Origin of the sequence: Bradyrhizobium sp. (genome assembly GCF_052389815.1) — a bacterium.
Lineage (GTDB): Bacteria > Pseudomonadota > Alphaproteobacteria > Rhizobiales > Xanthobacteraceae > Bradyrhizobium.
The window spans coordinates 1-55,063 of the sequence record NZ_JBQTHN010000093.1 but is presented as its reverse complement, the minus strand read 5'-3'; the positions used below and the strand labels follow the sequence as shown (position 1 = coordinate 55,063).

Sequence of the window (55,063 nt, the reverse complement as noted above, 5' to 3'; positions counted from 1 at the left end):
TCAGCTCACGATGCTTCGATGGGTTACGATCCAACGGTCAGCGGCCCGGTCCGGGTGGCCACCCAGGCCGGGCCATTCCTTGCGGAACCCTCACACCTTAGCAGGTCGTGCTGATACAAGGATGGGTTGAGCTCCTCGCGAAACCCATCACCTCCATCTCACCGCCGTGATGGGTTTCGCTACCGCTCAACCCATCCTACGCAGTCAACACCATCCCTACGCGCGCTGTCCTCATCCCTTCTTCACAAACGCCGCAAACGCATCGGCATAGTCGGGATGCCAGCGCGACAGCGCGGGGCGGTTGTCGACGATGTCACCGATCGCCCACAGCATGCGCCGCTCGTCGAGACTTCGCGGCACGTCGTTGTCGGGACAGAGAATGTAGAAATCGCCAGCCTCCAGGCTCCTGATCATGAAGTCCACCGTCTGCTCCGGCGTCCATGCGCCGGGCGGCTTTTCGGTGCGGCCGCGCGCGGTCAGGCCGGTGAAGACGTGGCCGGGGATCAGCAGGTGCGCAGTGACCAGGCAGCCCTCGGTGTTGCGCAGCTCGTGCTGCAGCGCTTCGGTGAACGCCTTCACGCCGGCCTTGCTGACGTTGTAAGCGGGCTCGCCCGGCGGCGTGGTGATGCCCTGTTTCGAACCGGTGTTGACGATGAGGCCCGGCCGGCCGCGCTCGATCATGTGCGGCGCGAACACCTGCGTGCCGTGGATGACGCCCCAGAGATTGACGGCAAGCAGGCGCTGCCAGTTCTCCGGCGGGCCGAACATCTTCGCACCGGGTGAGATGCCGGCATTGTTCATCAGGATATCGGTGCCGCCGAACCGCGTTTGCACCGCGGCTTCCAGCGCGGTCAATTCGTCGCGGCTGCTGACATCGACCCTAGAGATCATGACGTTCGCGCCGCCTGCAGGGGACGCCGATGCCAATTTTGCTTCTGCCGCCTTGAGGCTATCTGCACCGATATCGGCGATGCACACCTTCATGCCCAGCGTCGCAAAGCGCATCGCCGCCGCGAGCCCGATGCCGGAGGCACCCCCGGTGATCACGGCCACATTGCCTTCCGCCAGCGCAGGATGAGCCATCGCTTAGTCTCCTCGTCAAATTCACGACTGCAGCGTCGGCGCGACCTCGCGCGCGATCTGCACCAGCGCCGCGAGCAGCGGCGTCATCGGATCGCGCTGCGGAATCACGAGGCCGATCGAATAATTGACCTCGGGATCGACGATGGGGATGCTGCGCACGGCGTCCGACAGGCCGAGCGTCTCGGCAAGTTTCGCCGGCATCACGCTCGCCCAGCGGCCGGTCTTGACGTGGGTGTAGAGCACGAGGAGCGAGTTCGACGTCAGCGTCGGCGTAGCCTCCGCGCCGACCGAGCTCAAGGCGCGATCGATGATGCGGCGGTTCTGCATGTCGGGGGTCAGAAGGCACAGCGGCACCTGCCCAACCTCCTTCCAGGTCACCTGCTCGCGGTCGCCGAACATCGCATCGCGCGCGGTGAGCAAGCGATAGCTCTCGTTGTAGAGCGGGATCGTGCGCACGTTGCCGATCGGCTCGTTCTCGATATAGCTGAGCCCCGCGTCGACCTCGAGATTTTCCAATAGCCCCAGCACGTCCGAAGAGGTGCAGGACTGGATGCGGAAGCGCACGTCCGGATAGCGGGCGCGGAACGGGGTCGTCAGCTGCGCCACCATGCCGAGCACGGTCGGGATCGCCGCGATCTTCAATTCGCCGGACAATTTTTGCTTGAGGCTCTTGATCTCCTGCCGCATGGCGCGCGCGTCGCCGACGATGCGCCGCGCCCAGTCCAGCGTGCGCTCGCCCTCCGGGGTAAAACCCTGGAAGCGCGAGCCGCGCTGCACCAGCATCACGCCGAGGATTTCCTCGAGCTGCTTCAGACTGGTGGACATGGTCGGCTGCGTCACGCCGCAGGCCTCCGCCGCGCGGCCGAAATGACGCTCCTTGGCGAGCGCAAGCAGAAGTTCGAGCTTGTCGATCAAGTGAAGAGCCTCGTTCGGATTGCGCAAGGAATACCATGACTGCGCCGGAAAATAAGCCAAAAGCAACGCCTTGGGCGGTCATTGGCTGCGGCAATTTCATTTCGATATCGGCCGATTGCGCCGGCCAATCGGCCTAGCCCACCACCGCGTTGAACACCCGCCGCACCTCGACCTGGGTCTCGCGCAGCCGCGCTTCCAGGGCCGAGAAGTCGGGCGTGTCCCCCGCCCGGGCCATCACCTGCAGCAGGTCTTCGCCCGACGCCGCCGGATTGAACTTGCCGGTGACGCAAAGCCGGATGATCTGCGTCAGGTCGTGGTAGAGGCGCGCAGCCCCACGCAAGACCTCGGCGTCGGACGGCGCGAGCACGCCAAGGCGTGCGGCATTGTCGATCACGGCAAGCGTGGACACGTTGAGGATGTCCGGCTTGTCGGCGGCATGGACGAGCTGCAGGTACTGCGCGATGAAGTCGATATCGACGGTGCCGCCGGCGGCATATTTGAGATTCCAGACGTCGTCCTCGCCCTTTTCCTGCGCGATGGCGCGGCGCATGTCGGCGACGTCGGCCGCAGTGGCGGCGGCGTCGCGCGGCCGCGTCAGCACGGAGCGGATCACCTCCTCGATCTTGATGCGGAAGCCGGGCGACGACGAGATCACCCGCGCCCGCGTCAGGGCCATGTGCTCCCAGGTCCAGGCCTCGCGCTCCTGGTAGTCGGCAAAGGAATCGAGCCGCGAGGCCAGCGGGCCGGCGCGGCCGGACGGGCGCAACCGCATGTCGATCTCGTACAGCACGCCGTAATTGGTGCGCGTGGTGAAGGCGCTGATCAGCCGCTGCGTCAGGCGCGCAAAATATTGCGCGCCGTGCAGCGCGCGCTCGCCGTCCGAATCCGGCTGCTCGTGGTCGTGGTCGTAGAGCAGGATCAGGTCGAGGTCGGATGACGCCGTCATCTCGCGGCTGCCGAGCCGGCCCATGGCGATGATCGCGGTCTCCTGATCCCTGATCTTGCCGTACTGGCGGGCAAACTGGTCGGTGACGAGGCCGTGCACGGTGTGGACGATGCCCTCGGCGACGTCGGCGAAGGCGCTGCCGGCCTGCTGGGCCGAGACGGTGCCCGAGAGGATTCGGGTGCCGATCAGGAACAGGCTCTCCTGCCCGAACAGGCGCAGGCGGTCGAGGAAGTCTTCGTAGGAATCGGCATCCTTCAGCGTCGCGGCCAACCGCCCCGAGAGCTCCTTCCGGTCCGGCATCGCGCCGAAGAAGCGCGGGTCGATCAGGCCGTCCACGATCTGCGGCTGCCGGGCCAGCATGTCGCCGAGCCGCGGTGCCGCACCGAGAATCAGCGCCACCAGCGCAACCAGATCGGGGTTCTGGCTGAGCAGCGAGATGAGCCGGCCGCCGCGCTGCAACGCCTGCAGGAAACGGTCGAACGCGATCACTGCATTGTCCGGCTCCTCGGCATGGGCAAGGCCGTCGATCAGGCCGGGCATGAACTCGACGAAGGCGTTGCGCGTCGCCTCGACCCGCAGCGCGCGGTAGTCGCCGGTCAGCCACTGCTGCACGGTGGTCGCCACCATCGCGGGCTTCTCGAAGCCGAGCGACAGCAGGTGATCGAGCAGGCGCTGATCCTCGGGTCCGGCGGCGTAGTTGACGTCGGGCAGCTTCTCCGTGCCGGTCGGGTCGCCCTCGAACAGGCGGCCGTAGTGCCCCTGCACGATGTTGAGCTGGCCGATGAGATCCCTGGCGAAGGCATCGCGGCTCTCATAGCCGAAAAAATTCGCAAAGCGCTCGACCGCCTCGGCGTCTTCGGGCAGCGCGTGGGTCTGCTCGTCCGCGACCATCTGCAGGCGGTGCTCGACGCGGCGCAGGAATTCGTAGGCCGCCGTCAGCTCGTCGCGCGCCTCGTAGGTGATCCAGTTGCTGTTGGCGAGCACATTGAGCGCGAGCAGCGTCGGCCGCGCCCGCAATTCCGGATGGCGGCCGCCCGCGATCAGCTGCTGGGTCTGGGCGAAGAACTCGATCTCGCGGATGCCGCCGCGGCCGACTTTCACATTGTGTCCTTCGACCGATATCTCGCTCTGGCCGCGATAGGTCTGCATCTGCCGCTTCATGTCGTGGACGTCGGCAAGCGCGGCGAAATCGAGATGCTTGCGCCAGACGAACGGCGCGATCTCGGCGACCAGCGCCTCGCCGGCAGCAAGGTCGCCGGCGCAGGGCCGCGCCTTGATCATCGCCGCGCGCTCCCAGGTGCGCCCTTCCCGCTCGTAGTAATGCAGCGCGGCTTCCGTCGAGATCGCGACCTGCGTCGAGGCCGGATCGGGCCGCAGCCGCAAGTCGACGCGGAACACGTAGCCCTCGCCGGTGCGCTGCTGCAACAGCCGCGCCATCGCCTGGGTGACGCGCACGAAGAACGGCTGCGGCTCGATGTCCGGATCGAGCGACGTCGCGTTGCGGTCGAAGAACACGATGAGGTCGATGTCGCTGGAATAGTTCAGCTCGCCCGCGCCCATCTTGCCCATAGCGAGCACGATGAGGCCGCTTCCCAGCTCCGGGCGCTCCGGATCGGGAGGCTTGATGCGACCCCGCGCCATTTCATGGCGCAGCACGAAGCGCAGCGCCATCTGCACCGCGGCCACCGCAAGATCGGTCAGCGCCGCGGTCACCCGCATCACCGGCCACACCGCGCCGATGTCGCACAACGCGATGAGGAGCGCAGCTTCCGCTTTCAAGCGGCGGAGAGAATGCGCTACCTCGGTCTCGCCGGCCGCGGACCACACCGCGGTGGAAGTGCCCTCGATCAGGGAAGCGAGATGCGGCTCGGGGTCGCACTGGAGGATACGGATCAGCCGCGCCGCATCGGCGCGGACGAGATCGAACAGGTATGGCGAGAACTCGGCAATGCCGAGCAGTATCTTCCTGGCAGCATCGTGGTCGAGCAGCGCATCGAGCGCAGCCGACTGCACAGGCTCGAGCCCGGAGAGCCAGTCGCCAAGGCGTTGTTCGGCTTTATCGGGAGCGGAGACATAGGGCCCCGCAACGAAGCGGGCGGCCAGCGGGCGATGTCGTTCCGCGTTTCCCGGCGCGGATGCATTCATGCCACCTTCTGTGGCACATCCAGCGTTTGCGCCGCAAGCCTCTCGCCGCTGCGCGACGGCAGCACCAGCGTCGCCACCAGGCCCGGATGTGCATCGCCAAGGCGCAGCTCGCCGCCATGCAGGGTGGCGACCGCATTGGCGAGGCTGAGGCCGAGGCCCGAGCCGGGCAGCGTGCGGCTCGCCTCCAGCCGCACGAAGCGCTCGATGGCGTGCCTGCGGTCGGCTTCGGGAATACCGGGGCCGCGGTCGGTGACGCTGAGCAGCGCCGAAGCACCCTCGCGGCGCGCCTCGATCAAGATCTCCCGCCCGGCCTTGATGCCGAGGGGCTGCGCAGCGGCGGCCGGCTTGCCGTATTTGATGGCGTTTTCCACCAGGTTGGCGAGCGCCTGGCTGATCAATTCGCGGTTGCCGCGGAGCGGTGCCGCCGCAGCCTTCACCGTCAGCGTCATGCCGTCGTCCTCGGCGAGCGGCTCGTAGAGCTCGTGGATGCCCTTGGCGACCTCGGCGGCGTCGAAATCATCCATGTTGTCGCGCGCCTGGCCGGACTCGGCGCGCGCGATCATCAGCAGCGCATTGAAGGTGCGGATCAGCCCGTCGGACTCCTCGATGGTGCGCTCCAGCGCCGCGCGGTAGTCGGCCTCGTTGCCGGCGCGCGCCAGCGCCTCCTCGGCGCGGTTGCGCAGCCGCGTCAGCGGCGTCTTCAGGTCGTGGGCGATGTTGTCGGAGACCTCCTTGAGGCCGTTCATCAGCGCCTCGATGCGCTCCAGCATGGCGTTGAGATTGCCGGCGAGGCGATCGAGCTCGTCGCCGCTCCTGCCCACCGGCAAGCGGCCCGAGAGGTCGCCGGCCATGATGCGCTGGGTGGTGCCGGTCATGGCATCGATCCGCCGCAGCACGCGCCGCGACACGAAGATGCCGCCGCCGATGCCGAGCACAACCATGACCAGCAGCGACCATTGCGCGCCCTTGGCGACGATGCCGAACAGGCGCCGCCGCTCCTCCAGGTCGCGTCCGATCAGGAGGCGGAAGCCGTTGCTGAGCTCAGAGACCTTCACCAGCGCGCGGTGTTCTGCCCTGTCGTTTTCATCCAGCCGCCGGTACCACGTTTCCGACCAGCCGGTGGTCGCCATCACGCCGGGCGAGAGCGAGCCGACATTGCCGCCGATCGACACCCCGTTGGGCGCGGTGATGAGATAGAGATTGGCGCCCGGCCGCAGCGCGCGGCGGTCGATGGTCCAGGCGAGCCCGTTCAAGCCGCGCCGCAGATAGATTTCGTTGATCTCGGAGGCCTCGGCGTTGACCGTCGTGGTGATCTGCTCGGTGATCAGCCGGCGGGTGTTCCAGGCGAAGAACGCCAGCAGCGAGGCCGCAAACAGGGCGAACAGCAGGAGATAGACCAGCGTCAGGCGAAACGCCGTGGTGCGGATCAGTTTGCCGAACGCCGCCACGGCCTACCGGATGCCGTCGCGGATCATGTAACCGGCGCCGCGGATGGTGTGCAGCAGCGGGCGGTCGAATCCCTTGTCGATCTTGGAGCGCAGGCGCGAGATATGCACGTCGATGACGTTGGTCTGCGGATCGAAATGATAGTCCCAGACGTTCTCAAGCAGCATGGTGCGCGTCACCACCTGGCCGGCATGCTTCATCAGATATTCGAGCAGGCGGAACTCGCGCGGCTGCAAGGTCAGTTCCTCCTTGCCGCGCGCGACACGGTGGGAGAGCCGGTCGAGCTCGAGATCGCCGACCTTGTAGACGGTTTCCTCCGCGGGGCCGCCATGGCGGCGCGACAGCACCTCGACGCGGGCGAGCAGCTCGGCGAAGGAATACGGCTTCGGCAGATAGTCGTCGCCGCCGGCGCGCAAACCCTTGATGCGGTCGTCGACCTGGCCGAGCGCGGAGAGAATCAGCACCGGCGTGCGGTTGCCCTTGTCGCGCAGCGCACCGATCAGCGACAGGCCGTCGCGCTTCGGCAGCATGCGGTCGACCACCAGCACGTCGTAGTCGCCGCCGTCGGCGAGCGCCAGGCCCTCCTCGCCGTCGGCGGCGAGATCGGCGACGTGTCCGACCTCGCGGAACGCCTTGACGAGGTAATCGGCGGATTCGCGGTCGTCTTCGACAATCAGAAGGCGCATGCTGGGATTGGGACTGGGATTGACGACTGAAGTCGCCGGATTGAGCTCTGTCACCATGGCGTGACTGACCCTCTCATGCAAGGCGGGGAAGCGCCCTCTCGACTTGTTGAAAAAAAGCGGGCGGCGAGGCTGGGGGACCTCACCGCCCTTAGGCCCTTCCGACGGAGGGGGGCGTATTCCACCGGAAGGTAGCCAGAGGGAGCGAGCTTTGGACCCGCTCCCCGGAAAGCGCCGCGGCGGGGGCGACTGATGCCGGCGACACCCTCCATCTCGTATTTAACCCTTGGCCAGCGGCACTGCCACGAAGCGCGACGAACCGCCGCTCTTCACGCGCATCAGCACGCTGTTCTTGTTGTCGGTGCGGGCAGCCGAGATGGCATCGCGGACGTCGTCCGCGCTGGCCACGCTCTTGCCGCCGACTTCGAGGATCACGTCGCCTTCCTTGAAGCCGCGTTCCGCTGCGGCGCTCTTCGGATCGACTTCGGTCACCACGACGCCGTCCTTGCCGGCACCGGCGACGCTGTTGGCGGGCGCAACCGTCATGCCGAGCTTCGGCACGTCGGTTCCGCGACCGGGCTTGGCCTTGTCCTTGTCGACGTCGGCCTTGGCCTCGACCTGGTTCGGCAGCTGGCCGAGCGTCAGGTTGATGACCTTGTCCTGGCCCTTGTGCAGGACGTTGAGCTTCACCGCACTGCCCGGCGCGAGGCCGCCGATGGTGCGGGCGAGTTCCCGCGCGTCCTTGACCGGCGCACCATTGACGGCGGTGATCACGTCACCGGACTCGATGCCGGCCTTGGCCGCCGGGCCGTTGTTCTGCGGTTCGGCAACCAGGGCGCCTTCCGCCTTCTTCATGCCGAGGCTGTCGGCGATGTCGGATGTGACCGGCTGGATCTGGACGCCGATCCAGCCGCGGCTGACCGTGCCCTTGTCCTTGAGCTGGGCGATCACACTCTTCACCGTGGAAGCGGGGATCGAGAACGCGATGCCGACGCTGCCGCCGGACGGCGAGTAGATGGCGGTGTTGACGCCCATCACCTCGCCCGACACGTCGAACGCCGGACCGCCGGAGTTACCCTTGTTCACGGGCGCGTCGATCTGGATGAAGTCGTCATACGGACCGTTGCCGATGTCGCGGCCGGAAGCCGAGACGATGCCGGCGGTCACGGTGCCGCCGAGACCGAAGGGATTGCCGACCGCAAGCACCCAGTCGCCGATCCGCGGCTTGCCGTCGGACAGTTTCGCGAAGGGGAAGTCGGTGCGGCCGGACACCTTGATCAGCGCGAGGTCGGTGCGCGGATCGGTGCCGATCACCTTGGCGGTGTAGGTCTTGCCGTCGTCGGCGGTGACCTCGACCTTGTCGGCGCCGTCGACCACGTGGTTGTTGGTCACGGCAAAGCCGTCAGCCGAGATGAAGAAGCCGGAGCCCTGGCCGGTCATCGGACCGCGGCCGCCGCGCGGACCGCCGCGGAAGCCCGGGGGCAGGCCATCGGGACCGCCGAAGCGGCGGAAGAAGCGCTCCATCGGCGAGCCCGGCTGGAACGGCGAATCGTCCTTGTCGGCGCTGTCGTCCTTGGCGGTCTTGTCGCCCATCGCGACCTTCACCGAAATCACCGACGGTTTCACCCGCTCGACGATGTCGGCAAAGCCGGTGGGCTGCGCGACCTTGCGGACTTCCTGGTTGACCTGCGCGTGAGCAGCGCTGGAGAAGACATCGATCGGGCCGTGCGAAGGGGCGAAACCGTAGGCGGCGGCACCGAGACCGGCGACGACCGAGGCCATCAGGGCGAGCTTGCGGAGCGAAAACACCGGGCGCTTGGGCGCCTGGTAGGACGGGAAATTCGAGAGATCGACGGGGCGTTCAGTCATCCTGGTAAGTCTCCAACTGAAGAGAATTTCGACGGTGCGGGGGCGTGCACCTGACAGAGCCGAACATGGGGGCTGCCGCCTTACGGCGCGCTGGCGACGGGGTTAAATTTTTGTAATGCAGACAAAGCCGGCCTGCGGCAGTTTAACGCAGCCATTCCAATAGCTTATCGGCCGATCCTGACCTTGCCGGGATGGCCGCAAGGGCCATTCGCGCGCCAGGGCTCAAATGGCCCGGACGCTCGCGACGAAGCCGCCCACCTCGTCCTTGAGGATTTCGGCCTGACGCGACAGATCGATCGCTGAATCACGCGCGTCGTTCGCCATCCGGCCGGTTTCCGCCGAGGTGATCGTGATCTGCACGATGTTGTCGCTGACGTCCCGGGTGCCCTTGGCGGCAACCTGGACGCTGTTGGAGATGTCCTGCGTGGCGTTGCGCTGTTGCGCCGTGTCGACGTCGATTCCCGACATGATCGCATTGATGTCCGCGATCGTGTTCGATATGCCGTCGATGGCCCCGCGGGTCTCCGCAGTGACGGCCTGGATGCTGGCGACTTGGGTCGAGATTTCCTCGGTTGCCTTGCTGGTCTGGCCGGCGAGGTTCTTGACCTCAGAGGCGACTACCGCAAAGCCCTTGCCCGCCTCACCTGCCCGCGCGGCCTCGATTGTGGCGTTGAGCGCCAGGAGATTGGTCTGCGCGGCGACCGCCTGGATCAGCTGCACGACGGTGCCAATCCGCTCTGCGGCTTCGGAAAGCGCGTGAATCGTGTGGCAACTCTTGCGAGCCTGGGCGGCGGCGCCTTCGGCGCGCTGTGTTGCATCTGTGACGCGGCGGCTGATGGTGCCGATCGACGCCGTCATGTTCTGTGCAGAAGCGGCCACCGTCTGCACGCTGTTGCTGGCTTGGCTGGCGGCGCTGGCGACTGCGCTCGCCTTGTCGCTGGTGTCGTTGGCGGCGTGCGACAACGTCTCCGCGTTGCTTTTCAGCCGGACCGCGGATGCGGCGACGCTATCGACGACGCCGGCGGCCATCTCGTTGAATTGCTTAATCCGCTCGTCGAGCTGGCGGGTGCGCTCGCGCTGACGCTGTGCCTCGTGCAATTCCTGTTCCGTCAGACGGCGGCGCTCAATGCCGTTCTTCTTGAAGACCTCGAGCGCGCCTGCCAACAGGCCGATCTCGTTGCTGCGGCCGAGGCCGGGAATTGGAACCTCGTACTTCTGTTCGGCAACCTCGCTCATCGCACGAACCATTGCCGCCAGCGGCCGCATCACGCCGTCGCGAACCGCGAAATAGGCGGTCAGGCACACCGCGCTGGCAACCACCGCAATGGCGGCACAAGCGATCAGGAAATAGGAGAATGCCGCCTGGGCCTGCTGATAAATCAGCATGGCATGATCGCGGCCGGGACCGCTGAGCGCCTTGAATTCGGCAGCCAGACTCGTGATCTCGTTGTTGAGATAGAGCACTGCGACGAAGCCGGTGCCGCCGCCGATACCCAGTAGCAGCAACAGCGCAAACACGACCGCGCCAACGAGGAAGCGGATAGTCAGATTGCTATTGGAGAACATCGGATCGCTCGGAACACAGGCGGGACCGCCCGGCAATTTCCGTGCAAAACGTCAAGAATGCATGAATGCTGCACGGGCCGCCACGGGCCTCCGTAACACTACGTAGGCTCGCGCCGATGTTGCCGCGCGGACAGCTAGCCGGACTTGTCGCCTTGAGATTCCTCAGCCAGCAGGCGCTCCAGCCGTTTCTCTTCTTCGGGCGTCAACTTCATCAGGGCATCCTCGCTCAGTTGCCCCGCCCGGTGCCGCCGGTTGCTGTAGACCCACAGCGCAATACCACCGCCCATCAAAGCCAGTGGCGGCAGCAGCCACAGCAGCACGGTGTTCTGGTTGAGGCGCGGCTTCAGCAGCACGAACTCGCCATAACGGGCGACCAGGAAATCGATCACCTGCGAATCGGAATCACCTGCCGAAATACGCTCGCGTACAAGGAGGCGGAGATCGCGCGCCAGCGGCGCATCGGAATCGTCGATCGACTGGTTCTGACAGACCATGCAGCGCAGCTCTTTCGACAGCTCGCGCGCACGGGCTTCCTTGGCCGGATCGGCCATGATCTCGTCGGGCTGCACGGCCTGAGCGGGCGAGCCGGCCAAGAGCGCCGCAGCAAACGCAGCGATGATGGCGGCGCGCTTCATTCCGCGGCCTGCAGGCTGCGGGCGGCGCGCGCCGGTTTGGGCGCGCCGACGCGCAGGCGGCGATCGGACAGCGACAGCACGCCGCCCAAGGCCATCAGTACCGGGCCCCACCAGATCAGCAGCACCAGCGGCTTGTAGTAGATGCGCACGGCAATGCCGCCGTCCGACGAGGCATCGCCGAGCGAAACGTAGAGCTGGCTGGCGCCGCGCGTCAGCAGCGCGGCCTCGGTCGTCGACATGCCGCGCGTGGTGAAGCTGCGCTTGGACGGCGTCATCGCCGCCATGGGCCGGCCGTCCAGGCTGACCGAAAACTGCGCCAGCGTCTCGCGAAAGTTCGGGCCCTGCCGCTGCGTCAGGCCTTCGAGCTTCAGCTCGTAGCCGGCGACCCTGGCGACCTGGTCCGGCTTCAGGGTCGCGATGTATTCGCTGTTCCACGTCGTCTCGCAGACGACGCCGATCAGCGCGACGCCGAGGCCGGCATGGGCCAGCGCCGCGCCCCAGGCCGAGCGCGGCAGGCCGCGCGCGCGCCGCAGCGATACGGACGGAGGAACGCGGAACAGCGCGGTGCGCTCGGCGATATCGCTGAGCGCGCCCATCGTCACGAACGCGGCAAGCCCGATCGCCAGCGGCGCCAGCACCGGCCCGCCGCGCATCCAGGCCCACACCATGGCGACGGCAAGCAGCGCGGCGATGCCCGCGGCGACCAGCCGCTGCGCAGCCGCCAGCAGGTCACCGCGTTTCCAGGCCAGCAGCGGCCCGAAGGGAACGGCGATCAGCAGGGGAACGAACAAAGGACCGAACGTCAGGTTGAAGAACGGCGCGCCGACCGAAATCTTCTCAGCCGTGAGCACCTCCAGCGCCAGCGGATACAGCGTACCGACGAACACCGTGGCGCAGGCCGTGGTGAGGAAGAGATTGTTGAGCACCAGCGCGCCCTCGCGCGAGATCGGCGCGAACAGGCCGCCCTGCTTGAGCTGCGGCGCGCGCACGGCAAACAGCGACAAGCTGCCGCCGATGAAGACGCAGAGGATCAAAAGGATGAACACGCCGCGCGCGGGGTCGGTGGCGAAGGCGTGCACGGAGGTCAGCACGCCCGAGCGCACCAGGAAGGTGCCCAGCAGCGACAGCGAGAAGGTCAGGATCGACAACAGGATGGTCCAGACCTTCAGCGCGTTGCGCTTTTCCATCACCAGCGCCGAATGCAACAGCGCGGTGCCGGCGAGCCAGGGCATCAGCGAGGCGTTCTCCACCGGATCCCAGAACCACCAGCCACCCCAGCCGAGCTCGTAATAGGCCCAGTACGACCCCATCGCGATGCCGAGTGTGAGGAATACCCAGGCGACCAGCGTCCACGGCCGCACCCAGCGCGCCCAGGCGGCGTCGATCCGCCCCTCGATCAGGGCTGCTACCGCAAAGGAGAACGAGATCGAGAAGCCGACATAGCCGAGATAGAGCATCGGCGGATGCACGGCCAAGCCAATGTCCTGCAGGATCGGATTGAGGTCACGGCCCTCGATCGGCGGCTGGGCGATGCGCGCGAACGGATTCGAGGTGAGCAGGATGAACAGATAGAACGCGCCCGCAACCCAGGCCTGCGCCGCCAGCACGTTGGCCCGCAGCGACAGCGGCAGGTTGCTGCCGAACACGGCGACCAGCGCGCCGAACAGCGCCAGGATCGCCACCCACAGCAGCATCGATCCTTCGTGGTTTCCCCACACGCCGGTGATCTTGTAGATCAGCGGCTTTGCCGAGTGCGAATTCTCGAACACGTTGGTGACGGAAAAATCCGAGTTGACGTGCAGCGCCGTCAGCAGCACGAACGACGCGCCGACGAACAGAAGCTGCGCGACCGCCGTCGAGCGCGCCATCTCCATCAGCGCGACGTCGCCGCGGCGCGCGCCGACGATCGGCACGATCGACTGGATCAGCGCCAGGGCCAGCGCCAGCACCAGCGCGTAATGGCCGGCTTCGGCGATCACTTCGCAGCTCCCTGCGTCGGCTTGTTTCCCTGCTGGGGCTTGTTTCCCTGCTGGGGCTTGGCGCCGTAATCGTCCTTCCAGTGGCCCTGCTTCTTCAGGGCGTCGGCGACTTCCTTCGGCATGTAGGTCTCGTCGTGCTTGGCGAGCACGGTATCGGCGCGGAAGGTGCCGGAGGCATCGAGCGCGCCTTCGGCGACGACGCCCTGCCCTTCGCGGAACAGGTCGGGCAGGATGCCCTTGTACATCACCGGCAGATTGGTGCTGCCGTCGGCGATGGCGAAATTGACGATGAGATCGTCGCCGCGCTTAAGCGAGCCCGGCTGCACCAGCCCGCCGAGGCGGAAGCGCTTGCCGGCCGGGATCTGCTTCTCGGCGGCCATCGAGGGCGTCGAGAAGAACACGATGGAATCGCGCATGGCGTTCAGCACCAGCCCCGCCGCCACCGCCAGAATGGCCAGCGCGCCGCCGATCATCGTCAGCCGCCGTTGCTTGCGTGTCATGCTTCGCCCTTGTTTCCGTATGTGGTCATCCATCCAGCCCCAGATTCTTGAGGCCCTCATTGAGTTGCCGCAAGCGGTCCGCGTCATTGGCGACCGCGTGCCGCGCATCGACGCCGGCAAGCGATGCCTTCTCGCGCTCGCCCATCACCAGATAGGCGCGCACCAGCCGCAGCCAACCCTCGACGTCGTCGCCGTTCTGCTTGAGCCGCGCCGCAAGGCGGTCGACCATGCCGCGCACCATCTCGTTGCGGTCGGTCTCCTTCATGTCCCTGGCGGCTGCCATGGCGTCGTCGGTGAGCGCCGGGGCCACGCCACCGACGCGCGCGAGCGCCGTCTGCACGACGGCGCGCCAAGGCGCATCCGCCGGCGCCCTGGCCAGCATCGCCTTCCAGATCGCAGCGGCGTCCGCGTTGCGGCCGTCCTGCTCGGCCGCCACCCCCAGGAAGTAGCTTGCCTTGGCCTCGCCGGCGTTCAGCGCCAGCGCCCGCTCGAATTCGGCTTTCGCCTCGCCGGTGACGATGCCGCCGGCGGCCGCCGTCAGGGCCTCGCCGAGATCGGCGCGGCGCTCGGAACCGTCGCCGCCGTAAGCGATCGCATTGCGCCAGGCACGCACGGCATCGTCATGGCGGCCGAGCCGCGAAAGCACCGGCGCCAGCACCGTCCAGCCGCGGCCGTCGTTCGGATTCTTTTCGAGATGCGCTTCCACCTGCGCCACGAGATTGACCAGCGGCTGTTGACCGTCGGGCGCCTTCGAACGCGCGGCAAGCGGAAAGTCGCCGAGCTGCGGCGAGCCCAGCGGCAGATAGAGTGCGAGCGCGGCAAGCGGAAGTCCGACCAGCGCGACGACGGCAACGGCACGGCGCAACAGCTTGCTCGGGCGAGCGACGGGCTCGGCCTCGGCATGACTGGCTGCGAGCAGACGGCGGCTGATCTCGATCCGCGCCGACTCGGCCTCCGCCGCGCCGATCAATCCGCCGGCAAGGTCGCGATCGATCTCCGCGAGCTGGTCGCGGTAGACCGATGTCTCGGTGCCGCCCGTTTGCGGGCGGTAACGCCGGCCCAGCGGCCACAGCACGGCGAACACCGCCGCGACCGTCATCAGCGCGAACACGAACCAGAGATTCATCAAGCAGGTTCCGGTGGAACGACGCCCTGTCGAACGGCGCCGATGCGCGATTTATACTATCGGCGAGGCCCCGGACAATTGACATTTCTCATGATTTTCCGCCTCGAAGACCCGGGAAAATCCGGACAAATCGCCTCAGGCGATCTCGAATTGCGCGCTTTGCGCGACATGCAGGCCATGGCCGTTCAGCGCCCGCAGGAAATAGGTTCCCGCCCTGAACGAGGCGGGAAGCCTGATCCGGATCGAACCGACCGGCAAACGCGACGTGATCCTGGTGACGGGATCGGAGAGCTGATCGCCGCTCCCCTCGTCCACCAGCACGACGGTGGCTCCGAACATCAGATTGCGGTAGGTCGCCGAAATTACCTGATTTTCAAATTCTACGAAGTTGATGATGGAAATCATGCCGTCAGAAGTATGTTAGGCGACAAATCCCGTCAACTAAAAATTGAAACCTGAATCTTTTCGCTATCACGCACCGTCGGCGACGCGGCCGGACATAGCATTTGCAGCAAGACGTAGGCGATGCTACAAAATGGGGTGAATACCTCATCAGGTCCCCGAGAGATCAACAAATGCGACCCTGGAAAGCTTTACGACGTGACGCCCTCCCTCCGAGCCACGTCAGGATTGCGAACGCCCCTCTTCGCTGCATCACCCTTCTTGCGCTTTCGCTGTCGTTCCTGCCGTTTGCGGCCCATGCCCAGGACGAAACGGAGAGAACAGCGATCGGGGCGGCGCTGCTCCCGCGCGATCTCAGCCCTTGGGGCATGTTCGTGCAAGCGGACACCATCGTCAAAGCGGTGATGATCGGCCTCGTCTTTGCGACCGCGGTTACCTGGACGGTATGGCTTTCAAAGACCATCGAGCTGATCAGAGCGCAGCGCAATGCCCGGGCCGCCCTGCGCGATCTCGCCAGCGCCCGAAGCATGGAGGATGCGGTGCGATTGGTGCGCCAGGGAACGGTTGCGCGGTTGCTCGACGGCGCCGTCGCGGAACTGGAGTTGAGCAACGATCGAATGAACAGGGAAGGAATCAAGGCCAGAATCGCTTCCCGGCTGCAGCAGATCGAGGCAGCGGCAAGCCGGCGCGTTGCATTCGGAACCGGCGTGCTTGCAACCATCGGATCGACCGCCCCCTTCGTCGGACTGTTTGGGACGGTCTGGGGGATCATGAACAGCTTCATCGGGATATCGAAGTCGCAAACCACCAACCTCGCCGTGGTCGCGCCCGGAATCGCGGAGGCGCTGCTGGCTACCGCCCTCGGACTCGTCGCCGCGATTCCGGCAGTCATGATCTACAACCTGTTCGCGCGTCAGATCGGCTCGTACCGTGCCCTGCTCGGCGATGGATCGGCGGAGATTGCGCGGCTCGCGGGTCGAGACCTCGACGGTGGCGCCCTGGTCGTCAGGCGGCACCTCGCAGCTGCGGAGTAGCGCGATGGCGGCCAGCTTGAACCAGGGCAATGGCGATCTTTCCGAGGTCCATGAGATCAATGTGACGCCGTTCATCGACGTCATGCTCGTCCTGCTCATCATCTTCATGGTCGCAGCGCCGCTTGCGACCGTGGACATCGCGGTCGACCTGCCGGCCTCGAACGCGCAGCCGCAGCCGCGGCCCGACAAGCCGGTCTACCTGACCCTCAAGCCGGACCTGTCGCTCTCCGTCGGGAATGAGGCCGTGGCGCGAGGCGCGTTGCAAGGCGCGCTCGATGCGAACACCAACGGCCAGAAGGACACCCGCATATTCCTGCGTGCCGACAAGCTCGTGGCCTATGGCGAGGTGATGCAAGTGATGAACATGCTGCGCGCCGCCGGCTATCTCAAGGTCGCGCTGGTCGGAATGGAGCAAGCCGCGACGCCATGATGATGCAGCTTGCGGCCGAAGATCGCTCCGACCTGCGAAGATGGGTACTGAGCGGCCTCGCGGTGCTCGGCGTTTACGCCGGGTTGACCGCCACGCTCGCTACCTGGCGCCAGGCGGACGACATCATGGCCGCCGAACCTTCGGGTGCGATCGTGGTCGATCTGGCGCCAATCACCGCCGCACCGTCGACCACACCAACCGACATCGCGCCTGGTCCGGAACAGGTGATGTCGGAAGCACAGCCTGTGACGAAGCCTGAGGAAGAGACGCCGCCGGACGAGACACCGGATCTGCCGCCCGCTCCGAATCCGGATGCGGCCGTGGCGCTGCAGGCGAAGCCGCAGCCCGACGTGACGCCGCAGCAGCAGGCCGCCGCTGCCGCGACCTCGGCTCCCCCGGCGATCAACGAACGGATCGCGCCGGTAGCCGTGGCACCGACCCAAGGCGTGCCGAACGAAAAGAATTCCGAAGCCGTTGCGACCTGGCGGACCCAGGTCCTCGCTCTGGTTGAGAGGAACAAGCGATATCCGGAGGCCGCGCGGGCTCGGCGCGAACAAGGAACGGCGCAGGTATCCTTCACGCTTGATCGCAAGGGGATGCTCGTCAACGCGCGCATCACTCAAAGTTCGGGCTCCGGCGTCCTTGACGAAGAAGCCATTGCGCTGCTCAAGCGCGCACAGCCCTTTCCAGCGCCGCCCGCAGCGTTTCCCGGCGAACTGATCCTCGTCAGGCAGCCGATCCGCTTCACCGTAAGATAGAGGCCGGGCGACGAGCCTGCCGTGCTAATTGGCAGTGACCGCGCTGCTCCCGAGCCTGTAGCTCACCCCAAGCCGGATCGCATCGCTGGTCACCCGCGTGTTGGCATCGAATGCAACCGCCGTGTTGGCGGCCATCGGCGGCGTCGAACGGATGGAGCCGAGATCCATGTGCAGATATTCGAGCCTGGCCGTCCAGTCGGCCGTCAGCCGCGCCTCCACTCCGGCTCCCACGGCCCATCCGAAACGATACAAGTGCCGGTCCAGAGTGGACGTCGCCGCGGCGCCGGCATTATCGAAACCTGCGACAGACGTTGAGGTCGTTAGCTTGCCGAACGGAACGCCAGCGGTGACGTAGGCAAGCAGGTCCGGCGTCACAAGCCTGCCGACGCGACCGCGCACCGAGGCAACCCAGCCCAAACGATAATCCAGGCTTGCCCTCACGGTTGCGTCAAGCGGAGCGAGCGCCGCGTTGCAGACATCGCCGGGACAAACGGCGGAGCCGCTTCCGTGCTGATTGCGATACTCAAAATCGCCTTCGATGCCTGCCAGCATCGGGCCGGATGTCCAGTTATGACCGGCATGGGCGCCGAAGCTTGCGGTCCCGCGCGCAGGTGACAGGTGGTCGCCAGCCAGCGATGCACCCGTTGCAACCTCGTTGAACGCGGCGTCGGTGACGCCTTCGCCTCTCAATAATCCGACGACACCCCCGATATAGGGGCCCGCCCAGTTCGAGGCCGCCACCTCGAGCGCGGGGCCCTTGAAGTAGCCACCGGGAGCCGGAGGCCTGCCCGCGCCGATCCAGTTGCCCGGCGGTCCACTCGGCCGGTCGACGCCGTATTTGACGTTCAGGAACGCCTTGAAGCCGCGCCCCGGCTGCAGGATTTCGTCCTTGTGGAATTGAACGGAGCTGCGGATGTCGGCGTTGAGCAGATTGTCGCCAACCAACCCAGTCGCGACTTCAACCGCGCCCCACGGCGAATCCTTCCAGAAACTCCGATGCTCGACCTGCATCTTCAGCAGATTGTAGCCGGCGGTCGGCGTGTCGAACTGCGGAATGTCGTTCTGCGCAAAAGCATGCAGCAGACCGACGCGCGCGAACCAGTTGTCGTTGCGCCAGTAGACGCCGCTGCCGAGACGCATCGGAGGCATCCGCGGCACGTTGCTGCCGTCGGAGAAAGTCGCTCGCACGACATCAAACTGGCCGTCGAAGCCGAGGGTGCCGTTGGCGAGCTGCGTGGCGTCCCACTGCCAGGCCAGTTCGCCGCCGCGGAAAGTCGCGTCGCGCTGATCGTAGCTGACCTGAATGTAGTCGGTGCCGGTTCCGCAGGAAGCAAATGTTTCCTGACAGACGATGCCGGTGGCACGCGAGAAAATGAACTCGTCGTACGACGTGTAGTAGGCGTTCGCGGCAAACCTGAAATCGCCATCGGTGCGCTTCAGGCCGATTTCTGCCGTGTGCGCGGTTTCGATCCCGAGCCCTGCGTTGCCGATCTTGAACGTTTTCTCCGAGCCATCGGGCCCCTGCGCGAACAATTCGAGGGGGCGCGGCGCGCGCTCGATGCGCTGCAGCGTCAGAGTTCCGACCAGGGCGGATGGAAGATCCTTGATGACGCCGAAACTGATGCTCTTCGGCACGTAGTCGAGCTTGGCTGCGGCCCTGCCCGGCTCATCCGGCGGCGGAAGGAATGTCGGCGGGAACGTGAACGCCGTTCCCGCGACGTCCACCGCCTCGATGCGTCCTGCCAATTGCGTGCGAAGCGTATCGGTGTGCCTGACCTCGTTGAGGAAGTACGCTGCCGCCGTTCTGGTCTGGGCGGGAAGCAATATCGCCTGTCCTGCCGTATCGAGCTTCTGGTAAGCGCCTTGCACGCCGAGAATGCTTGTGAGAGCGCCGATCGGCGTGGCAAACGGCGCGAGCTCGAGCTCGGCCTTGCCCTCGGACTGCCGGTTCTTGAAGGTGGCAGCGATCTCCTGGAAGCCGGTTGCGGCCAACACGGTTTCGTCGTGCCGGTACTCCGAGAATCCGGTCCAGTACCTGACGGCCGCCAGCACCCCCGCGTCCGGGCGATATTCGCCTTTGGAGGTGATCCTGGTTTGCTCGAGGTCGTTGTGCTGGCGGGCGTCCGCAGTCGCAATGCCGGGGACATAATAGTCGCTGGTGAAGCGCGAAACGGCGATGCCGGCGTAACCGCCGTCGAACAGGTAGGAGCCGCCGACTGCGGCGCCCGCGCTCCGCGAGGCCGAATTCGGCTGCCGCCCGTTGAAGGCAGGCGCCGGGACCGGCGGAACGAGATACGGGTAATTCGGAATGCCGTAATCGCTCGACGATCGCCCGTAAACGTCGGCGTGAACGGCGGCGTTGCGGGTGCCGGCGTCCAGCAGGAGCCCGCTCTCCCAACCCCTGTTGACCGACGTCACGCCGGACCTGAGTTCCGCCGCCAGCCCCCCGGGCGGAGCTGAAGTCGGGATCCGGTTATTGCTGACGTCAACGACGCCGCCAACGGCCTGCGAACCAAACCGAAGGGCGCCGGGTCCGCGGACGACGTCGACTTTCTCTATGGCGAGCGGATCGATCGGTACTGCGTGGTCTTGCGCGATGTCCGACACATCGACGGCGCCGACGCCGTTCTCCTGAATGCGGACCTTCGCGTCCGTCAGGCCACGCAATACGGGGCGCGACGATTCGGTGGCGAGTCCTGCGGACGTCGCGCCGGGCATATTGGTGAACAGGCTGCCGAATCCGCCGCTGCTGCTGCGTGCCTGGACCTGGTCGCTCGCGATCGCCGACAGCGGCGCAAATGGCGGGCTGGCAGTCGGCGCCGGCGCGCCGGGCGCTGGGGCAGCAACGGTCGTTGCAGGTCGAGCCGGCTCGCCACGCGCGGTCCGCCGCGCAGGCTTGGGCCGGCGTCCCTCCACCGTCACTTGCGGCATGTCGACTTCGGTCGGGGCGGTCGACGTCGCCTGCGGTTCGGCCGCGCCCGGTGCAGGCGCAGTCTGTGCGGGCGCTGACGTCGCGGGGGCTTGCCCGTGAGCCGGGCCCGGCGCGGGAGCCGACGGGGTGGCAGGCGTCGCCTGGGAGGCCGGTGGTGCGGGTGCGGCCGTTTGCGAGCGCGCGACGGTGTTGCTCAGACAAGCCGCGGCCAAAGCCGTTGTGCCCAGAAGGACCATTCTGGTAGCGCGCATACCATCCCCGACCATCGCGCCACCGAACCCGCCCCACTCATAAGCCGCGACATCAAATAGTAGGTAAGGCTACATGTTAATGTTTACCCATCACCTGTCAAGCGGTCCCTGCCCGCTTCTCACCGCAGCGGTACCTGCATGTTGCAGATCGACGACAACAGCAACTTGCAATGTGACCGGCCTCGCGCCATGGTCTGGCCTCGTCTCGATGGATTCGCCGGGAAGGTACCGAGTTTGCGCAAGCCCTCGACAGATCGGGCCAGGCAGATGCAGCCGCTGCCTGCAGAACAGACGCAGGCGCGCCGCTTCGGCAAGGCGCGATCGGCCCGGTCGACCGCCGTCCTGGAAGACTATGTCGAGCTGATCTCCGACCTGCTTGGAACGACCGGCGAGGCGCGACCGACCGACATCGCGCGCCGGCTGGGCGTGTCGCACCCGACGGCGATCGACACCATCGCACGGTTGAAGCGCGAAGATCTGGTAACGGCCCGCCCCTATCGCGGCGTATTCCTGACCGAAAAAGGCGAGGCTCTCGCCAAGCGCGTTCGCGCGCGTCACCGCCTGGTGGTCGATGTCCTGTTGGCACTTGGCGTTCCCCAGGAAGCTGCGGAGGCTGACGCCGAGGGCATCGAGCACCATGTTTCCGAAGCGACCATCAAGGCCTTCGCCGAATTTCTGAAAGTCGATCGACGAAAAGCCTGACGGCGATGTTCGCGCGGGATGCCGTGGTCACCCCTGCGTCCGGCCGCACCATCGGCGGTGCGGGGCTTCGCCCCGAAGTATCGGCTTGCGACTCTACTGGCCCGTTCGCGCCGGCTTGCGCTCGCCGGTCACGGCGTTCTCCGCCGCCCGGCTCATCAGCGCCGCATAGTCGGTGCCGAACAGAACCTCGCAGAACCGGATCGCCGCCTTCACCTGCTGTTGCCGATAGGTTCGGCCCTTCTCGTTGCGCAGCGACTGCACCAGCGCCTCGGTGGACTGCTCGACATAATGCTGCAGGTCGGAATAGGTGCGCAGCGTGACCTCGTTGATGGCGAGCTCGCTGGCGTAGGTGCGGCACACGGCGACGAAGTCGATCAGGCCGGCGGTCTCCTCCACCTCCGACGGATCGACCTTCGGAGCGGCGACAATGTCCTTGTCGGCGCGCTGGCGCAGGATGCGGCGGACGCGGCCGGGAACGCTTTCGATTTCCGATTGCAGCGAATTGGAGATATCAGCGCGGATCGAGGCGAGTTGCTTGCCCCATGCGGAATCGTTGCGCAGGTCGAGCTCGGTGCGCAGGCCGCGTACGCCGTCATGCAGCGTCTTCAGCTGCTCGGCGATGCCGTCGAAATGGCCGCGCCTGATATCGGTGCGCAGGCATGCCGCGACGAAATAGAGATCGTGGAGCGCGATGGTGACGGCAACGCCATAGGGCGTGGCGGAGACGCGGATCTCGTCGTCGGATGCCGCCATCTTCACCGCGAGGCGGATGATCTGCCAGGGCGCGCTCAGCCGCTGCATCACGAGCGACAAGGCAAAGGGCAGGAGCTGCGGCGTCTGCAGCCACGGCACGTTGAGGGAGGCGACGGTCGAGACGATCTGCGAATCCCCGAACACGCGCATATGGCCCGGCATCTTGCTGTTGAGGGTTTCCAGCGCTTCCCTCGCCTGCAGCACCGATCCGATCGCCAGCAAGTCTTCGACGACGTTGGGCGCGCCGATGCGCGAAAGTGCGCGGTGCCGTTCGTCCGGCGAGCCCGATGTCGCGATCTTGACGACGGCCTGCGCGGCGGCGAGCTGTAGTTTGCGCACCGCCGGCTCGATGCCGGCCTTCGCACCGGCCTCGCGCGCCGCCGACAGCGCCGCCTCGAATTCGCGCACCGCCTCGGGCGCGCCGTCGCGCCCGAGCCATTGCCAGACCGTAGCCAGCGAGGCACGGCGGATCTGGCCGGGGCGGATCGGAAAATTGCCGTCCACAAGGAACGGCTCCAGCGGACGGAACAGCAGCCTTGCCGGGTCGTCGGTGCGCGGGCGCACCTCCTCGTCCTCGTCCGCGCCGCGCACGACGGCACGCAGTTGCTCGAGCACGAAGGTCGCAACCGTCGTTTCCTCGCCCCGCTCCAGCGCGCGCTCGAACTCACGCATCAGCAGCGCCTGCGATTGCGGCGGCAGTTGTGCGAGATACTCCCTCAGACGGTCGGTCGATGCCTGATTCATGGGGCAGGTTGCGGATTCGTGTAGCAGACGGCAAAAGCGTCCGCCGGGCATCATATTAGCTTGCGCGTTAAGAAGGTGTTTAGGAATGCCGCGCGCGCAGGCACGCCGCTCCGCAAAAATACCTGCCGATGCGGCCGCTTATGCGCCCGGCAGCAGCAATTCGGCGCGCAGGCCGCCGCTCGGTGCGCTGCCGAGCGTCAGGCTGCCGCCATAGAGGGCGGCAAGATCGACCACGATCGACAGGCCGAGGCCCGAGCCCGGCTTCGATTCGTCGAGCCGCTGGCCGCGGCGCGAGACCTGGGCGCGTTCGGCCTCCGACAACCCTCGCCCGTCGTCGTCGACGATAATGCGAAGCCGGGCGCCTGCACCGGGCTCGGCCTCCCGCTCGACCAGCACCTCGACCAGCACCTGCGAGGCCGCCCATTTGCAGGCGTTGTCGACGAGATTGCCGGCCATCTCCTCGAGGTCCTGCCGCTCGCCGCGGAACCTGGCGCGAGAGTCCGCCTTGACCTCGATCGCGATGCTGCGGTCGCGATGAATCTTCTCCATGGTCCGCCGCAGCGCCTCGATGGCCGGAGCCACCTCCGTGACCGTGCCGACGATGGTGACGCGCGCGGCAATGCGGGCACGCTCGAGGTGATGGGCGAGCTGGCCGCGCATCGCGTCGGCCTGTTCCAGCACCTTGTCGGCAAAGGGATCGGCGCGGTGGGCGGCCGCCTCGTTGACGATTACGGACAGCGGCGTCTTGATCGCATGCGCGAGATTGCCGACATGGGTGCGCGCGCGCTCGACGATCTCGCGGTTGGCATCGATCAGCGCGTTGGTCTCGCGTGCCAGCGGGGCGATCTCGACCGGAAAGTTGCCCTCCAGCCGCTCGGCGCGGCCGGAGCGGATGTCGGCGATCGCTTCGGAAATGCGCTTCAGCGGCGCAAGGCCGAAGCGGACCTGGAAGATGGTGGTCAGCAGCAGCACGATGCCGAGCGAGGCGAAGGTGCCGCCGAGGTAGTAGTCGAAGCTGCGCGTCTCGTCGAAGATTTCGCTGGCATCGCCCGCGACCGTGACCAGGAACTTGCCGTCGGCGCCGAGATCGACCGGCCGCTCGACCATGCGCAGCGCCTGGCCCTCGGGCCCGTCGACATAGCCGAGCCGGACGCCGGCGAGCGTGAGCTCGGCGCCGCTGTCTTCCAGCCTGGGCAGCTTCTTGTCCCAGAGCGAGCGCGAGGCGCGCGTGTCGGCCTTCTCCGAATCGGTGCGGGTGATCTGCCAGTACCAGCCGGACAGCGGCAGCTCGAACAGGGGCTCGCCGAGCGACTGGAACTGGCGCTCCGGCGGCTCGTCCGGCGTCGCCACCTCGGCGATCAGCGTGCGCAGATAAAGGTTTAGGCGGCGGTCGAAGGCGCGCTCGGTCGCGTTGCGATAGACCGACGACAGCACCACGCCGGTGAGCAGCAGGATCACCACCACCCACGCGGTCGCCGACAGGAACAGGCGGGTGGCAAGCGAGCTGCCGCGCATCAGGGCACGATCCGAAAAGGTGGCACCGGTTTTCCGGATAAGACCATGCTTGGGGCAAAAAGGAAGCCCCGCGACGGCACCCTCACGCGCCGGTCGGCGGCGTCAGCAGATAGCCGAGCCCTCGCACCGTCTGGATGATGTCGACCTCGAGTTTCTTGCGGATGCGGCCGACGAACACCTCGATGGTGTTGGAATCGCGGTCGAAGTCCTGGTCGTAGAGATGCTCGACCAGCTCGGTGCGCGACACCACACGGCCGACATGGTGCATGAGGTATTCGAGCAGGTTGTATTCGTGCGAGGTCAGCTTGATCGGATTGCCGTTGACGCTGACGCGCTTGGTGCGCGTGTTCAGCGTCACCGGTCCGCAAGTGAGCTCGACCTGGGCATGGCCGGTGGAGCGGCGCAGCAGCGCGCGGATGCGCGCGAGGATTTCCTCGAGATGAAAGGGCTTTGCGACATAGTCGTCGGCACCGGCGTCGAAGCCTTGCACCTTGTCGCTCCAGCGGTCGCGCGCGGTGAGGATGAGGACCGGCATCACGCGCTTGTTGCGCCGCCAGGCCTCCAGCACGGAGATGCCGTCCATCTTCGGCAGGCCGATGTCGAGCACGACGGCGTCATAGGGCTCGCTGTCGCCGAGATAGTGCCCCTCCTCGCCGTCGAAGGCGCGATCAACGACATAGCCGGCGTCGGTCAGCGCCGTGGTGAGCTGGCGATTGAGATCCGGGTCGTCCTCAACGACGAGCAAGCGCAAGCTGGCCTCCGATGGTGAGCCTTACAATGCCGTCATGATGAGGCTCACGGGCGTGAACCGGCCATGAACGGGAACCCGCCGCAAGATTACTTTTTGTTCATCCGGCCGCGGCCAGCCGATGCCTAGCACGCCGGCGTGGCAGACCCAAGTTCAGCACTGAGAGTTCGGCCCTGCGGCCGTCAGGTCCGGAAGAAGACGAACCAGACGATGCCCAGGATCAGGATCGCAAGCCCGGTCGACACCGTCAGTAGCGCAAGCACCGACGGGCCCGGCTCGCCCTGGCGCGCTTCCGTCGGGGTTTCGACGATCCGGCCATGTTGTCGTGTTGCCATCGCAGCCTCTTTGCAGGAAGCGCCGTCTCGACGGCCGAAACCTCGGCACGGCTATCCCGGGGCAACGCCGGCTCGGGAATCTTGTTCCGGCGGGGCCGCGGCGGGCCGCCGCGCGCAAGGCGCCTCCCGGGATGAACCCGATGGTGCCGGATCGGTTAACGCCGTTGGGAGATTCCGCCCCTGCGCGCGTTCAAAAACCGGGGCCGGCGTGGTATCCTTAACGGTCGTCTGTTGCGTTTTCGGAGTGAATTTCATGGCCCCCCGCGCCAACTGGAAGGGCTTCTTGCGCCTTTCACTGGTGACCTGCCCGGTCGCGCTCTATCCGGCGACGTCGGATACCGAGAAGGTCTCCTTCAACCAGATCAATCGCAAGACCGGCCACCGCATCAAATACGCCAAGGTCGACGCCGATACCGGCGAGGAAGTGTCCAACGAGGACATCATCAAGGGCTACAAGGTCGACACCGATACTTATATCGAGGTCAGCAAGGACGAACTCGACGAGATCGCGCTGGAGTCGACCCGCACCATCGAGATCGACGAGTTCGTGCCGCGCAGCGACATCGACAGCCGCTATGTGATCCGCCCCTATTATCTCGTGCCCGACGGCAAGGTCGGCCACGACGCCTTCGCCGTGATCCGCGAGACCATCCGCAACATGGACAAGGTCGCGATCGGCCGCGTCGTGCTGACCAACCGCGAGCACATCATCGCGCTGGAGCCGCTCGACAGCGGACTGATGGGCACGCTGCTGCGCTATCCTTACGAGGTGCGCGACGAAAAGGAATATTTCGACGACATCCAGAACGTGAAGATCACCAAGGATATGCTTGATCTTGCACAGCATATCGTCGAGCAGAAGTCGGCCCCGTTCGAGCCGGAGAAGTTCGAGGACCGCTACGAGTCCGCCCTCGTCGACCTGATCGACCGCAAGCGCAACGGCCAGCTCACCGGCGCCAAGCCCGCGCCGAAGACCGGCGGCAACGTCATCAACCTGATGGACGCGCTGAAGAAGAGCCTCACCGGTGCCGGCGAGCGCAAGGCCGCTCCCGCCGCCAAGGCACCGCCAGCCGTAAAGGCACCGCCAGCCGCAAAGGCGCCGCCGGCGGCAAAGGCCAAGGGCAAGCAGAAGCGCGTCGAAGGCCAGCGCGAAATGCTGCTGCCGATATCGGGAAGCGGCAGCGGCAAGCGCGCCGCCAAGGAAGCGCCGAAGAAGGCCGAGAAGCCGGCGCGCGCCCAGGGCAAGGCGAGAAAGGCCGGCTAATCACGCGCGGCAGCGAGGCGGTTCAGTCGCCGCCCCCATCGCCGCCGCCGTCACCGTCGCCGCAAGACAGGCCGAAATCGAACTCACCGCCGGTGCCGCGGTACTTGCCGAACGGCAGGCTCGCGATAATGGCGAGGACCAGCACCGCGAAGGATGTCTCCTGCGGATGGCGCGCGACGAACCCCGCGAGGCGAGCACCGAGACTTCCGAGCTCTTGCATCGGTCCTATTTGATCGAAGTGTTCACCGACGCGAACTTGTCGTTGAGCCCGGTGCCGATGCCATTGACGGCGACGACGATGACAATGCTGATGCCCGCGGCGATCAGGCAGTATTCGATCGCGGTCGCGCCGCGCTCATCCCGCAAAAACCTGGAAAGCAAGCGTCGCATCTGAAAAACTCCTGTTGACGCCCCACGAGGTTCTCCCCGCGCCAATGCGGCTGCAAATGTAAATTTGACTGGTTGTCGGCCGGTTGAGGAAGACGGTCAACGAACGGTTAAGGCGAAGACCCGGAAAATGCCCGCAGTATTCTTACGGGCGGGAAAATTTACCCCTCTCCGCCGCGCGCGATGCATAGTCGGCCATCGGCTCCGGGACCGGATCATGGTTGCGCAGAAGCGTTTGTCGAACAGAAACTACATCGACCTCGTCGTGGACGGGGAGGACGAACGGCGCGCCGCAGAGCGGCAGCCGGCATCGGTTCATCCACTCAGGGATTATCTGCGCAGCCTCGTTGCCGCCATGCGATCGCCGCGCAGCGAGGCCGACTGACCGCCGCGCCCTGTCGCGCCGGCCTCTTCGGAATCGACGGGGCATGATCTGAATCAAGAGGACCTGGCAGGCGGCCAATAGACTCTTCGTCAAATGGCACCCGAGGCGGCATCCCCCGCGCAACTCAAGGTCCGTCGCGTCCAGCTCGATACCGGCCGCGAAAACGTCATCGTCATTTCGCGGCGGTCCGAAGCCCTGCGCGCCGAAATCTACCGGGGCTTCAGCCGGGTCGAAATCCGCCGTGGCGCCAAAGTGCTGCTTGCGACGCTGCTCATCACCGACGACGGGCTGGTCGGACCCGACGAGATCGCTCTCGCCGAGCCGGCTTTCCGCCGCTTTGCCGAGCCCGAAGGCAGTCTGGTGACGGTCACGCCCGCCCCCCCGCCCGAAAGCCTCGGCGCGGTGCGCGCCAAGATCCACGGCCAGGCCCTGCGCGACGACGAGATCGACGCCATCATCGCCGACATCACCAGCTACCGCTACTCGGACATGGAGATCGCCGCCTTCCTGGTGGGGTCGGCAAGCTTCATGACCAGCGGCGAACTGATCGCGCTGACACGCGCGATGGCGCAGGCCGGCACCCAGCTGAAATGGCCTGGTTTGATGGTGGTCGACAAGCACTGCATCGGCGGCATCCCGGGAAACCGGACCTCGATGATCGTGGTGCCGATCGTGGCGGCGCACGGGCTGACCATTCCCAAGACCTCCTCGCGCGCGATCACCTCGCCCGCCGGCACGGCCGACACGATGGAAGTGCTGGCGCGCGTCAACGTCGGCGTCGACGAGATGAAGTCGATCGTGGCGGCCTGCAACGGCTGCCTGATCTGGGGCGGCCACGTGAACCTGTCGCCCGCGGACGACATCCTGATCTCGGTGGAGCGGCCGCTTTGCCTCGATACGCGCGAGCAGATGGTCGCCTCGATCATCTCCAAGAAGCTCGCGGCCGGCTCCACCCATTTGCTGATCGACCTGCCGGTCGGCCCGACCGCCAAGCTCGCCAACGACAATGAGGCGATGCGGCTTCGCAAGCTGTTCGAGTTCGTCGGCGACCGCTTTGGCCTTTCCGTCGAGGTGATCACGACCGATGGCCGCCAGCCGATCGGCAATGGCATCGGCCCGGTGCTGGAGGCCGAGGACGTGATGGCCGTGCTGTCCAACGATCCGCTCGCGCCGGTCGATCTGCGCGAAAAGTCGCTGCGGCTGGCCGCCCATCTCCTTGAATACGATCCCGCACTCCGCGGCGGCGCCGGCTACGCGCGGGCGCGCGACCTGCTCGAGAGCGGCGCGGCGCTCAGGCAGATGCACCGGATCATGGACGCGCAGGGACCGTCGGACTGCAACAGCGACCTCGGCGATCTTACCTTCGACGTGAAAGCGGCAAGCGACGGCATCGTCTCCGCCATCGACTGCCTGCGGCTCAACCGGCTGGCGCGCACCGCGGGCGCGCCGCTCGACAAGGGCGCCGGGATCAGGCTGTTCAAGAAGATCGGCGACCATGTCGAGCAAGGCGAGCCGCTGTACCGTGTGCACACCTTCGACCGCTCGGAGTACTCGCTTGCCGAAGCCGGCGCGAACGCCGAAAGCGGCTATGCCATCGTCCCGGCGCGGCGCGCCAAGGCCGCGCCGTGAACGCCGCGGCCTTGCACTGCCTGCCGTCCGGCATCGCCGGGGCAAAGCCGCTGGCCGCCGGGCTCGGCTTGCCGCTGCACGAGATCGGGCTTCACCGATTTCCCGACGGCGAAATTCGCGTCACGGCCGGCTCCGCAGCGCCGACCTGCATCATCTACGCCTCCCTCGACCAGCCGAACGACAAGCTGATTGCGATCCTGTTTGCCGCAGAGGCGCTGCGGCGCGAGGGAGCGCGACGGCTGGTGCTGGTCGCGCCGTATCTCTGCTACATGCGCCAGGACGCGGCCTTCCATCCCGGCGAAGCAATCAGCCAGCGCGCGGTCGGCCGGATGCTTGCGGCAAACGTCGACCGCGTGATCACGGTGGACGCGCATCTGCATCGCACCGCCGACATCGCGGCCGTATTCCCCGGCATCGAAGCGGACAATTTGTCGGCCATGCCGGCCATCGCCGACGCCCTGGCCGGTATCGATCGCACGACGGTGCTGGCCGGTCCCGACGCGGAATCGCGGCAATGGGTTGGCGATCTGGCCGCACGGCTCGGGCTCGACCATGCGGTCGGGCGCAAGACACGCCGCAGCGACCGGTCGGTCGAAATCGACTTCGCCGGACAGAGCGCGGTCGCGGGACGGCCGGTGTTGCTGATCGACGACATCGTCTCCTCCGGCGGCACGCTGGCGGCTGGCGCAAGGGCCTTGCGCGCGGCGGGCGCAACCGCCATCGATGCCGTCATCACCCACGCGCTGTTTCCGCCAGACATGGCCGAAGAATTCGCCCGCGCCGGAATCCGTTCGATCCGCTCCACGTCGAGCGTTCCGCATCCAACCAACGCCATCCCGCTCGATGCGGTGCTCGCAGGCGCGCTGCGCGGCGAGTTAGGCGAAAGGAGATCCGCATGAGCGTCACCCTTCGATTTTGCGGCGCCGCGCGCACCGTGACCGGCTCATGCTATCTCGTCGAGACCGCATCGGGCCGCTTCCTGATCGATTGCGGATTATTCCAGGGCCAGAAGACGCTGAAGGAGCTGAATTATGGCGCCTTCCCGTTTCGTCCCGCCGACATCGATGCGGTGTTGCTGACCCATGCCCATATCGACCACAGCGGCATGTTGCCAAGACTGGTCCGCGACGGCTTCGACGGATGCATCTTCGCGACGCGGGGAACCATCGATCTCTGTTCCGTGATGTTGCCTGACGCCGGCAACATCCAGGAATCCGAAGTCTTCGCCCTCAACCGCCGCAATGCCGCGCGCGGGCGCAGCGATGTGACGCCGATCTACACCCAGGCCGACGCCGTCGCCTCGCTGCAATCGTTCAGGCCGGTCGACTACGAAAGCTGGGTCGACGTGATGCCTGATGTTCGCGCCCGCTACTGGAACGCGGGCCATCTGCTCGGCTCGGCCTCCATCGAGATCGAGATAGCCGGCGGCTCCCGCGGCGGCGCCCCGCTCCGCCTGCTGGCATCGGGCGATATCGGCCCGGAAGCAAAGCTGCTGCAACCCGATCCCAAGGCACCTGCCGCCTTCGACTATGTGATTTCGGAGTCGACCTACGGCGACCGCATCCGCCCCGCCACCACACCCGAGCAACGCCGCGCGCGCCTGGCGGCGGAAGTCCGCGATGCCGCGAGCGCCAGGGGCGCGTTGCTCATTCCGGCCTTCGCGGTCGAGCGCACCCAGGAATTGCTCGTCGATCTCGTCGGCCTCATGGAACGCGGCGAAGTGCCGGCGGCGCCCGTCTTCCTGGATTCGCCGCTGGCGATCCAGGCCACCGAGGTGTTCCGCAAGCATGCGTCCAGCCTCGACAGCGAGGTCGATATCAACAGGATTTTCGCCTCGCCGCATCTGCGCTTCACCGAGACCGTCAACGAGAGCAAGGCGATCGCCAAGCTGACAGGCTTTCATATCGTGGTCGCCGCCAGCGGCATGTGCGACGCCGGCCGCATCCGGCATCACCTCAAGCGCTGGCTGTGGAACAACCGTACGACCGTCCTCCTGGTGGGTTATCAGGCGCACGGCACGCTGGGCCGCTTCCTGCAGGACGGCGCGAAAGCCGTACGTATCCAGGGCGAGGAGATCAGGGTCGGCGCCCGCATCCGCATGCTGGACGAATATTCCGGCCATGCCGACGGCGCGGAAGTCGCCCGCTGGATCGCGGCGCGCCGTCCGATCGCGCGCGGCCTGTTCCTCGTGCATGGCGAGGAAGCGGCCATTGCGGCTCTTGCCGAACGGGTCGCCGAGCGCGTCATCCCTGCCGCCAGGATCTACCAGCCGCTGCTGGACGATGCCTATGAACTCGCAGCGCCGGAGCCGCGGCTGCTGGACGGCGAGTGCCGCCGCCGTCTTGCGCCGGAAGCGGTCACGCATCTCGACTGGCACAACGACATGTCGCGCCTCATTCTCGACATCAACGACGAGGTCCGGGCCGCCGCCGACGATCGCGCCCGCGGCGTCATCATCCGCCGCCTCCGCCGCGCGCTGGAGAATGCCGGGTAGACTGCCCTTCCGCGAAGGCTGACCACGCGCGCAATGCGTGCACATGCATATCAGAGTTTCGCGGCCGGGCGCGCCGGCGCGCTTTACCGGGCGGCCGATTCCTGTTCCTACTGTCCCCCGACAGGCCGGGATCACATCGGCCGCTTGGGGAGAATTGCCATGAAGCTGGGTGCAGCCATAGCCGAGATCATGAGGCGCGAGGGCATCGAAATCCTCTGCGGCTATCCGGTCAATCACCTCATCGAATTTGCCGCCAACGTGAACATCCGGCCGATCATGGTGCGCCAGGAGCGCATCGGCGTGCACATGGCCGATGCGATCTCCCGCGTCACCTCCGGCGGCAGCATCGGCGCATTCTGCATGCAGCACGGACCCGGCTCGGAGAACGCCATGGGCGGCGTGGCGCAATGCTACGGCGAGTCGGTGCCCGTGCTGGTGCTGCCGATGGGCTATGCGCGCCGGCTCTCCCACATCGACCCCAACTTCAACTCCAGCCAGGCGATGAAGGCGTTCTCGAAATCCTCCGAGCCGATCATCCTCGCCGGCGAGGTCTGCAACATCTTCCGCCGCGCCTTCACGAAATTGAAGAACGGCCGCGGCGGGCCCGTCATCGTCGAAATCCCCGCCGACATGTGGAACGAGGAGGTGCCGGAGCCGCTCGACTACACACCGGTGCTGCGCACCCGCTACGGCGCCGATCCCCTGCATGTGAAGGAAGCGGCCGCGACGCTGATCGCGGCAAAGCGGCCGGTGATCTATGCCGGCCAGGGCGTGCACTACGCAAAGGCCTGGCCGCAGCTGAAGCGGCTCGCCGAGCGGCTGGCACTCCCCGTCACCACCAGCCTCGGCGGCAAGTCCTCCTTCCCGGAGACGCACCCGCTCTCGCTCGGCTCGGGCGGCCTCGCCGTGCCGCGCGCGGTGCCGAAGTTCCTTGCCGATGCCGACGTTATCTTCGGCGTCGGCTGCTCCTTCACGGAAACATCCTTCGGCATCGCCATGCCCAGGGGCAAGACCATCATCCACGCCACGCTCGATCCCAATCACCTCAACAAGGACGTCGAGGCGAAGATCGGCCTGGTCGGCGATGCCGGCCTCGTGCTCGACGCGCTGCTGGAAGAGGTCGGCAAGACCGTCAAGACGGACCGCGACCATGGCGCCGTCGCCGCCGAGATCGCGGCATCCCACAAGGAATGGCTCGCCAAGTGGATGCCGAAGCTGACCTCGAACGACGCGCCGCTCAATCCCTACCGCGTGCTCTGGGACCTGCAGCACACCGTCGACATCAACAATACGATCATCACCCACGATGCCGGCAGCCCGCGCGACCAGCTGTCGCCGTTCTGGAAGGCGGTCGAGCCGCTTTCCTATATCGGCTGGGGCAAGACCACGCAGCTCGGCTACGGCCTCGGGCTCGCCATGGGCGCCAAGCTCGCCAGGCCCGACAAGCTCTGCATCAATGTCTGGGGCGATGCCGCGATTGGCTTCACCGGCATGGATTTCGAGACCGCGGTGCGCGAGCGGATTCCGATCATGTCGATCCTCTTGAACAATTTCTCCATGGCGATCGAATTGAAGGTGATGCCGATCTCGACCGAAAAATACCGCTCGACCGACATATCCGGCGACTACGCCGCGATGGCGCGCGCCTTCGGCGGCTATGGCGAGCGTGTCACCAAGCCCGAAGACATCATCCCCGCCATCAAGCGCGGCATCCAGAAGACAAAAGAAGGCGTGCCCGTGCTCTTGGAGTTCATCACCAGCAGGGAGACTGAGGTCTCGCGGCCGGGGACCTAGGCCGAAAGCCGGACAGCCTGCCGATGCCACACGTCACCATCATCGAAACGGGCCTCGTCGGCGCGAAGAATCGCGAACGTCACGGAACCTATCCGCAGATGTTCGAGAGGATGATCGGCGCGGCAGACCCGACGGTCACTTTCGACACCGTCAGCATCCCTGCTGGCGATCCGTTGCCCGATCTCGGCAAGCTCGAGGCGATCCTGATCACCGGCTCCTCGGCCGGCGTCTATGATGACTTCGACTGGATCGCGCCGCTGGAAAACTTCGCGCGCGCGGCCCACGGCCGAAACGTGCCGATGGTCGGCGTCTGCTTCGGCCACCAGTTGATCGCGCAGGCGCTGGGCGGCACCGTGCGCAAGTCGGTGAATGGCTGGGGTATCGGGCGGCATGTCTACGACGTGATGCCCGGAAACGGGATCGTCGAAGGCGAGCGCATCGCGCTTGCCGCCTCGCATCAGGACCAGGTGATCGCGCCGCCATCGGGCGCCAGAACCATCCTGTCCTCGGATTTCACCGAACATGCCGGGCTGCTCTATCCCGGCGACACCACGCTTTCGGTGCAGCCGCATCCGGAGTTCTCCGTGGGCTATGCGCTGGCCTGCTGCGAGATAGCGGGTAGCAAGGGCCGCGCGCCTGAACATCTCGTCGAAGCCGCGAAGGCTTCGCTCGCCGCGCCGCTGGAAAGCGCCAGGCTCGGCGGCGCGATCGCGCGCTTCCTGACGCGGTCAAGGTGATGTGAGGCGGGCAAGCATAAAGGCCCGCCTCAGGCTCTCCATCGGGACTCGCCCTAACGCGTCCGGGATGAAATAATCCGGTTGGAACCGCGGGAACGAGGCCCAATCGGCCCTGCCCGCGCGCCACGCACGGATTGATTTGAATGGCGATGCTTCCCGAAGACATGTCGGTTGCTATCGACGAGCTGGAAACAGCCATCACCGAGATGGAGTCGCGCCTCGAATCAGCCCGTGCCGAGCGCGACGACGCGAAGGCGCGCCAGGTCGAACTCGAGATCGAGAACGCGAATCTGCGGCGGGATCTAAGCCAGTCCCGGGAGCGACAGAGCGCGACGACCGAGGTCCTCAAGGGGATCGCCGCCTCGCCATCGGACGTGCAACCGGTGTTCGAGGCGATCGCGTCGAGCGCCAAGCGTCTGCTTGGCGGTTTTACCGCAACGGTGCTGCACATCCGCGGCGATCAGCTTCATCTGGTCGCGTTCACACCGACCAGTCCGCAATCCGACGAGGGCCTTCAGGCATCGTTCCCGCAACCCGTCGCCGAATTTCCGATCTTCGCGATGGTGCGCGAGGGTGCGACCATCCAGTTCTCCGACACCGAGGCGGAAGATGTACCGGCGGTGAACCGCGACCTCGGGCGGCTGCGCGGCTTTCGCAGCGTGCTGTTCGTACCCCTGATGAACCAGGGCAATGCGGTCGGCATTCTCAGTGTCACCCGGACCGAGCCCGGCGCATTCGAAGACCACCACGTTCAGCTCCTGCGGACCTTCGCCGACCAGGCCGTGATCGCGATCGAGAACGCGCGGCTGTTCAGGGAAACGAAGGAGGCGCTGGAGCAACAGACCGCGACCGCCGAGATTTTGAAGGTCATCGCTTCGTCGCCCTCCGACGTACAGCCGGTATTCGATGCGATCGTGCACAGCACAAGCCGCCTGATCGGCGGCTTTTCAACTGCTGTGTTCCGCTATGGCGACGGCAAGATTCACCTGGCAGCGTTCACTCCGACGGACGCAGAAGGCGACGCGGTCCTGCAGTCCTCCTTCCCGGTTCCGCTCGCCGAGTTTCCGCCCTACCAGCTGACGCGCGAAGGCGCTCCGGCGGAACTGCCCGACACCGAGCTCGAACCGGCGGCGCGCGACATCGCACGCGCGCGCGGCTACCGCAGCATGCTGTTCGCGCCTCTGATGAATGACGGCGAAGCCGTCGGCATCATCACGGTCACCCGCGTCGCGCCAGGACCGTTCGGCGAGCAGCATATGCGCCTATTGCAGATGTTCGCCGACCAGGCCGTGATCGCGATCAGGAATGTCGGGCTGTTCAACGAGGTGCAGGCGCGCACCGAGGATCTGAGCGAGGCTCTGCAGCAGCAGATAGCGACCGCCGACGTGCTCAAGCTTATCAGCCGCTCGGCGTTCGACCTGCAAACCGTGCTCGACACTCTGACCGAATCGGCCGCTCGTCTGTGCAATGCCGACATGGGGGCGATCGCGCTCCGCGACGAGCGCGGCTTCTACCACGCCACGAACTACAACTTCTCCGTCGACTGGGTCAAAGTCACTGACAATCTCCGACTTCAGCCAGGCCGGGAGAGCCTGATCGGGCGAACGTTGCTGGCCCGCACCGTTGTCCAGATCGAGGACGTCCTAACGGACACGGATTACCAGTTTCCGGACATGCAGAAGGCGGCGGGATACCGTTCCCTGCTCGGCGTTCCCCTGATGCGCGGCGGAGAACCGATTGGTGTGCTGTTCCTCGGACGCAAGTCCGTCGAGTCCTACTCGCACAAGCAGGTTGAACTGGTCTCCACCTTTGCCGACCAGGCCGTCATCGCCATCGAGAATGTGCGGCTGTTCGACGAGGTGCAGGCCAAGACTCGCGACCTCGAGGAGGCCCTCACCTACCAGACCGGCAGCGCCAACATTCTGCGCGTGATCGCCTCATCGCCAACCGACGTCGGGCCAGTCCTGAAGGCCATCGTGGAAAGCGCCTGTGAATTGTGCGGGGCGTACGACAGCATCGCTCTCCTCAGGGAAGGCGATCACCTTCGCTTCAGCGCCCATCATGGGCCGATCCCGCTGAATGTCGAGAAATGGCCGATCAACCGCCAATGGGTATCGGGCCGCGCCTTCATCGACCGGAAGCCGGTCCACGTAACGGACTTGATGGCCGAAGGCGACGAATTTCCGGATGGGCGCGAATTGTCGGTGCGCATGGGCCATCGCACCATGGTGGCTGTCCCGCTGCTGCGCGAGGGCGAAAGCATCGGCGCCCTCATCCTCCGCCGCAACGAGGTGAACCCGTTCAGCGAGAAGCAGATCGCGCTTCTGCAGACCTTCGCCGACCAGGCGGTGATCGCGATCGGCAACGTCCACCTGTTCGAGCAGGTGCAACAGCGCACACGCGAACTGTCAAAGTCGCTCGACGACCTCCGCACCGCGCAGGACCGCCTGGTGCAGACCGAAAAGCTCGCTTCGCTCGGCCAGCTCACCGCCGGCATCGCGCACGAGATCAAGAACCCGCTCAACTTCGTCAACAATTTCGCTGCGCTGTCAGCCGAGTTAACCGAGGAATTGAACGACGCACTCAAGCAAGTCGAGGTCGGCGAGACAATCCGCGCGGAAGTGGACGAATTGACGGGGCTTCTGAAGGGCAACCTTGAAAAGGTCGTGCAGCACGGCAGGCGCGCCGATTCCATCGTCAAGAACATGCTGCTGCATTCGCGCGAGGGCGGCGGCGAGCACCGGCTGTCCGACATCAATGCGCTGATCGACGAAAGCCTCAACCTCGCCTATCACGGCGCCCGCGCCGAGAAGCCCGGCTTCAACGTCACGTTGGAGCGCGATTTCGACCCCGAAGCGGGCCAGCTCGACCTGTTCCCGCAGGAAATCACCCGCGTGATCCTCAATCTGGTCTCGAACGGTTTCCATGCCGTCACCAAGCGCGGCAGGGAAAGCGGCGAAGCCGGCTTCGAGCCGACGCTGCGGGCAAGCACCAGAAACCTCGGAGATGCCGTCGAAATCCGTATCCGCGACAACGGCACCGGCATCCCGACTGAGGTGAAGGAGAAGATGTTTAACCCCTTCTTCACCACCAAGCCGGCGGGCGAAGGGACCGGGCTGGGACTATCCATGAGCCACGACATCATCGTGAAACAACATGGCGGCACAATCGACGTGAATACTCAGGAAGATCGTTTCACCGAATTCCGCATCGTGTTGCCGCGCAAAAGCAATTTCGAAGAAGAATCCAGAGGTTAGCCGTGAGCATTCTGGTTCTGGTGGTGGATGACGAACCCGACGTGGAAACCTTGTTCCGCCAGCAATTCCGGCGCGACCTGCGCACGCACCGTTTCGTGATGGACTTCGCCAGCTCCGCACCCGATGCCCTGGCCCGCGTCGGCGATACGCGGGAGGATCTGATCCTGATCCTTTCCGACATCAACATGCCCGGAATGAACGGGCTGGAGATGCTGCCCAAGGTCAGGGCGATGCGGCCCGAAGTGCCGGTCATCATGATCACCGCCTATGGCGATGCCGATACCAGGCGCAGGGCCCTGGAAGGCGGCGCCAGCGGGCTTCTGACCAAGCCGATCGACTTTTCGCTGCTGCGCGAGGAGATCGACACGCGGGTGACGGCGGCGAACTGAGCTGTTACTGGAGCATGATCTTTTTCCGAAAACCGGTTCCCACTTTTCGGGATCATGCTCACTCAGCCAACTCCGCCGGCGGCGTGGCCGGCCCCGCGAGCGGCCGCTCTTCCATCACGATCAAACAGGCCGCCGCACAGGTCATCATCAGCGCCGCGGCGCCGAACACCCAGCGGAACGCCGTGATCATGTCGGACGCCGCGATCGAACCGACGGAACCGCGGTGCTCGCCCGCGAGCTGGATGTCGGAGCCGAGTGCCATCAACAGGATGGCGGTGAAGGCTGCGACCGTGAACGAAGCCATCAGCGCGCGGAAGAAGTTCATTGCGCCGGTCAGCGTGCCGATCTGGGCGCGCGTCACCGAGTTCTGCAGCGACACCACGCTGACCGGGAAGGTCGTGCCGAGGCCGAGCGCGAATACCGACATCACCGCGAGCAATCCCCACAGCGGCAGCGTGGTGAAGGCAAGCGCAAAGCCGCTGACCACGGCGAGCGACGTGCCGACGATGGCGACGCGCTTGTAGCGCCTGGCGCGCGCCATGGTGCGGCCGGCGATCGCAGCGCCACAGGTCGAGATTGCCGCGAGCGGGATCAGCGCGAGGCCGGCCTCGCTGGGGTTGAGGCGATAGACCACCTCGTAATACAGCGGCAGGTGCACGGTGAGCCCCATGATGGCGCCGAGCGCGCAGCCGCCGGCGGCAATGGCATAGGGCGCGACCGTGCCGCCGAGCAGCGGCAGCGGCAGGAACGGCTCCTCCGCCCTGCCCGCATACCAGACGAACGACAGCGCCAGCGCAATCGCCGAGCCCACCATCGACAGGATGGTCGGCGACAGCCACGCATGGCGGTTACCGCCCCAGGTCAGCACCAGCATGACAACGACGGCGGAGGCCATCAGCAAGACGCCGCCGAGCCAGTCGACCTTGCGGTGGCGGTGATAGACCGGGATCTTGGCCATCTTCGGCAGCAGCATCGCCAGCGCCGCGACGCCGAGCGGCAAATTGATCCAGAAGATCATCGACCAGTGCAGGTGCTCGGCGAACAGGCCGCCCAGCACCGGCCCCAATATGCCGCCGGCCACCCAGACGCCGCTGAAATAGGCCTGGTACTGGCCGCGCTCGCGCGGGGAGACCACGTCGGAGATCACGGTCTGCACGACCGGCATGATGCCGCCGCCGCCCAGCCCCTGCAGGCCGCGGGCGAGGATCAGCACCGGCAGGTTCGGCGCCAGCGCGCACAGCACGGAGCCGGCCATGAACAGGCTGAGCGAGATGATCACCATGACGCGGCGGCCGTAGATGTCGCTCAGCGTGCCGAACACCGGCGCGACCGCGGTCGCGGCCAAGAGGTACGCCGTGATCACCCAGGAGAGATTGGAGACGTCGCCGAACTGGCGGCCCAGCGTCGGCAGCGCGGTTGCGACGATGGTCTGTTCCAGCGCGGCCAGGAACATCGTCAGCAAGAGGCTCATCAGGATGGTGCGGACCTCGCCCTTGTCGAGCGGCGCCGGCGGGGCAAGCGGCGGCGCATCCGCGATGTCGAGGACCTCGGTCGGGATATGCGAGATCTCTTCGGCGACCTCGTCGGACAAAATTTCCTGGTCGGCAGCTCGACGGCTCTGCCGTTCGAAATCGCTCATCTCGCCGCAATTCGTTCGCTGCGCGGAACGCCGCGCGGTTGAATCATTGTCGCGCAATCTAGGAGCAAGGCCCGCACCGCGGCACCCGGCTGGGCGCATGGGAGCATCCCGCGAGCGGGCACCGTGATTTGCCGGGGAGGGCTTACGCCCGCGGCGGCCGCTTCAGCTTCGCCGTCTTCGGCAGCATCTTCGGCCACTGCACGATGTGATCCTGCAGATCGTCGATGGACACCTCGTCTTCCTTGCCGTTTACCCGCCCGCGCACGGAGACGCCGGCCTCATGCACGGTATCGGGATCGCCCGAGATCAGCGGGTGCCACCAATAGAGGTCGCGTCCCTCGGCCACCAGCCGATAGCCGCAGCTCGGCGGCAGCCAGTTGAGGGTGCGCACGTTGGCGGCCGTCAGCCGGACGCAATCCGGAACCTGGTCGGACCTGTTCGCATAGTCCTTGCAGGCACAGGCGCTCGTCTCGAGCAGGCGGCAGGAGACGTCGGTGAAGTAGATCTTGCCGGTATCCTCGTCCTCGAGTTTTTCCAGGCAGCAGCGCGCGCAGCCGTCGCACACGCTCTCCCATTCGGCGTCAGACATTTCCTCCAACGTCTTGGTTTTCCAGAAGAATCCCTCCTGACCCGAGATTCGTTTGGGCGGTGCGGTCATAAGTCTCTGATTTCCCTGGCATGGGGCCGGTTTGCCGCCCTTCTACGGGCTGGAGGCGCGGCGGTGCAAGCGGCCTTGGCGCTGGCGGAACGAATAACGCGCACATTAGGCCTGTCGTTCAAAATCGCTGCAACACCATTGGTTTATGGCCCCCTCTCGGATACAAATGCAGGTGAGTCCCCGGGCACGCAATTGAGCGCCTTGGGTTTGCCGCAACATTCCCGCAAGACGTCTTGTGGCAGCCGCCGGCTGGCCGCGGCGCTTTCGAACCGATGAAGTAAACCGGTGCGCAGGATCTTACCTCCCAAGTTGAAGCAGAAGATCAAGGACATGATGCTGGACATCGATGCGCGCATCGATTCCACGCTGTTCTCTTCCGCCAAGGGCCTGCGCGAGCTCTATGAGCGCTACTCGACGTTCATGGACCGCTTCTATGTCGGCCGGTGGAAGCGCTGGGTGATCGTCGAGCCGGCCTCGGAAGGCGCCACCATCGGCCTTGGCGGCCTCGTGCTGATGCTGGCGCTCGCCATCCCCGCCTTCCGCGAAACCGCCGACGACGACTGGCTGAAGAAGTCCGACCTCGCGGTGAGCTTCCTCGACCGCTACGGCAACCCGATCGGCAGCCGCGGCATCAAGCACAACGACTCGATCCCGCTGGAGGATTTTCCGGACGTCCTGATCAAGGCGACGCTCGCCACCGAGGACCGCCGCTTCTACGACCATTTCGGTATCGACATTCCCGGCACCGCCCGCGCCCTCATCACCAACGCGCAGGCCGGCGGCGTGCGCCAGGGCGGCTCGTCGATCACCCAGCAGCTGGCGAAGAACCTCTTCCTCAACAACGAGCGCACCATCGAACGCAAGGTCAAGGAAGCCTTCCTCGCGATCTGGCTCGAGACGCGGCTGACCAAGAACGAGATACTGAAGCTTTATCTCGACCGCGCCTATATGGGCGGCGGCACCTTCGGCGTCGACGGCGCGGCGCACTTCTACTTCAACAAGTCGGCGCGCGACGTGAACCTCCAGGAATCCGCCATGCTGGCCGGCCTGTTCAAGGCGCCGACCAAATACGCCCCCCACATCAACCTGCCCGCCGCCCGTGCCCGCGCCAACGTCGTGCTCGACAACCTCGTCGACGCCGGCTTCATGACCGAGGGCCAGGTGTTCGGCGCCCGCCGCAATCCGGCGTTTGCCGTCGACCGCCGCGACGAGAACTCGCCGAACTACTACCTCGACTACGCCTTCGAAGAGATGCGCAAGCTCGTCGACACTTTCCCGAAGTCCTACAGCGAGCGCGTCTTCGTGGTGCGCACCGCGATCGACATGAACGTGCAGCGCTCCGCCGAAGCCACCGTGGAGAACCAGCTGCGCCAGTTCGGCCGCGACTACCACGCGACCCAGGCGGCGGTCGCCGTCGCCGATCTCGACGGCGGCGTGCGCGCCATGGTCGGCGGACGGGACTACGGCGCCAGCCAGTTCAACCGCGCCACCGACGCCTATCGCCAGCCCGGCTCCTCGTTCAAGCCCTACGTCTACGCCACCGCGCTGATGAACGGCTACAGGCCGGACACGAAGGTGGTCGACGGCCCGGTCTGCATCTTCAACTGGTGCCCGCAGAACTACAGCCACTCCTATTCGGGATCGGTGACGCTGACGACGGCGATCACGCGGTCGATCAACGTGATCCCGGTGAAGCTATCGATCGCGCTCGGCGGCAAGGCGTCCAATCCGGCCAAGGCCGGCCGCCAGAAGATCACCGAAGTGGCGCGCCGCATGGGCATCAAGGCGCCGCTGCCCGACACGCCGTCGATGCCGATCGGCTCCGACGAGGTCACCGTGCTCGAGCACGCGGTGGCCTATGCGACCTTCCCGAACAAGGGCAAGGCGCCGATACCGCATGCGGTGCTGGAAGTGCGCAGCAGCACCGGCGACCTGGTGTGGCGCTTCGACCGCGACGGCAAGAAACAGATACAGGCCATTCCCGTTTCGGTCGCCGCCGACATGTCGGAGATGATGAGCCATGTCGTCAGCGAAGGCACCGCGCGGCGCGCCATCATCGACGGCATTCCGACCGCCGGCAAGACCGGCACCACCAACGCCTATCGCGACGCCTGGTTCGTCGGCTTCACCGGCAACTTCACCTGCGCGGTCTGGTACGGCAACGACGACTATTCGCCGACCAACCGCATGACCGGCGGCTCGCTGCCGGCGCAGACCTGGCGCGAGGTCATGGTGGTCGCCCACCAGGGCGTCGAGGTCAAGGAAGTGCCGGGCATCGGCATGGGCCAGAAGCTGCCGCCGCAGACCGCCGCCGCCATGGCCGCGGCTGCGCCGAAGGTCATCGACACCAAGCCCGGCCCGCCGCCGGTGCTGACCAAGCGCGGCGCCGACATCCTGGTGCGGATCGAGAAGCAACTCGACGACGCCAGCAAGACCGCGGCGAAGACGTCCGCCACCGAACCGCCGAAGGGAGCGAAGTCGAGCGCGGTCACGCTCCCCGAAAGCTTTGCGGCGGCGACGCCGGACGACAAGGCCGCGCCCGCCGCGCGCAAGAACTGATCCAACCGTGCGTCTCGTCTTCGTCACCCTGCTTGCGCTCCTCATCGCCTCGGCGATCGGCCTCGGCTCGACCTACATGACCGCGACCAAGGGCACCGAAATCGGCACCCTGAAGATCGGCGCGTGGACGGCCCGGCCGAAGACCGGCAACGCCGACGTCGATCCCTACTCGCGCGCCACCATCGTGCGCAGCGGCGAGCTGCCGGTCGGCACCGGAGACGGCGTCGCCTTCACCGCCACCACCGACGACGGCAACAAGCCGCTCGACGGCCGCTGCGACGTCGTGGTCAGCGGCGTGACGCCGGCGGCGCGGTTCTGGACTCTGACGCTGTACAACACCAAGGGCCAGCTCGTCGCCAATACGCTGCAGCGCTACGGCTTCACCAGCCAGGAGGTGATCCGCGGCGCCGACGGCTCTTTCGAGGTGCGCGTGGCCTCGCGTGCTCGCTCCGGCAACTGGCTGCCGACCGGCGGCATCGAGCGCTATGCGCTGATGATGCGCCTCTACGACACGCCGGTGGGGGTTGCCACGCGCACCCAGCGCGACGCGCCGATGCCGCAGATATCGACGGTGGGGTGCCCATGATCCGGCTCGCCTTCACCATCATCGCCGGCGTGCTGCTCGGGCTCATCGTGCATCTCGTCGCCGTGCTGGCGCTGCCGCGGATCGCAACCCAGGATGCCTATTCGCGCCTGACGCCGATGACGAAGCTCAACGCGGTGACGCAGCTTGCCGCCGCCGAGCCCACCAACGCGCCGATGCCGTTCATGGACCCGGCCTTTGCGGTCGCGATCTGCCGCTACGATCTGTCGGGCGGCCCGATCAAGCTCGCGGTGCCCGTCAGCCAGGCCTACACTTCGGTGTCGTTCTACACACGCAGCGAAGTCGCCTACTACGCGATCAACGACCGCTCCGCGGGCCGCAAGGTGATCGAGCTCGACCTGATGACGCAAGCGCAGCATGCCGACCTGCCAGAGGAAGAAGACGTCACCTCCGCCGACCGGCTGATCATCGACTCCCCGACCGAGACCGGCCTGATCGTGATGAAGGCGCTGGCCGCCGAGCCCGGCCTGATGCCGCAGGCGCAGGCGTCGCTGGCGGCGTCGAAGTGCGAGGTTCACAGCGAGCCGCCGCCGGCCAAGCAGGTCGAAGCGCCGCCGCCGCCTCCCCCGCCGCCCGCACGGCCGCACGGCAAGCGATAGCAGATCGACGATTTGGTCCGCTGCAGGCTGCAGGACAGCGAGGTGAAGCTGTCGCCGAAGGAGTACGACCTGCTGCACCTGCTGGTGTAGCACGCCGGCAAAGTCGCCCTCCCGGGCCGCTTTGCGTCATTTCAGTGTTCTGCCAGATCGGCTGACAGGCGCAATCACGCATTCCATTCCACATCGCCGGATCAGATGATCGGGCGCGGCTTCAGTGACATTGCGGTTAGGTCGCGCTTCCAGGGCGAGGGTCCGACCTTGCGCAATACACCGCGGCCAAGCTTGTAGCGATAGTTTCCGGTTATCGGATCTGGAACCGCGTGGCACAGTGAATTGGCCATCGCCTTCCCCATGTTGAACTGGGCTTTGGCGACACCGGCCTTGATTTCGTCGGACACAATCGCAACGAAACTCATGCGCCCGCGGCCGACACGAATATGACCGCTCTCCTTGAGCTTCGTAAACGTCAGATCCGCAGCTTCGACCCCGATGGGCGCTCCGGTTTGGATATAGACAGTGTCATTCGTAACCTCGACAAAGTCGCCGGATTCGATGCTGTGCAGCCCGGCATCGGTAGGATGAATGACAATGTGCGGATAGGGCCACCTCTTGGCCAAATAGGGCTTGCGAATGTCGTCGAACCCGGACTGCCACGTCTCGTTAACGCGGCCATTCGTAACCCAGATTTCGCCCTTCTCTTTGCGAGGTTTGACCGCTTCGTAAAAGTCGTTCCACCCCGGAAACTTCCAGGCGGTCCTGAGCAGCAGCGCCTTGCCCGAATGCGTGTCGAATTCGTACAGCCAGCGCGCGTCGTTGGTGACTCCCTCGACCTCTCCCCAGTCGTTGGAGGGATCGTGCAACCGCTTTGTGCCGACGATCTTTCCACCCTTGACACGAACTGGAGTCTGGATGCCCTCGGTACCAAGCGTCGCAAGAAAATCATGCGCGCGCATACCGCGCTCCTTCGCCGCGGATACGACTGCATGATAGGAGAGCACGTTGCCGCGCGAGAATCGGGAGGACTCCTCGAATATGTCATTCGAATCCTTCCAGTCGTATCCCTCAAAGCCCATCTTCCTGGCAAATTGCGCGATCGCCCACCAGTCGGGCTTCGCCTCACCTGGCGCATCGTTGAACTTTGAATAGAGGCGCAACCGGCGCTCCGAGTTGCAGCGGGTGAACGCTTCCTCTCCCCATCCCGCCGCCGGGAGCACAATGTCGGCGTAGGAGGTGTTGAGCGGATCGACAGGGTACAGGTCGGAATCGACAAGCACCATGCCGCCGGCATCGGTGCGCGCAATCAACATGTCGATGACGTGCTGCTTGTCGAGCCGGTTCGGCTGCATCTGGTGGTCGGATGTCAGCTCCCGCACACGCGCGGACAATTCCTGGCTTGCAACCATCGCGGGGAACCAGGTGAGGCCGATCGCCCAGAAGAAGCGCACGTTGCCGTCAATTACCCAGCGATCTACGTTCAGCGCCTTCTTGCGTCGCCCAGGATATTTCTCGGGGCTGAGCCACCATCGGCCGCCGCCCGCACTCATCCAGCCGCGCTGATGACCGCCACCGCGCGAAATCATCTGGCCTGGACGGTTGCCTGCCCCGCAAATCAGTCCGAGCGCGCCAAGCGAGGCACTGTTCATGTAGTTGTTTGACCAGTAGTTGCCCTTCTCCAGCATGAACGAGGTCTTCGGCCTCGAGCCGTCGGATTTTGGCTTGGCTATCATCTCGGCGCACTTGACGATCAGCGCCGGGTCGAGTCCGGTAATCTTGGCAGCGTTTTCCAGCTTCCCCGCGTCCTCCGCGAGGACAAACTTCTTGTAGTCCTCCCAGTCGGACTGGATCGTGCCGCCAAACGTGGTCCGCCACTGCCAGCGCGTGTTGCGGGTTCCGCGGCCGTAGCCCGCTTCAATCTCCCACTTGGTGGCGACCCATTTGTCGATGAAGGCCTGATCTTGCCAACCGTTTTCGATAATGATGCGCGCCAAAGCCAAGTGCAGCACAGTGTCGGTGCCCGGTTCGATCGGCAACCACAGCCCGCCGTTCTCCAGACCATAGGCGACACCCATGGTCTTGTGTGGGGTCACAAAGATCAGCTTCGGTCCATTCATCATCCATGATGTGAACAGCGTCGTCTTGGTTTCGTAAGGATCCACACCCGACAGAAACGCGACGTCACACTTGCTCCAATCGTCGTATGAGGCCGCAAAGGAATTGATCCCCGCATCATCCAGGCCGGCGGCATCTTCGGCAGACTGGGGCTTGTCGTGAGGTGCGTACACCGCGGTTCCCACCGACACATCGACCAGCTTGGCGATCGCGTAGGTGTTTTCGAAATACTCATACGAGTACGTCTTCATTCCCCACGCGCCCACGCCATGCTTTTCAAGCACGTGCTTGGACACCGCAGCCATCACGTCCGTGGCGAAATCCCATGAGACGCGCTCCAACTTGCCATTCACCCGGACGGCGGGAAACTGCAACCGCTCCCGTGTCGGTGTGTCCGGATTGAAGATGCGCTGGGCCAGCGTGCCGCCGCGGATCGAATGATTCCCCTGGGGGTTGACGACCTTTGCGTCAAAGTCCGGCACCACCAGGAAATTGTGCGGCTTCCCCTTGTGGAAGCCGACGCGGTGTTGCGATGTACTCACCCATGGAAGCATCGCGGCGCCGGTCGGAAAATCGACACCAAAGGCATTGTCCTTTGCCTTTTGTCCCCCATTACGGCCGACCGGCCAGCGATAGACCTTGTAGCCGCAAGCTACCGTGCAATAGGCGCAAGCCGTGGTCATCACTTCCGCACTTTTGGGCGGGAGCGGTACAGCATGCGTGAGATCGGCCGCCATCGGTGCTCTCCTCAACCTTTCGGGTTCTCGCCGAAGCCATACACGAGGCCCATCATTCCCACTGCGAAGATATCGTTGCCGCGGATATCAAGCATGACTTGCGGAAGCGCCTCAGTGGCGTGTCCGGATACGACCATCCCATGGCGTGTCAGATCGAAGGTGGTCAGATGCAACGGACATGGCCCCAACACCTTGTGTTTGGCTTTATAAGTCTCGGCGCCAATCGGACCACCCATATGCGTGCAGAGGGCGCTAAACGCCACGATGTCCTTGCCCGGGCCAATGCCACCGCCGGCAACTTCGCCAAGCTTGACCAGGACGTTCTTGATATCCGTCGCGGGGTAGTCAAACTCGATCGGCGTGTCGACGGTCGCATCCTGCAACCTGGCGACTCGTTTTTCGCGATACTTGGAGCCAACCAATTTGGTCGCCTGGGGCCACGCCTCGGTTGAACCCAGCGTGGCAATCACCGCCGCCGCCGATCCGCCGAGGATCAACATGCTGCGACGTGACAGGCATGAGGGCGCACGTTCGTCCCGGAGATTGTGCTGAGACTGCATGATCAATTCCCCGTCCAAAGTGGCTTGGTTTCCGGCAGTTTAGGGTCCGCAACGATGAGAGCCTCGTCCATGCTGAGCGACTCAAGAAAGGTCACGAGATCCTTCTTCTCCGGCCCGGTCAGGTTGAGCGGCTTCAGAGCCTCCGCGTTCTTGCCACCACCACGGTCGTAGAACTCGACCACCTCCTGAAGAGTCTCGAACGCCCCGTTATGCATGAATGGCGCGGTGTATTTCAGCTCACGCAAACTGGGGGTCCGCCAGCGCCCGATGTCTTCCGGACGCTTCGTCACGTAATAGAGGCCGTGATCGTCGCTCGCAGAGCGATAGACCTTTTCCGGCACCCCCTTTTGGTAGACCTCCCAACGGAACGTAATCTGCTGTTCGGCGGTCTCGGCAAATTCCTTCGCTGCCGGCACACCGGTGCGATAGAATTTCTGATCGGAAGCCAGAGGTCCATTGTGGCAGGCAATGCAATTGGCTTTGCCGTTGAACAGGGCCAAACCGCGCTTTTGCGATTCGTTGAGTGCCTTGGAGTTGCCTGCGGTGAAGCGGTCAAACGGTACCTTCTTTCCGTCCGAAACGATCGTACGCTGGAACGCCGCAATCGCCCTCCAGGCGTCGTAGAGCATCGGCCACTCGGTTCCGAAAACCTTCTTGAACGCCGACCGATATTCCGGAACGAAGGCCAGACGCATTTCCATCATGGCATCGTCGCCGTTGCCGGCGACTGCGCCGCCTGCCGCCGCCGGTGCCTGCGTTTCCAGACTGGTTACTGCGCCATCCCAGAACAGCTTGTTGTAGTAGGCGCTGTTGAGGATGGTCTGGGAGTTGCGCCAGTGGGTCGTGCCCGGATAACCGAACGAGATTGTACTTCCTGTCCCCCAGCCAAGCTCGGGGCGATGGCAGGCGGCGCACCCCATGGCACCATTGCCAGAGAGGCGGTTGTCGAAGAACAACATCTTGCCAAGTTCGATCTTGTCGGCCGTCTGCGGATTGTCGGCCGGGACCGACACCGGGGGCAGCGGAGCCAGCGGTGGATACTTCGGGGACTGAGCAAAAGCGGCCGTGAGCGCGACTGCCGTGAGCGCCGAGGTCGCAAGCATGGTTCGAGCAAAGGTCATGGTCGGACCTCCTCAATTCGTGCCGACGGCGCGCATGCCGTAGTCGGGGAGATTCGGAGGTGTCGCAGCCGGCCGATCGCCGGTCAGGCTCTGCAGGAACGCCACAAGGGCCTGTTTTTCTTCCGCCGTCAGATTGAGCGGCTTCAACGTCGCCGGCTTGTTTTGCGACTGACCTCCTCCGCGATCATAGAATTCGACCACTTCTTCGAGCGTCGCGAAAACGCCGTTGTGCATGTAGGGAGCGGTTTGACCGGCATCCCAGAGGGAGGGTGTCAGAAACTTGCCGATGTCCGCCTCATCTTTCGTGACGATGTAGTAGCCAACATCTTTCCGCAGATTCATGAAGTTGGGCACGCCGAAAGTTGAATAGTGGCGGAGCATCGTAATTTGGCGGGATGCATTGCTGGCCAGCTCCGGATGTTCGGGCACGCCCGTCGCATAGGGCTTGGAGTCGGACAACATCGCGCCACTGTGACACATCCCGCAGCCGGCCTTGCCCGAAAACAGTTCCATGCCGACCTTTTGCTGCGCACTCAGGGCTGTCGTATCACCACGAAGGAATTTGTCGAAAGGAGCGCCCGTTGTTCGGATCGTCTTGAGAAATTCGGCGACCGCTCCATAGATCATTCCGCCGTAGGGATCGGCGCCGAAGGCAGCCTTGAACGCGTCGGCGTATTGCGGCACCTGTTTCAATCGCTCTTGCACGATACGCGTGTCCGCATTCATCGTGTGGGCTTCGGTCAACATGTCGCGGACCAGGGTTCCGGGGTCCGAACCATCCAGCCGCGCGTCCCACGTCAGGCGCTTGCGCGCGAACGAATTGAACAGCGACGGAGCGTTACGAAAGTATTCGACGCTCGTGTAGCCCGCCGACAGTGGCTTGCCATCCGCCCACCCCTTGCCTGGGTCGTGACACGTCGAGCACGCATTGGCCGTGTCGCCCGACAAGCGCGAATCGAAGAACAGAATTTTGCCGAGCTCGGCCCGCCTCTCGTCGATCTTCGGGGGATCCGGCAGTGGCGCAAACGTCTGCGCTGCCGGTGCGGGAGACTGAGCATTGGATTGGCAAAGGGCCAAATCAGGCAGCAAAATCAGCGCCAAAATCGAGATCGGAAGGAATGCTGGGCCGCTTCGAATATTGCGCCGACGCGAGTACACCGTTGTCATCGCAGGCAAATCCCCCAAGTTTCATGCTAAGATTAAGCGATCGGGTGGACTTTGCCTTGCGATAGATCAAGCGTTCAATTGAATGTTTGAAAAGATATGAAGGAGCGGCTTGCATGGGAAAACACTGGTGAAACGCGCCCACCCCAAGCGCGTGATGTTCGGCTTCGCGGCGGAAGTCTCGAAGGCGTTAGCGCATCCGGCGAGAATTGAACTTCTCGACCTTCTGGCGCAAGGCAGCCGAAGCGTGGATTCCGCGGCGAAGGCGGCGAGCTTGTCCGTCGCCAACGCGTCCCAACATCTGCTCCAGCTAAAGAAGGCGGGCCTGCTCTCCGCACACAGGCAGGGCAAGCATATCGTCTATGAGCTTGCGGACGAATCTGTCGTCGTGTTGCTGCGAACGGTGAGCACCTTCGCGGACGATCATCTTGCGGATGCCGAGCGCGCGATCGCGAATCTGTACCGCGCGCGTGATCCGATCGCTCCGGCGAGCAGCGCGGAGTTGTTAAAGCGTATCAAAGATGGCACCGGATTGACCATCGACGTCCGACCCGCGCTGGAATACCGGGCGGCCCATATTCCGCACGCGATCAACATGCCCGTTGACGAGATCGCAAAACATATCGCCGACATTCCCTCTGGGAGCGACATCGTCACATATTGCCGCGGGCCATACTGCATCTTCGCGTACCAGGCAATCGAAGTGCTGAGACCGGCCGGGCGACAGGTGCGCCGCCTGCAGGGCGGGTTTCTGGAGTGGCGTCTCAACAGGCTCCCGCTTGAAGGCGAGGAAGTGCCTGACGCCGCGGCGCACGTCGTTTTCGCGAAGTACTGATCTCGTCGGCCGGCTAAATCGAGCCAATCGGTCGAACGGTGAAGTTCCGTCAACCTGCGGGCTGTTAGCCTGCGGTCCCGTCAGAAGTTCCTGTCGTGCGGATGGGAAGATGCCGACCATATCTACAATATATTGTCTAATCTTCCGTGCTCTTGGCGAGATAATCTGCCGTCGAATGCCATTCAATATATAAATATATTGACATATTATGACGACAGCGTTACTTGACGGGTAACAACGCCCCGAAAGGCCGGAGGCCCGCATGGCGCACGCTCACTCCGTCCTGCTCGATCCGATCCGGGTCGGCTCCGTGACGCTTGCGAGCCGGATCGTGATGGGATCGATGCACACCGGTCTCGAATGCCATCCCGAGCGGTTCGACGAGCTTGGCCGCTTCTACGCCGAGCGCGCCAAGGGCGGCGCGGGGATGATCGTGACCGGCGGGTTCGCGCCGAACTTCGCCGGCCGCATGAAGAACGAGCCGGGCACGTTCGAGCGGCCGGATCAGGTCGCGCATCATCGCAAGATCACAGCTCCGGTCCGCGCGGCCGGCGGCCGCATCCTGCTGCAGATTCTACATGCCGGCCGCTACGGCTATCACCCGGCCGTGGTCGCGCCCTCGCCGATCAAGTCGCCGATCAACCGCGACGTGCCGGCCGAGCTCACTTCCGAACAGATCGAGGAGACGATCGCAAACTACGCGACGACGGCGCGGCTTGCGATCGAGGCCGGCTATGACGGCATCGAGATTATGGGTTCGGAAGGCTATTTGATCTCCGAGTTCCTGGCGCCGCGCACCAATCATCGCGACGACCGATGGGGCGGCGCACTGGAGGACCGCGCGCGCTTTCCGCTGGCCGTGGTCAGGGCGGTTCGCGCGGCGATCGGCGAAGGCGTCATTTCATATCGCATCTCCGCGCTCGAGCTGGTCGAAGGAGGGCTGACCCAGGAAGAGACGATCTGGCTGGCGAAAGAAGTCGAGAAGGCGGGCGCGGATTGCCTTTCGACCGGGATCGGCTGGCATGAAGCCGCCGTCCCCACCATCGCCGGCCCCGTGCCGCACGCGGCCTTCATCGAATCGACGCAGCGGCTGAAGGAGGCGGTCTTGATTCCCGTCACCGCCAGCAACCGCATCAATCTTCCCGGCGATGCCGCCGAGATCATCAAGAGCGGCTCCGCCGACCTCGTCTCGATGGCGCGGCCGCTGCTGGCGGATGCCGAGTTCGCGAGCAAGGTCGGACGCGGCCGTCCCGACCTCGTCAATGTCTGCATCGCCTGCAACCAGGCCTGCCTCGACCATTATTTCACCGATCAGGTGATCACGTGCCTGGTCAATCCGCGCGCGGCCCGCGAGAACGAGTTCTCCGACGCCCCTGCCCCGGCGGCCAAGCGCGTCGCGGTGCTCGGCGCCGGAGTGGCCGGCATTGCGGCTGCGCTCGAGGCCGCGCGCCGCGGCCACCACGTCACCCTGTTCGAGGCGGCTTCCCGCATCGGCGGGCAGTTTGCGCTGGCGGCGAACATCCCGGGCAAGGAGGATTATGGGCTCTCGCTCGCAAGCTACGAGGCGCAACTCGCCGAGGGCGGGGTCGAGATCAGGACCGGAGTCGCGGTCGATGCGGAAACCCTGAAGCGATCCAACTTCGACGAGGTCATCGTCTCGACCGGCGTTGCGCCCCGCCCGATCGACATCCCCGGCGGCGACGATCCGCGGGTGGTCGGCTACAGCAAAATCCTCGACGGCAGCGTGACGGCCGGCGACCGCGTGATCGTCATCGGCGGCGGCGGCATCGGCCATGACGTCGCGCTGTTCCTCGCCATGGAGAGCAACGGCCGCCGGCAAACGCGGGAAGTATTCTTCGAGCGCTGGGGCATCAACGGAAAGGCGAAAACGCATGCGGCACGGCGGCAGATCACCATGGTGAAGCGTTCGCCCGGCGCCTTCGGCCGCACCCTCGGCAAGAGCACGGGCTGGATCCTTCGGCAGGAGCTGAAGGATATGAAGGTGCGCCAGATATCCGACGCACGCTACGTCAAGATCGACGCGCAGGGTCTGCACATCGCGCTCCCCGACCGCAACGAGATACTGCCGTTCGACACGCTCGTCGTCTGCGCCGGCCAGGAATCGGAGCGGCGGATCGCCGACACCATCGCCGCGAACGGCCAATCGGTGCACGTGATCGGCGGCGCGCGGCTCGCGGGCGAGCTCGACGCCAAGCGCGCCATCTACGAAGGCGCCACCCTCGGCAATCGCATCTGACAATCGCGGCGGAGACCGCGGCGACATGAAACGAAACGGGAGAGGAGCAACAGCATGAGAGGTCTCAAAGGCCGCATCGCGATCGTCACCGGCGCCGCCGGCGGCATCGGCCGCGCGATCTGCCGCCGGTTCCTCGACGAGGAAATCAGGATCGTCGCGCTCGACGTCAATGCCGAAGCGCTGAAGCAGCTCGCGGACGATCTCGGCGCGGACGAAAACCGTTTGCTGTGCGTCGCCGCCGATATCGCCGATTACAGCGCCGTAAAAGAGGCCGTCGACCGCGGCGCCGCGAAATTCGGCAAGCTCGACATCCTCATCAACAATGCCGGATGGGACGTCGCAAAGCCGTTCCTGCAGACCGAGCCGGATCTGTGGGACAAGATCATCGCCATCAACCTGCGCGGCCCGCTCAACCTGCACAAGGCCGCCCTGCCCCATTTGATCGCCGGCGGCGGCGGCAAGGTCGTCAACATCGCCTCCGACGCAGGCCGCGTCGGCTCGTCGGGCGAAGCCGTCTATGCCGCCTGCAAGGGCGGCATCATCGCCTTCTCCAAGACGATGGCGCGGGAATGTGCGCGCGACAACATCAGGGTCAACGTGGTGTGCCCCGGTCCGACCGATACGGCGTTGCTGCGCTCCTTTGCCGGCGAAGGCGAGTACGGCCAGAAGATCTATGACGGGCTCAAGCGGGCGATCCCGCTGAAGCGCCTCGGACAGCCCGACGACATGCCCGGCCTCGTCGCTTTCCTTTCGAGCGACGACGCCAACTACATGACCGGCCAGGTGATCAGCGTCTCCGGCGGTCTCACCATGAACGGATAGGAGACGAAGATGCAATATGGCGACATCAGCTACGATTTGCGCGGTCCCGCCGCCTGGATCACCATCAATCGGCCCGACAAGTACAACGCGTTCCGCGGCCAGACCTGCGAGGAGCTGATCCACGCCTTCAACAAGGCCGGCTGGGACAAGTCGATCGCCGCGATCGTGCTGACCGGCGCCGGCGCAAGAGCGTTCTGCACCGGCGGCGACCAGTCGGCGCATGATGGCAGCTACGACGGGCGCGGCATCATCGGACTGCCGGTGGAGGAGTTGCAGACGACGATCCGCGACGTGCCGAAACCGGTGATCGCGCGCGTCAACGGTTTTGCGATCGGCGGCGGCAACGTGCTCGTCACCTGCTGCGATCTCGCCATCGCCTCGTCCTCGGCGGTGTTCGGCCAGGTCGGTCCCAAGGTCGGCTCGGTCGACCCCGGCTTCGGCACCGCGCTGCTCTCCCGCGTCGTCGGCGAGAAGAAGGCGCGCGAGATCTGGATGCTGTGCCGGCGCTACAGCGCGCAGCAGGCGCTCGAAATGGGGCTGATCAATGCGGTGGTCGAGCCGGCCGAGCTAGACGCCGAGGTCGAGCGCTGGTGCGCGGAGATCGCCAGCCTCAGCCCGACGGCGATCGCAATCGCCAAGCGCTCCTTCAATCAGGATTCCGAATCGATCCGCGGCATCTCGGCGATGGGCATGCAGGCCCTGAGCCTGTTCTACCAGACCGAAGAATCGCGCGAAGGCGTCAAGGCGTTCCTGGAGAAGCGCAAGCCGAAATTCCGTTAGGGTCGCAAGAGATGGCATCGCCTTCGCAAAGGGAATCAGGGGCGGTCTTTCCGGACGAGGCCGGCGCCGGCGCGACCGACAAGCAAGGCCGCGGCGCCGACCACCTCAACAACCGGATCTTCTTCCGACTGTTTCAGGTCGCCAACACGCTGCAGAAGCAGGCGGTCAAGGAGCTGGGGGTGACGACCGTGCAATGGGCCGTGCTCGGCGCACTCTCCGATCCCCGGCCGACCCATGGCATGTCGGTCGGCACGCTCGCCGACTTCCTCGTCGTCTCCAGGCAGAATCTCGATGGCGTCCTGAAGCGGCTTGAACGCGACGGCCTCGTCGAACGGGTCACCGACGCCGCCGACAAGCGGGCGCGCGTGGTCAGGCTGACGCGAGAGGGCTTTGCGTTCTGGGCGGGCCTGCGCGAACGGATTTTCGGGTTTTACGACCAGGCCGTCAGCGGCTTCAGGTTCGACGACCGCGTGGCGCTGGCGCATTACCTCAACGAGATGCAGCGCGACCTGATGCAGGTGCGCCTGGAGCAGCCGCAGCGCGAACGGAAGAAGGCGAAGCGGCGCGTTTGACGTCCGTAGGGCGGGTTAGATTAGCGATAGCGTAACCCGCCGTCCTGCGCACGATGCTTCAACAGCATTCGGCGGATTACGCTCACGCTAATCTAATCTTACTGCGTCATGGGCGTCGGCGTCCATTTGATGCTGCGATGGCGCCGCAGCAAGGACATCGCGGCAAGGTTTTGATGAGCTCTCGGATCAGACGCACGCGCATGGTTGCGATCGA

Annotated in this window: 46 protein-coding genes and 1 pseudogene; 22 read left to right on the top strand and 25 right to left on the bottom strand. The window is 65.3% G+C overall.

The window, feature by feature from the left end; translation table 11 throughout:
- Window positions 1–231: 231 nt before the first annotated feature.
- The 12 genes from ACT4OC_RS16240 to ACT4OC_RS16185 all read right to left on the bottom strand — a co-directional run bounded on the left by ACT4OC_RS16240 (window position 232) and on the right by ACT4OC_RS16185 (window position 15,232).
- A complete protein-coding gene (locus tag ACT4OC_RS16240; RefSeq protein ID WP_444840028.1) occupies window positions 232–1,083 on the bottom strand; it encodes an SDR family NAD(P)-dependent oxidoreductase in 852 nt (283 codons plus the stop codon).
- Window positions 1,084–1,104: 21 nt separating this feature from the next.
- On the bottom strand, window positions 1,105–1,998 hold the full coding sequence (locus tag ACT4OC_RS16235) for a LysR family transcriptional regulator (protein WP_444840027.1): 894 nt from the start codon (window positions 1,996–1,998) through the stop codon (window positions 1,105–1,107).
- A gap of 133 nt (window positions 1,999–2,131) precedes the next feature.
- A complete protein-coding gene (locus ACT4OC_RS16230) occupies window positions 2,132–5,089 on the bottom strand; it encodes a bifunctional [glutamine synthetase] adenylyltransferase/[glutamine synthetase]-adenylyl-L-tyrosine phosphorylase (protein WP_444840026.1) in 2,958 nt (985 codons plus the stop codon).
- Window positions 5,086–6,537: an ATP-binding protein gene (locus ACT4OC_RS16225; protein ID WP_444840025.1), complete on the bottom strand. Its 1,452-nt coding sequence runs from the start codon at window positions 6,535–6,537 to the stop codon at window positions 5,086–5,088. Before ACT4OC_RS16225 ends, ACT4OC_RS16230 begins: the two co-directional genes overlap by 4 nt.
- A 3-nt stretch (window positions 6,538–6,540) precedes the next feature.
- Complete coding sequence (locus ACT4OC_RS16220) at window positions 6,541–7,221, bottom strand: response regulator transcription factor (protein WP_444840024.1); 681 nt, start codon at window positions 7,219–7,221, stop codon at window positions 6,541–6,543.
- Between the two features lie 276 nt (window positions 7,222–7,497).
- The gene (locus ACT4OC_RS16215; protein ID WP_444840023.1) at window positions 7,498–9,087 is read right to left on the bottom strand and encodes a Do family serine endopeptidase; all 1,590 of its coding nucleotides are present in this window, start codon (window positions 9,085–9,087) and stop codon (window positions 7,498–7,500) included.
- A gap of 222 nt (window positions 9,088–9,309) precedes the next feature.
- Window positions 9,310–10,653: a methyl-accepting chemotaxis protein gene (locus ACT4OC_RS16210; protein ID WP_444840022.1), complete on the bottom strand. Its 1,344-nt coding sequence runs from the start codon at window positions 10,651–10,653 to the stop codon at window positions 9,310–9,312.
- Window positions 10,654–10,787: 134 nt separating this feature from the next.
- Window positions 10,788–11,288 (bottom strand): cytochrome c-type biogenesis protein, encoded by a 501-nt coding sequence (locus ACT4OC_RS16205; protein WP_444840021.1) that lies wholly within the window; start codon window positions 11,286–11,288, stop codon window positions 10,788–10,790.
- A complete protein-coding gene (locus ACT4OC_RS16200) occupies window positions 11,285–13,267 on the bottom strand; it encodes a heme lyase CcmF/NrfE family subunit (RefSeq protein ID WP_444840020.1) in 1,983 nt (660 codons plus the stop codon). Before ACT4OC_RS16200 ends, ACT4OC_RS16205 begins: the two co-directional genes overlap by 4 nt.
- Entirely contained in the window at window positions 13,264–13,767 is a 504-nt protein-coding gene (gene ccmE, locus ACT4OC_RS16195; protein WP_444840019.1) for a cytochrome c maturation protein CcmE, read from the bottom strand. Before ccmE ends, ACT4OC_RS16200 begins: the two co-directional genes overlap by 4 nt.
- A 25-nt stretch (window positions 13,768–13,792) precedes the next feature.
- A complete protein-coding gene (ccmI, locus tag ACT4OC_RS16190; RefSeq protein ID WP_444840018.1) occupies window positions 13,793–14,893 on the bottom strand; it encodes a c-type cytochrome biogenesis protein CcmI in 1,101 nt (366 codons plus the stop codon).
- Window positions 14,894–15,028: 135 nt separating this feature from the next.
- Window positions 15,029–15,232 carry a hypothetical protein gene (locus ACT4OC_RS16185; RefSeq protein ID WP_444840017.1) on the bottom strand — a complete coding sequence of 68 codons (204 nt, stop codon included), beginning with the start codon at window positions 15,230–15,232 and terminating at the stop codon, window positions 15,029–15,031.
- 431 nt (window positions 15,233–15,663) lie between these two features.
- Here ACT4OC_RS16185 and exbB point away from each other — a divergent pair, with 431 nt between their 5' ends.
- From exbB to ACT4OC_RS16170, 3 genes are read left to right on the top strand one after another with little or no spacing between them, the layout of a single operon-like run.
- The gene (gene exbB, locus ACT4OC_RS16180) at window positions 15,664–16,329 is read left to right on the top strand and encodes a tonB-system energizer ExbB (protein WP_444840016.1); all 666 of its coding nucleotides are present in this window, start codon (window positions 15,664–15,666) and stop codon (window positions 16,327–16,329) included.
- Window positions 16,330–16,333: 4 nt separating this feature from the next.
- Window positions 16,334–16,759: a TonB system transport protein ExbD gene (gene exbD, locus ACT4OC_RS16175; protein ID WP_444840015.1), complete on the top strand. Its 426-nt coding sequence runs from the start codon at window positions 16,334–16,336 to the stop codon at window positions 16,757–16,759.
- Entirely contained in the window at window positions 16,759–17,517 is a 759-nt protein-coding gene (locus ACT4OC_RS16170; RefSeq protein ID WP_444840014.1) for a TonB family protein, read from the top strand. Before exbD ends, ACT4OC_RS16170 begins: the two co-directional genes overlap by 1 nt.
- Window positions 17,518–17,541: 24 nt before the next feature.
- On the opposite strand, the gene ACT4OC_RS16165 is transcribed toward ACT4OC_RS16170, so the two are convergent.
- On the bottom strand, window positions 17,542–20,448 hold the full coding sequence (locus ACT4OC_RS16165) for a TonB-dependent receptor domain-containing protein (protein ID WP_444840013.1): 2,907 nt from the start codon (window positions 20,446–20,448) through the stop codon (window positions 17,542–17,544).
- A gap of 390 nt (window positions 20,449–20,838) precedes the next feature.
- Here ACT4OC_RS16165 and mntR point away from each other — a divergent pair, with 390 nt between their 5' ends.
- Entirely contained in the window at window positions 20,839–21,402 is a 564-nt protein-coding gene (mntR, locus tag ACT4OC_RS16160; RefSeq protein WP_444840012.1) for a manganese-binding transcriptional regulator MntR, read from the top strand.
- 93 nt (window positions 21,403–21,495) lie between these two features.
- Here the strand turns inward: mntR and ACT4OC_RS16155 are convergent, their stop codons facing one another.
- The 4 genes from ACT4OC_RS16155 to ACT4OC_RS16140 form a co-directional block, all read right to left on the bottom strand.
- On the bottom strand, window positions 21,496–22,899 hold the full coding sequence (locus ACT4OC_RS16155; RefSeq protein ID WP_444840011.1) for a hypothetical protein: 1,404 nt from the start codon (window positions 22,897–22,899) through the stop codon (window positions 21,496–21,498).
- A gap of 138 nt (window positions 22,900–23,037) precedes the next feature.
- Window positions 23,038–24,414 carry an ATP-binding protein gene (locus ACT4OC_RS16150; protein WP_444840010.1) on the bottom strand — a complete coding sequence of 459 codons (1,377 nt, stop codon included), beginning with the start codon at window positions 24,412–24,414 and terminating at the stop codon, window positions 23,038–23,040.
- Window positions 24,415–24,496: 82 nt separating this feature from the next.
- Window positions 24,497–25,165 (bottom strand): response regulator transcription factor, encoded by a 669-nt coding sequence (locus ACT4OC_RS16145; protein ID WP_444840009.1) that lies wholly within the window; start codon window positions 25,163–25,165, stop codon window positions 24,497–24,499.
- A gap of 179 nt (window positions 25,166–25,344) precedes the next feature.
- Window positions 25,345–25,497, bottom strand: a complete 153-nt coding sequence (locus ACT4OC_RS16140) for a hypothetical protein (protein WP_444840008.1) — start codon at window positions 25,495–25,497, stop codon at window positions 25,345–25,347.
- A 253-nt stretch (window positions 25,498–25,750) separates the two neighbouring features.
- Between ACT4OC_RS16140 and ku the strand changes: the two genes are divergently transcribed.
- The gene (gene ku / locus ACT4OC_RS16135; RefSeq protein ID WP_444840007.1) at window positions 25,751–26,761 is read left to right on the top strand and encodes a non-homologous end joining protein Ku; all 1,011 of its coding nucleotides are present in this window, start codon (window positions 25,751–25,753) and stop codon (window positions 26,759–26,761) included.
- Window positions 26,762–26,783: 22 nt separating this feature from the next.
- On the opposite strand, the gene ACT4OC_RS16130 is transcribed toward ku, so the two are convergent.
- Both ACT4OC_RS16130 and ACT4OC_RS16125 read right to left on the bottom strand, forming a co-directional pair.
- Window positions 26,784–26,981 (bottom strand): hypothetical protein, encoded by a 198-nt coding sequence (locus ACT4OC_RS16130; RefSeq protein ID WP_444840006.1) that lies wholly within the window; start codon window positions 26,979–26,981, stop codon window positions 26,784–26,786.
- Between the two features lie 5 nt (window positions 26,982–26,986).
- Window positions 26,987–27,151: a Flp family type IVb pilin gene (locus ACT4OC_RS16125; RefSeq protein ID WP_444840005.1), complete on the bottom strand. Its 165-nt coding sequence runs from the start codon at window positions 27,149–27,151 to the stop codon at window positions 26,987–26,989.
- A gap of 214 nt (window positions 27,152–27,365) precedes the next feature.
- Here ACT4OC_RS16125 and ACT4OC_RS16120 point away from each other — a divergent pair, with 214 nt between their 5' ends.
- From ACT4OC_RS16120 to ACT4OC_RS16085, 8 genes are all read left to right on the top strand, one after another.
- Window positions 27,366–27,533, top strand: coding sequence for a hypothetical protein (locus ACT4OC_RS16120; RefSeq protein ID WP_444840004.1), 168 nt, complete (start codon window positions 27,366–27,368; stop codon window positions 27,531–27,533).
- 93 nt (window positions 27,534–27,626) lie between these two features.
- Window positions 27,627–29,162, top strand: coding sequence for a thymidine phosphorylase family protein (locus ACT4OC_RS16115; protein ID WP_444840003.1), 1,536 nt, complete (start codon window positions 27,627–27,629; stop codon window positions 29,160–29,162).
- Window positions 29,159–30,061, top strand: coding sequence for a ribose-phosphate diphosphokinase (locus ACT4OC_RS16110; protein ID WP_444840002.1), 903 nt, complete (start codon window positions 29,159–29,161; stop codon window positions 30,059–30,061). The genes ACT4OC_RS16115 and ACT4OC_RS16110 overlap by 4 nt, the downstream gene beginning before the upstream one ends.
- Window positions 30,058–31,656: an MBL fold metallo-hydrolase gene (locus ACT4OC_RS16105; RefSeq protein ID WP_444840001.1), complete on the top strand. Its 1,599-nt coding sequence runs from the start codon at window positions 30,058–30,060 to the stop codon at window positions 31,654–31,656. Before ACT4OC_RS16110 ends, ACT4OC_RS16105 begins: the two co-directional genes overlap by 4 nt.
- Window positions 31,657–31,815: 159 nt before the next feature.
- Window positions 31,816–33,450, top strand: a complete 1,635-nt coding sequence (locus ACT4OC_RS16100) for a thiamine pyrophosphate-requiring protein (protein ID WP_444840000.1) — start codon at window positions 31,816–31,818, stop codon at window positions 33,448–33,450.
- Between the two features lie 23 nt (window positions 33,451–33,473).
- Window positions 33,474–34,187: a type 1 glutamine amidotransferase gene (locus tag ACT4OC_RS16095; RefSeq protein ID WP_444839999.1), complete on the top strand. Its 714-nt coding sequence runs from the start codon at window positions 33,474–33,476 to the stop codon at window positions 34,185–34,187.
- 143 nt (window positions 34,188–34,330) lie between these two features.
- Window positions 34,331–37,444: a GAF domain-containing protein gene (locus ACT4OC_RS16090; RefSeq protein ID WP_444839998.1), complete on the top strand. Its 3,114-nt coding sequence runs from the start codon at window positions 34,331–34,333 to the stop codon at window positions 37,442–37,444.
- A 2-nt stretch (window positions 37,445–37,446) separates the two neighbouring features.
- The gene (locus ACT4OC_RS16085) at window positions 37,447–37,833 is read left to right on the top strand and encodes a response regulator (RefSeq protein WP_444839997.1); all 387 of its coding nucleotides are present in this window, start codon (window positions 37,447–37,449) and stop codon (window positions 37,831–37,833) included.
- A gap of 58 nt (window positions 37,834–37,891) precedes the next feature.
- On the opposite strand, the gene ACT4OC_RS16080 is transcribed toward ACT4OC_RS16085, so the two are convergent.
- Both ACT4OC_RS16080 and ACT4OC_RS16075 read right to left on the bottom strand, forming a co-directional pair.
- Window positions 37,892–39,472: an MDR family MFS transporter gene (locus ACT4OC_RS16080; RefSeq protein WP_444839996.1), complete on the bottom strand. Its 1,581-nt coding sequence runs from the start codon at window positions 39,470–39,472 to the stop codon at window positions 37,892–37,894.
- A 142-nt stretch (window positions 39,473–39,614) separates the two neighbouring features.
- Window positions 39,615–40,130, bottom strand: a complete 516-nt coding sequence (locus ACT4OC_RS16075) for a YcgN family cysteine cluster protein (protein WP_444839995.1) — start codon at window positions 40,128–40,130, stop codon at window positions 39,615–39,617.
- Between the two features lie 285 nt (window positions 40,131–40,415).
- On the opposite strand from ACT4OC_RS16075, the gene ACT4OC_RS16070 reads away from it, so the two are divergent.
- The 4 genes and pseudogenes from ACT4OC_RS16070 to ACT4OC_RS16055 all read left to right on the top strand — a co-directional run.
- Window positions 40,416–42,689 carry a transglycosylase domain-containing protein gene (locus tag ACT4OC_RS16070; RefSeq protein WP_444839994.1) on the top strand — a complete coding sequence of 758 codons (2,274 nt, stop codon included), beginning with the start codon at window positions 40,416–40,418 and terminating at the stop codon, window positions 42,687–42,689.
- Window positions 42,690–42,696: 7 nt separating this feature from the next.
- Entirely contained in the window at window positions 42,697–43,275 is a 579-nt protein-coding gene (locus tag ACT4OC_RS16065; protein WP_444839993.1) for a DUF1214 domain-containing protein, read from the top strand.
- Complete coding sequence (locus ACT4OC_RS16060) at window positions 43,272–43,892, top strand: DUF1254 domain-containing protein (protein ID WP_444839992.1); 621 nt, start codon at window positions 43,272–43,274, stop codon at window positions 43,890–43,892. Before ACT4OC_RS16065 ends, ACT4OC_RS16060 begins: the two co-directional genes overlap by 4 nt.
- Before the next feature lie 9 nt (window positions 43,893–43,901).
- A pseudogene (locus ACT4OC_RS16055) lies at window positions 43,902–43,979 on the top strand (DNA-binding response regulator); the annotation flags it as partial.
- A 104-nt stretch (window positions 43,980–44,083) separates the two neighbouring features.
- On the opposite strand, the gene ACT4OC_RS16050 reads toward ACT4OC_RS16055, so the two are convergent.
- The 4 genes from ACT4OC_RS16050 to ACT4OC_RS16035 are packed head-to-tail and all read right to left on the bottom strand — an operon-like array spanning window position 44,084 to window position 49,586.
- On the bottom strand, window positions 44,084–46,738 hold the full coding sequence (locus ACT4OC_RS16050) for an arsenate reductase (azurin) large subunit (RefSeq protein WP_444839991.1): 2,655 nt from the start codon (window positions 46,736–46,738) through the stop codon (window positions 44,084–44,086).
- A gap of 11 nt (window positions 46,739–46,749) precedes the next feature.
- Window positions 46,750–47,298, bottom strand: coding sequence for an arsenate reductase (azurin) small subunit (locus ACT4OC_RS16045; protein WP_444839990.1), 549 nt, complete (start codon window positions 47,296–47,298; stop codon window positions 46,750–46,752).
- A 2-nt stretch (window positions 47,299–47,300) separates the two neighbouring features.
- Window positions 47,301–48,419: a cytochrome-c peroxidase gene (locus tag ACT4OC_RS16040; RefSeq protein WP_444839989.1), complete on the bottom strand. Its 1,119-nt coding sequence runs from the start codon at window positions 48,417–48,419 to the stop codon at window positions 47,301–47,303.
- A gap of 12 nt (window positions 48,420–48,431) precedes the next feature.
- Entirely contained in the window at window positions 48,432–49,586 is a 1,155-nt protein-coding gene (locus tag ACT4OC_RS16035; protein ID WP_444839988.1) for a cytochrome-c peroxidase, read from the bottom strand.
- 127 nt (window positions 49,587–49,713) lie between these two features.
- On the opposite strand from ACT4OC_RS16035, the gene ACT4OC_RS16030 reads away from it, so the two are divergent.
- From ACT4OC_RS16030 to ACT4OC_RS16010, 5 genes are all read left to right on the top strand, one after another.
- Window positions 49,714–50,418 (top strand): ArsR/SmtB family transcription factor, encoded by a 705-nt coding sequence (locus ACT4OC_RS16030; RefSeq protein WP_444839987.1) that lies wholly within the window; start codon window positions 49,714–49,716, stop codon window positions 50,416–50,418.
- 262 nt (window positions 50,419–50,680) lie between these two features.
- Window positions 50,681–52,675, top strand: coding sequence for an FAD-dependent oxidoreductase (locus ACT4OC_RS16025; protein ID WP_444839986.1), 1,995 nt, complete (start codon window positions 50,681–50,683; stop codon window positions 52,673–52,675).
- A 54-nt stretch (window positions 52,676–52,729) separates the two neighbouring features.
- A complete protein-coding gene (locus ACT4OC_RS16020) occupies window positions 52,730–53,497 on the top strand; it encodes a glucose 1-dehydrogenase (RefSeq protein WP_444839985.1) in 768 nt (255 codons plus the stop codon).
- Between the two features lie 9 nt (window positions 53,498–53,506).
- Entirely contained in the window at window positions 53,507–54,277 is a 771-nt protein-coding gene (locus ACT4OC_RS16015; RefSeq protein ID WP_444839984.1) for an enoyl-CoA hydratase-related protein, read from the top strand.
- Window positions 54,278–54,288: 11 nt separating this feature from the next.
- Window positions 54,289–54,849 (top strand): MarR family winged helix-turn-helix transcriptional regulator, encoded by a 561-nt coding sequence (locus ACT4OC_RS16010; RefSeq protein WP_444839983.1) that lies wholly within the window; start codon window positions 54,289–54,291, stop codon window positions 54,847–54,849.
- The last annotated feature ends 214 nt before the right edge of the window (window positions 54,850–55,063 follow it).

What these genes read in the sequence shown, in the direction of transcription:
- ACT4OC_RS16130 (WP_444840006.1), bottom strand. Translation starts at nt 26,981, where the DNA reads ATGCAAGAGCTCGGAAGTCTCGGTGCTCGCCTCGCGGGGTTCGTCGCG.
- ku (WP_444840007.1), top strand. Translation starts at nt 25,751, where the DNA reads ATGGCCCCCCGCGCCAACTGGAAGGGCTTCTTGCGCCTTTCACTGGTG.
- ACT4OC_RS16050 (WP_444839991.1), bottom strand. Translation starts at nt 46,738, where the DNA reads ATGGCGGCCGATCTCACGCATGCTGTACCGCTCCCGCCCAAAAGTGCG.
- ACT4OC_RS16205 (WP_444840021.1), bottom strand. Translation starts at nt 11,288, where the DNA reads ATGAAGCGCGCCGCCATCATCGCTGCGTTTGCTGCGGCGCTCTTGGCC.
- ACT4OC_RS16025 (WP_444839986.1), top strand. Translation starts at nt 50,681, where the DNA reads ATGGCGCACGCTCACTCCGTCCTGCTCGATCCGATCCGGGTCGGCTCC.
- ACT4OC_RS16230 (WP_444840026.1), bottom strand. Translation starts at nt 5,089, where the DNA reads ATGAATGCATCCGCGCCGGGAAACGCGGAACGACATCGCCCGCTGGCC.
- ACT4OC_RS16075 (WP_444839995.1), bottom strand. Translation starts at nt 40,130, where the DNA reads ATGACCGCACCGCCCAAACGAATCTCGGGTCAGGAGGGATTCTTCTGG.
- ACT4OC_RS16125 (WP_444840005.1), bottom strand. Translation starts at nt 27,151, where the DNA reads ATGCGACGCTTGCTTTCCAGGTTTTTGCGGGATGAGCGCGGCGCGACC.
- ACT4OC_RS16120 (WP_444840004.1), top strand. Translation starts at nt 27,366, where the DNA reads ATGGTTGCGCAGAAGCGTTTGTCGAACAGAAACTACATCGACCTCGTC.
- ccmE (WP_444840019.1), bottom strand. Translation starts at nt 13,767, where the DNA reads ATGACACGCAAGCAACGGCGGCTGACGATGATCGGCGGCGCGCTGGCC.
- ACT4OC_RS16220 (WP_444840024.1), bottom strand. Translation starts at nt 7,221, where the DNA reads ATGCGCCTTCTGATTGTCGAAGACGACCGCGAATCCGCCGATTACCTC.
- ACT4OC_RS16155 (WP_444840011.1), bottom strand. Translation starts at nt 22,899, where the DNA reads ATGAATCAGGCATCGACCGACCGTCTGAGGGAGTATCTCGCACAACTG.
- exbB (WP_444840016.1), top strand. Translation starts at nt 15,664, where the DNA reads ATGTTCGTGCAAGCGGACACCATCGTCAAAGCGGTGATGATCGGCCTC.
- mntR (WP_444840012.1), top strand. Translation starts at nt 20,839, where the DNA reads ATGTTGCAGATCGACGACAACAGCAACTTGCAATGTGACCGGCCTCGC.
- ACT4OC_RS16010 (WP_444839983.1), top strand. Translation starts at nt 54,289, where the DNA reads ATGGCATCGCCTTCGCAAAGGGAATCAGGGGCGGTCTTTCCGGACGAG.
- ACT4OC_RS16080 (WP_444839996.1), bottom strand. Translation starts at nt 39,472, where the DNA reads ATGAGCGATTTCGAACGGCAGAGCCGTCGAGCTGCCGACCAGGAAATT.
- ACT4OC_RS16150 (WP_444840010.1), bottom strand. Translation starts at nt 24,414, where the DNA reads ATGCGCGGCAGCTCGCTTGCCACCCGCCTGTTCCTGTCGGCGACCGCG.
- ACT4OC_RS16240 (WP_444840028.1), bottom strand. Translation starts at nt 1,083, where the DNA reads ATGGCTCATCCTGCGCTGGCGGAAGGCAATGTGGCCGTGATCACCGGG.
- ACT4OC_RS16140 (WP_444840008.1), bottom strand. Translation starts at nt 25,497, where the DNA reads ATGGCAACACGACAACATGGCCGGATCGTCGAAACCCCGACGGAAGCG.
- ACT4OC_RS16100 (WP_444840000.1), top strand. Translation starts at nt 31,816, where the DNA reads ATGAAGCTGGGTGCAGCCATAGCCGAGATCATGAGGCGCGAGGGCATC.
- ACT4OC_RS16215 (WP_444840023.1), bottom strand. Translation starts at nt 9,087, where the DNA reads ATGACTGAACGCCCCGTCGATCTCTCGAATTTCCCGTCCTACCAGGCG.
- ACT4OC_RS16060 (WP_444839992.1), top strand. Translation starts at nt 43,272, where the DNA reads ATGATCCGGCTCGCCTTCACCATCATCGCCGGCGTGCTGCTCGGGCTC.
- ACT4OC_RS16210 (WP_444840022.1), bottom strand. Translation starts at nt 10,653, where the DNA reads ATGTTCTCCAATAGCAATCTGACTATCCGCTTCCTCGTTGGCGCGGTC.
- ACT4OC_RS16105 (WP_444840001.1), top strand. Translation starts at nt 30,058, where the DNA reads ATGAGCGTCACCCTTCGATTTTGCGGCGCCGCGCGCACCGTGACCGGC.
- ACT4OC_RS16035 (WP_444839988.1), bottom strand. Translation starts at nt 49,586, where the DNA reads ATGACAACGGTGTACTCGCGTCGGCGCAATATTCGAAGCGGCCCAGCA.
- ACT4OC_RS16090 (WP_444839998.1), top strand. Translation starts at nt 34,331, where the DNA reads ATGGCGATGCTTCCCGAAGACATGTCGGTTGCTATCGACGAGCTGGAA.
- ACT4OC_RS16170 (WP_444840014.1), top strand. Translation starts at nt 16,759, where the DNA reads ATGATGCAGCTTGCGGCCGAAGATCGCTCCGACCTGCGAAGATGGGTA.
- ACT4OC_RS16165 (WP_444840013.1), bottom strand. Translation starts at nt 20,448, where the DNA reads ATGCCGCAAGTGACGGTGGAGGGACGCCGGCCCAAGCCTGCGCGGCGG.
- exbD (WP_444840015.1), top strand. Translation starts at nt 16,334, where the DNA reads ATGGCGGCCAGCTTGAACCAGGGCAATGGCGATCTTTCCGAGGTCCAT.
- ACT4OC_RS16020 (WP_444839985.1), top strand. Translation starts at nt 52,730, where the DNA reads ATGAGAGGTCTCAAAGGCCGCATCGCGATCGTCACCGGCGCCGCCGGC.
- ccmI (WP_444840018.1), bottom strand. Translation starts at nt 14,893, where the DNA reads ATGAATCTCTGGTTCGTGTTCGCGCTGATGACGGTCGCGGCGGTGTTC.
- ACT4OC_RS16045 (WP_444839990.1), bottom strand. Translation starts at nt 47,298, where the DNA reads ATGCAGTCTCAGCACAATCTCCGGGACGAACGTGCGCCCTCATGCCTG.
- ACT4OC_RS16015 (WP_444839984.1), top strand. Translation starts at nt 53,507, where the DNA reads ATGCAATATGGCGACATCAGCTACGATTTGCGCGGTCCCGCCGCCTGG.
- ACT4OC_RS16185 (WP_444840017.1), bottom strand. Translation starts at nt 15,232, where the DNA reads ATGTTCGGAGCCACCGTCGTGCTGGTGGACGAGGGGAGCGGCGATCAG.
- ACT4OC_RS16115 (WP_444840003.1), top strand. Translation starts at nt 27,627, where the DNA reads ATGGCACCCGAGGCGGCATCCCCCGCGCAACTCAAGGTCCGTCGCGTC.
- ACT4OC_RS16040 (WP_444839989.1), bottom strand. Translation starts at nt 48,419, where the DNA reads ATGACCTTTGCTCGAACCATGCTTGCGACCTCGGCGCTCACGGCAGTC.
- ACT4OC_RS16095 (WP_444839999.1), top strand. Translation starts at nt 33,474, where the DNA reads ATGCCACACGTCACCATCATCGAAACGGGCCTCGTCGGCGCGAAGAAT.